Raw genomic sequence first — 57,509 nt, forward strand, 5'->3', positions numbered from 1 at the left:
GTCGACGCCGCCCACCAGCGCGGCATGCGCGTGATCATCGACTTCGTCATGAACCACACCAGCGACCAGCACCCGTGGTTCCAGGAGTCCAGGAAAGATCCCCACGGTCCCTACGGCGACTTCTACATGTGGGCCGACGACGACAAGCAGTACCAGGACGCCCGCATCATCTTCGTCGACACCGAAGTCTCCAACTGGACCTTCGACCCGGTCCGCAACCAGTACTTCTTCCACCGCTTCTTCTCCCACCAGCCCGATCTCAACTACGAGAACCCGGCCGTCCAGGAGGAGGTCCTGGCCGCTCTCCGCTTCTGGCTGGACCTCGGCATCGACGGCTTCCGCCTCGACGCCGTGCCCTACCTGTACGCCAAGGAGGGCACCAACTGCGAGAACCTCCCCGCGACGCACGAGTTCCTCAGGCGCGTACGACGCGACATCGACGCGATGTACCCGGACACGGTCATCCTCGCCGAGGCCAATCAGTGGCCCGAGGACGTCGTCGACTACTTCGGCGACTACGCCGCCGGCGGCGACGAATGCCACATGGCGTTCCACTTCCCGGTCATGCCGCGGATCTTCATGGCCGTCCGCCGCGAATCGCGCCACCCCGTCTCGGAAATCCTGGCGAAGACCCCGGCGATCCCGTCCGGCTGCCAGTGGGGCATCTTCCTGCGCAACCACGACGAGCTCACCCTCGAGATGGTCACCGACGAAGAACGCGACTACATGTACGCGGAGTACGCGAAGGACCCGCGGATGCGCGCCAACATCGGCATCCGCCGCCGCCTCGCCCCCCTGCTGGACAACGACCGCAACCAGATCGAACTCTTCACCGCCCTGCTGCTCTCCCTGCCCGGCTCGCCGATCCTCTACTACGGCGACGAGATCGGCATGGGCGACAACATCTGGCTCGGCGACCGCGACGGCGTCCGCACCCCGATGCAGTGGACCCCCGACCGCAACGCGGGCTTCTCCTCCTCGGACCCCGGGCGGCTGTACCTGCCCACGATCATGGACCCGGTCTACGGCTACCAGGTGACCAACGTCGAGGCGTCCATGTCCTCGCCGTCGTCCCTGCTGCACTGGACCCGCCGCATGATCGAGATCCGTAAGCAGAATCCTGCCTTCGGACTGGGGTCCTATACCGAGTTGCCGTCCTCCAACCCGGCCGTGCTCGCCTTCCTGCGCGAGCACGAGGACGACCTGGTGCTGTGCGTGCACAACTTCTCCCGTTTCGCCCAGCCGACCGAGCTGGACCTGCGGGAATTCCACGGGAGGCACCCGGTGGAGCTGTTCGGCGGGGTGCGCTTCCCGGCCATCGGCGAACTGCCCTACCTGCTCACGCTCACCGGGCACGGCTTCTACTGGTTCCGACTCGTCCGAGTCGCACCCCACACCGGCCGACGACTGTGAGCCTGCGCCGAGGAAAGGACGCGTCACCATGCCGAAGACCGCATATCTCCACGCGACCAGTGCCGGCGGCAGCCAGCCCATGGCCTCGCTCGGCGGGCTGCTGCGGGAGTGGCTGCCGCGGCAGCGCTGGTTCGCCGGCAAGGACCGGCCCCTGACGGATCTGCGTCTGCTGTCGATGACCGAACTGTTCCCCGGCTGTCTGCACCTGCTCGTGCACACCGGGCAGAGCGGGGTCCCCTCGCCCGGCGGCACCGCCCCGGCCGGCGACTGCTACCAGTTGCTCCTTGGCCTGCAGGAACATCTGTCGCCCCGCCTCGGCCGGGCGCTGATCGGGCGCGCGGACTTCGGACCGCTGGCCGGCCTGACGGTCTACGACGCCCTCCAGGACCCCCGGTCGACGCACCTGCTGCTGGAGCGGCTGCGGCACCCCGGCACCCTGGGCCCGCTGCGGTTCGAGTCCGACGCGTCCGTGCCGGTGCCCGCGGGGCTGTCGCCGCGGCTGCTGGGCACCGAGCAGTCCAACTCGTCGATCGTGTACGGCGACGCGTTCATCCTGAAGCTGTTCCGGCGCATCCAGCCCGGGATCAATCCCGATCTGGAGGTGCCGGTCGCGCTGGCCGGGCAGGGCTGCGGCCGGGTGCCCGCCCCGGTGGCCTGGTTCCGTACGTCGGACCCGCAGGACGCCACGCTGGGTGTGTTGCAGCCGTACCTGCCCGGCGCGTCCGACGGCTGGGCCCTCGCCCTGCGCGCGCTCGCCGCGGGCGACGACTTCACGGCGGAGTCGCGGGAACTGGGCGGGGCCATGGCGGAGGTGCATCTCGCACTGGCCTCGGCCCTGCCCGTCGACGCGCACGCCGAGAACGGACGGACGGCGGCCGCGATGACCGAGCGGCTGGAGTCCGCCGCGCACCATGTCCCCTCGCTGCGGCCGTTCGTCACCGGACTGCGGACCGCGTTCGAGGCGCTCGACACCTGCGATCCCGGCCCGGCCGCCCAACGCATCCACGGGGACCTGCACCTCGGGCAGGTCCTGCGCGCCGGGCGTGAGTGGTTCGTCATCGACTTCGAGGGCGAGCCCTCGCGTCCGCTGGCCGAACGCCGCAGCGCGCACTCCCCGGTGCGGGACATCGCGGGCATGCTGCGCTCCTTCGACTACGCCGCCCGACAGCGCCACCCCTGGCGCCCGGAGTGGGCCCTGCGCTGCCGGGAGGCGTTCTGCGCGGGCTACGCCGACCGGGCGGGCTGGGACCCGCGCAAGAAGCACGCCCTGCTGCGCGCCTACGAGACGGACAGGGCCGTCTACGAAGTCCTGTACGAGGCCCGGCACCGCCCGGACTGGATGCCCGTACCAATGGCGGCGATCGAGCGTCTCGCCGTGAGAGGAGCCTGACACCGTGGCACTGCGAGAGAGCTCACCCCTGGAGTCGGCCGGACCCGTCCCGTCGACGACCCTCGCCCTGGATCCCGAGGCACGTCGGCGCCTGCTGTCGGGCGCGCATCACGACCCGCACGCGCTGCTCGGCGCCCACCCGGTCACGGGCGGTGTCGTCTTCCGGGCGCTGCGTCCGTTCGCCCGATCGGTCAGCGTCGTCGTCGACGGCACTCCCAGCGCGCTGGTCTCGGACGGCGACGGCCTCTTCTCCGCCGTCCTGCCGTTCGACTCGGTCCCGGACTACTCGCTGCTGGTGGCGTACGAGGACACGGAGTACGAGGTCCACGACCCGTACCGTTTCCTGCCGTCCCTGGGCGAGTTCGATCTGCACCTCGTCCGCGAGGGCCGGCACGAGCAGCTGTGGACGGCGCTCGGCGCCGAGCCCATGGCCCATCAGGGCGTGACCGGAACCCGCTTCACCGTATGGGCGCCGAACGCCCAAGGGGTGCGGGTGGCCGGGGACTTCACCTTCTGGGACGGCACCCAGTTCCCGATGCGCTCGCTCGGCGCGTCCGGGGTGTGGGAGCTGTTCCTGCCCGGCATCGGCGAGGGCGCGCGGTACAAGTTCGAGATCACGTCCCGGCACGGCGACCGGTTCCTGAAGGCCGACCCGATGGCGCGCCGCACGGAGGTGGCGCCGGACACGGCGTCGATCGTGACGGTCTCGCGCCACGAGTGGGCCGACGCCGACTGGCTGGCGCACCGCGGGGACACACCGGTGCACGAGGCGCCGTTCTCCGTCTACGAGGTCCATCTCCCCTCCTGGCGGCCCGGTCTGACGTATCGTGAACTCGCGGATGAACTGCCCGCGTACGTCAAGGACCTCGGCTTCACCCATGTCGAGCTGATGCCCGTCGCCCACCACCCGTTCAGCGGCTCCTGGGGCTACCAGGTCACCGGCTTCTACGCGCCGCTGTCCCGGCTCGGCTCCCCGGACGACTTCAAGTACCTGGTCGACGCCCTGCACCGGGCCGGGATCGGCGTCATCATGGACTGGGTCCCGGCCCACTTCCCGAAGGACGACTGGGCGCTGGCCCGGTTCGACGGGGAGCCGCTGTACGAACCGGGTGACTGGCGGCGCGCGGAGCATCCGGACTGGGGCACCTACGAGTTCGACTACGCGCGCGTCGAGGTGCGCAACTTCCTGGTCGCCAACGCCGTGTACTGGTGCGAGGAGTTCCACATCGACGGGCTGCGGGTGGACGCGGTCGCCTCGATGCTCTACCTCGACTACTCGCGGGACTCAGGTCAGTGGGAGCCCAACGTCTTCGGTGGCAACGAGGACCTGGCGGCGAAGGCGTTCCTGCAGGAGATGAACGCGACGCTGTACCGGCGGGTGCCCGGGGTCATCACCATCGCGGAGGAGTCCACCGCCTGGGACGGGGTGACCCGGCCCACCGACGGCGGCGGACTCGGTTTCGGGCTGAAGTGGAACATGGGCTGGATGCACGACTCGCTGGAGTACATGAGCCACGAGCCGGTGCACCGCAAGTACCACCACAACGAGATGACCTTCTCGATGATGTACGCGTACAGCGAGAACTACATCCTGCCCATCTCGCACGACGAGGTCGTGCACGGCAAGCAGGCGCTGGTGTCGAAGATGCCGGGCGACTGGTGGCAGCAGCGCGCGAACCACCGCGCCTACCTCGGCTTCATGTGGGCCCACCCCGGCAAGCAACTCCTCTTCATGGGTCAGGAGTTCGCCCAGGGCGGGGAATGGTCCGAGGCGCACGGCCCGGACTGGTGGCTGCTCGACCCGCTCTACGCGGCGCAGGCCGACCACCGCGGTGTGCGCGACCTGGTCCGCGACCTCAACACCGCCTACCACCGCACCCCGGCGCTCTGGCAGCGCGACACCCAGCCGGCCGGCTTCCAGTGGATCGTCGGCGACGCCGCCGACGACAACGTCTTCGCGTTCCTGCGGTTCGCCGCGGACGGCAGCCCGTTGCTGTCGGTGTCCAACTTCTCCCCCGTGGTCCGGCACGACTACGAGCTGTGGGTGCCGGACTCCGTCGACGCCTGGCAGGAGAGCCTCAACACCGACGCGGCACGCTACGGCGGCGGCGATGTCGTACGGACCGAACCGGTCAAGCGGCTGGACGGCCGGCTCACGCTCACGCTGCCGCCGCTCGCCACGATCTGGCTGACGCCGCTGGGGTGACAGGCGTCGGGTGATCGGGGCGCGTCGCGGTGAAGTGCGGGCGGCTCGGGCGGAAATGAGCCGGTTCGGTCACGGCCGGACCGGCGGGGATGATCACGGCTCGATTACTTCTCCGTTCCCGGCACTATTCGGTCTCTCCTGGGCTAGATTCGACCAGCGTCGATAACAGTTCTCATAGGTGGAGTCACTCCCCGTACACCCCAGGAGCAGCGCATGCGCGACTTCGCCCTCGCTCCCCCGCCCACCCCGCCCCTGACCGGGGGGCTCGCCGACAGTGTCTTCGACGCGGCGGCGCGCAACCCGGCCCTGCCGTTGCTCGCCCGCCGCCGGGACGCCTCGGCGAGCACCGCCTGGGAAGAGGTGACCGCGGTCGAGGTGCGGGACACGGTCGTCGATCTGGCCAAGGGCCTGATCGCGTCCGGGATCTCGCCGGGCGCCCGGGTGGCGATCATGGCGCGGACCCGTTACGAGTGGACGGTTCTCAGCCATGCGCTGTGGACGGTCGGCGCCGAGGTGGTGCCGATCCATCCCACCTCGTCGCGCGACCAGGTGGAGTGGATGCTGCGGGACGCGGGGTGTGTGGGCGTCGTCGTCGAGGACGAACAAAGCGTCATGACCGTAGGTTCGGTGTGCGCCGGGCTGCCGATGCTGCGCCACGTCTGGCAGTTGGACGCCGGAGCGCTGGAACAGCTGGTCGAGCGCGGCGAGTTCATCCCGATCACCACCGTGGACTCACTGCGCCGCATCGTCCTTCCGGACTCCACGGCGGTGGTCGCCTACACCTCCGGCACCTCGGGGCGCCCGATGGGCTGCGCGCTGAGCCACCGCAGCCTGGCGAGCCCCTGCGACACGCTGCTGGAGGGCTGGGGCCACACGGCGGCACCGCCCGGGGAGCAGCCGGCGATCCTCGCCTTCCTGCCGTTCTCCCACGTGTACGGGCTGATGATCCAGGGCCTGTGCATGCGCGGCGGGCTGCTGATGGGCCATGAACCGGACATGAGCGAGGCCGCCCTGTCCTCGGCGCTGCTCTCGTTCCGGCCCACGTACTTCTACGCCGTCCCGTCGGTCTTCGAGAAGCTGTACAAGACGTTCCTGCGTACGGCCCAACAGGCGGGCCGCGGACCGTTGTTCGAGCGGGCCGCCGAGACCGCCCGGGACTTCGCGACGGCCACCGAGCGGCAGCGGCTGGGCCGTGGATCGGGTCCCGGGCTGGATCTGCGGCTCCAGCACGCCCTGTACGAGCGGACGGTGTACCGCAAGCTGCGTGCCGCGCTGGGCGGCCGGGTCACCCGCGCGACCTCGGGCGGTTCGCCGCTCAACCGCGAGCTCTCCCTCTTCTACGAGGGCATCGGCATCCTCGTGCACGACGGCTACGGGCTCACCGAGACCGCCGGCGGGCTCACCGTGCAGCCGCTGGGCCGCGAGAAGTCGGGGACCGTCGGGCAGGCCCTGCCCGGCGTCGACATCCGGGTGGCCGAGGACGGGGAGATCCTGGTGCACGGGCCGTCGGTCTTCCAGGGGTACGTGAACGACGAGGGTGCCACGCGCAGAGTGCTGCGGGGCGGCTGGCTGGCCACCGGCGACCTCGGGAGGCTGGACACCGAGGGCTACCTGACGATCACCGGCCGCAAGAAGGACATGATCGTCACCAGCGGTGGCAACAGCGTGGCCCCGGCCCCGCTGGAGCAGCGGCTGCGAATGCATCCGCTGGTCCACCAGGCCGTGATCGTGGGCGAGAACCGCCCCTGCATGGGCGCCCTGATCACCCTGGACCCGGTGTTCGTGGCGCACTGGCGGGCGGCGCTGACGTCGCAGGGCGACGCGCCGAACCGGGAGGCGCGCGAGGAGAACGCGCTGCGGGAGGAGATCGGGCGCGCCGTGGCCGCGGCCAACAGCGCGGTGTCCCGGGCCGAGTCCATCCGGGTGTTCCGGGTGCTCCCGGAGCCGTTCGACCAGTCCAACGGCATGCTGACTCCGTCGATGAAGCTGCGCCGGGACGCGATCGTGCAGCACTACGCCGCCGAGATCAACGCCATGTACCAGGCCCGGTCGCGTCTGCCGCGGCAGAGCGCGCCGGAGGAGGTGCTCGGCTGGGACGACTCGGACAACGTGTTCCGGTAGGGGCCGCGGCCCCGCACGGTCAGCGCCGACGGCCGCGGGCCGCCCAGCCGGTACCCACGCCCGCCAGGTGCAGGGCCAGGGCGGTCAGCCCCAGAAGCATGACGTTGGTCGACGTGAACACGTCATTGGTGGAGATGTCCGCGGCATTGATCAGGAACGCGATGAACAGCAGGACCGCTGCGACGATGGCCAGCACGGCTTCTCCTCTTGTCGGTGTCATTACCTGACGTCCGGATGCCCCCGAACCGCCGAGACAGCCCTACCGATCGCGCTCCCGTGCGAATATTTGCTGTCCTGGCCCTGTCACACCGGCCCGGTCGCCCCGACCGCCTCCGGCGGATCGGCGTGGCCGCGTACGCTCCGTGGCCAGGGGGCCGCTCGCCGTGACCCGACGGGGATTCCGGGAAGGATCACCCGTACGGCCGTCGTCTCGGACGCGTACCCGGCGCACCCTCGGGAACTCGCAGGGGTGACGAAGCAAGAGACGTATGAGAAGGGACGAGAGCCCTGCCGACACCAGGGCCGAGAGAGGCGACATGGCAACCGAGCCGCGCGGGGACGGAACACTGGCTTCCCAGGACATCGCGAGCCGCATTGTCGGCTTCGCCGGCATGCCGGCGGACGTCACGAGCGCGCGCCTGGCGGCGGAGGAATTCCTCCGTGAGCTGTCCGGCGTCGCACCACCCGCGGCCGCGGAGTGCTGGCACGACATCGTGCTGATCGTCACGGAACTGGCCGCCAACGCGGTCCAGTACGCGCCCGGCCCCTTCGAACTGCGCCTGCGCCGGACGTTCGACGGCGTGCACGTCACGATGCACGACACCAGCGCCACACCGCCCGCACCGCGCCCCTTCCACCCGAGCAGCGGTGGCGGCGGGATCGGCTGGCATCTGGTGCACGCCCTGTGCACCCAGGTCAGCGTGGTGACCACCGACCGGGGCAAGGACGTCCACGTCTTCCTCCCCTGGTGACTCGTGACTCGGTCGGTGACTCGGTCGGTGACTGGGCCGCCGGTCCGCTCGGACCGGTTCAGTCCGTCGGGGTCCTGGGCGCGGCGAGCCGTTCGTAGTGCTCGCCGACGGTCGCCAGGTAGCGCGGATCGCGCGTCTCGCTGTCGATCCGGAACCGGGGCGCCGCCTTGACCTCACCCCCGGTGCAGGCGAGCGAGACCTTGCGGGCCTGCGCGTCGATGGCGGCGATCAGCCCCGCCGGCACGACGGCGCTCCTGCCGAACAGCCACACTCCGGTGTCGACGACCAGGTGCCGCATCCCGTGCGGGTCGGCCTGCCGCTCCACGTGTCCGATCGTGCCGTCGCTCGCGACGACGGCGTACCCCGTCAGGTCCTGCCCCTCGACGTGACCGCTGTCCGTCGCGTACGTCCAGATTCTGCCGGTGACCACACTGCCCCTTCCTCTTCCTCCCGGGCGTCCGATGCCCGTGCGGACGGACGTTCGGTGCCCGCCTCTCCCACAGCACCAAATACCCCTTCACCGCACGCGCATTCGGACCCGGACCCTCGCGCGCGGAAACTCGTGGAGTCAGCGCAGGCCGAGGCGGGCGCGTGTGGTGGTCCCGTGCTCGCCGGCGTAGGTACGGACCAGGTCGGACAGCCGGTGCACGAGCAGCAGCCCGCGGCCGCCGATCTGCTCGGGGCGGGCCGGGCGGCGGCCCGCCAGCGGGTCGCCGAGCCGGCCGGAGTCCCGGACCTGGCAGACCAGTTGGTCGCCGTCGACCCAGAGCCCCAGCGTGCCCCCGCCGCCGCCGTGGACCACGCTGTTGGTGGTCAGCTCCGCCACCACGAGGGCCAGATCCTGCAACCGGGCGGGGCTCATGCCCCGGCCGCGCGCCTCGTGGAGCGCCGTGTCCCGGGTTCCCGGCAGGGCCGCGGCGTCGAACCGGACCGTGAGGGTGTCCGACGGCGACGGCAGCGGCTCGTTGCAGCGCTCCAGCACGCCTCGGGGGTCGTAGTCGCGACTGACCGTGGTGCGGCCGCCGGTGACGAGGACGGGGTGCGTGGCGCGGGCGTCGGCGAGCGCCACGGCGGGCAGGCCGTGGGCGTCGTAGGGGCACAGGATCGTCGCGACGCGCCCCTGGAAGGCGTCGTTGATGAGCGCTTCGTGCTGGACACAGGCCGGATACTCCTCGGCCGTACGACCCGGCCAGACCGGTTCCCCGACGATCCGCACCCTGGCGCCGCCGGCGGTGTCGGCGAACTGCCGCAGCACCGCCGGGATGATGCGGCCGGGGTTACGGCCGGCGTCGGTCATGTCGACGAAGCGCACCCGGGCCGCGCGGTCGCCGAGTGCGGTCCTGACGAGCCGGAGCCGCCGCGGGGGCACGGCCACGGCCACCGGTTCCCCCGCCGCGAGCCCCTCCCGCACGAAGGGCACGATCCCGGCCAGGTACTCCTCGTCACCACGGTAGAAGAAGGCCGGATGGACGAACGGTTCCTGGCGTCTTTCCGCGCGCCCCCTGTTCACCATCCGAGCACCCCGCCTTCCGCGTCCGTCCCCCAGCCTACGGCGTCGCTCTGACGTACCGTCGGGAACCCTGAGTCCCGTGAGGCGGTCCGGCACCCCTGGACGATTCACCGCCAACGGCACTTTTCGGCCACATCTTTGAGACGCAGGTCTCTCTTTTCCAGATGGCGGACATGAGATGCGCGACTCGGGGCAGTCGCATGCCGACAGCAACAGGACGACGAACGGAGTGGGCGGCATGAATGCCGTGACGACGGTGGAGCAGACGGTCACGGACGGCCTCCTGGGAGAGCTTCCGCTCATCGACGCTCCCTCGAAGGTCAGCCCCAAGGACGCGCGCGAGCTCTCGCGGCGGTTCTTCGACCGCCTCGCGGTACTGGAGGAGGGCACGCCCGAGCACCAGTACGCGCGCAACACGCTGATCGAGATGAACCTGTCCCTGGTGCGTTACGCGGCCTCGCGCTTCCGCAGCCGCGGGGACTCGATGGAGGACATCGTCCAGGTCGGCACGATCGGTCTGATCAAGGCCATCGACCGGTTCGAGCTCACCCGCGAGGTCGAGTTCACCTCGTTCGCCGTTCCCTACATCGTCGGCGAGATCAAGCGCTTCTTCCGTGACACCAGCTGGGCCGTGCACGTCCCCCGGCGGTTGCAGGAGGCCCGGGTCGAACTGGCCAAGGCCACCGAGGAGCTCCAGACCCGGCTGGGCCGGATGCCCACCACGCGGGAGCTCTCGCAGCTCATGTCGCTGACCGAGGAGGAGGTCATCGAGGCGCGCAAGGCGTCCAACTGCTACACCTCCTCATCCCTCGACGCGGCCCTCAGCTCCGACGGCGGCGCGGAGGGCGAATCCGTACTGGCCGACTTCATCGGCGAGGAGGAACCGGCGCTCGCCCTGGTGGAGGACTTCCACTCGCTGGCGCCGCTCATCGCCGAACTCGACGACCGGGAGCGGCTGATCATCCACATGCGCTTCGTGGAGGAGCGCACGCAGGCCGACATCGGCAAGGAACTCGGCATCTCCCAGATGCACGTGTCCCGTCTGATCACCCGCATGGTCCGGCGGCTGCGCACCGGGCTGCTGGGCCCCGAGATCGCCTGACGCCCCCGTGCCCGGCGTCGCCGCCCGAGGGCGGGGACGCCGGGCACAGTCGTGCGCCGGGCCGTCGCGCCCGGCGCGAAGGACCCCGCGCGTCGCAGAACACCTGTGGAGGAAAACCGTGCCCCTTGCCAAGAACCCGCTGTCCGTCGAGGTCACCGTGCTCACGGAGGAGGTCGCCCTGGTCGCGGTCGAAGGTTATCTGGACCTCGACACCGCCACCGAGTTCCAGCACCACCTGGCCAACCAGCTCCATCACGGCCGCCGGCACTTCCTGCTCGACCTCACGGCGGTGCCGTTCATGGACTCGTCCGGCATGAACATCGTCCTGCGGGTGTACCAGGAGGCCCGCGAGGTGTCGGGGAGCGTGCAGGTCATCTCGCCCGCCCCCGCCGTACGACGGGTCCTGGACCTCACCGGCGTCAGCATCACCGTGCCCGTCTCGGAGAGCCTCGACGAAGCCCTCGCCCGCGTCGGCGTATCGCCGGAGGTCATACCGGACCAGCGGGCCTGAGGGCCTGCGCGCCGGAGAGCCTGAGCGCCAGAGGGCCTGAGGAGACCGGGGTGTCCGGGCACGGGGCGCGCGCACGCCCGACAGTTGCCGTCCGACAACTGTCGTACCCGACGCGCGCCCGGCGTGCCCTGAGGGGCGGGCCAGGGGCTCAGGCCCTGAAGCCCCCGAAGGATCCAGGGCCCCGAAGGATCCAGAGACCGAAGACCAGAGACCCAGAGCCGAGGAGTGAAACAGGTGCCGGAGCACGAAGCGGCAGGCCAGTACGGGTCGCCGACGCGGGACGTCGGGGACTTCCTGCGCCGCCGCCGTGAGCAGGTCGCGCAACGGTGGGCCGACGAGCCCCTGTTCCGCGCGGTCTTCACCGTCTCGCGGGACGAGGCGGTGGAGGCGGGCAGAGTCGTGGTCGACGCGCTCGCCGAAGTGGCGGGAACGGAGCGGGTGGCGGATCCGGACGCGGCCGGATTCACCATGGTGCGGGACCAGTTGGCGCGGATGGGGGCCTCGCGCGCTCGCGCCGGGCTGTCCAACGCGCAGGTGTCGAGAGAGGTCGACGGCCTGCGTCGGCCCGCCGTGAACCTCCTGCTCTCCGACCTTCCCGACGCACCGGCCGAGCATCTGCTCGAGTGCGCCTCCGTCCTGACCGTCCTGCTCGGGACGCTGCGGCTGGTGGTCCTGGAGACCGCCCTGAGCGAGGGCGAGGCCCTCATCGACCGGCAGCGGCTGCAACTGCTCGAGGTGGCCACGCCCGTCATCAAGCTGTGGGACGGCATCGTGGCGGTACCGCTCATCGGGACGCTCGACAGCGCCCGCAGCCAGGTGGTCATGGAGACGCTGCTGGAGGCCGTCGTCGACCAGCAGGCGCGGTACGCGATCCTGGACATCACCGGCGTGCCCACGGTCGACTCCCTGGTGGCCCAGCACCTGATGAAGACGGTCGCCGCGGCCCGGCTGATGGGCGCGGAGTGCGTGGTCTCCGGCATCCGTCCCGCGATCGCGCAGACCATCGTCCACCTCGGTCTTGACCTGGGCACCGTGGTCACCCGGGCGAGCCTCGCCGACGCCCTGGCGCACGCGCTGCATCAGTTGGGCGCCGACATCGTCAACACGGCGCCGGGCGGTGCGGGGTCGCGGTGATCGACGAGTTCTCCCGCCCGCCGACGGGGCACGTACCGGTGCTCCGGCTCGGCGACGTGCTCCTGGTCACCCTTCAGGGGGACCTGCACGACAGCACGGCGGAACAGCTCCAGCAGGACATCACGGAGAAGATCGGGACGAGCGGGGTGAACGGTGTCGTCATCGACATCTCCGGGGTCGAGATCGTCGACTCGTTCCTGGGGCGGGTGCTGGCCGAGATCGCGGCCAAGGCCCGGCTGCTGGCCGCCCGGACCGTCGTGGCGGGCATGCGTCCCGCGGTCGCGATCACCCTGGTCGAACTGGGACTGACCCTGCCCGGACTGCGCACGGCGCTGAACACCGAGGCGGCCCTGAACCTTCTCGCCGCCCCGGCGCCGGGCGCCGCCGGCCCCCGTCCGGGGAGAGGGTGATGGACACGGCCGCGGGCGTCGACGCCCGCCTGCCGATCCGCTCGGACCTGGACCTGGTCTGGGTACGCCAGCACGTGCGCCAGTCCGCCGCCACGCTCGGCTTCGGTCTGGTCGAACAGACCAAGCTGGTCACCGCGGCGAGCGAACTGGCCCGCAACACCCTCGTCTACGGCGGGGGCGGGCAGCTGACGGTGCACCGGGTGACCCGCGGGCGGGTGCCGGGTCTTCGGCTGTCCTTCGGTGACGAGGGCCCGGGGATCGCTGACGTGGAGCAGGCCCTGCGGGACGGTTACACGTCCGGCGACGGTCTGGGGATGGGGCTGGGGGGTGCGCGCCGACTGGTGCACGAGTTCGCGATCGACAGCACGCCGGGGGCCGGCACCACCGTCACGGTGACGTCCTGGGCGACCCGGCCGCCGTATCTCCCGCATCCGGCCTCACCGCCTCCCGCGTCTCCTCCGCCCGCACGGCCCGCGCCGCCCGTTCCGCCCTCCGCACCCGAGGAGTCCTGATGGCCCGGCTCTGGGACGTACCGGTGCACGACTCGACGCGGGTGCGTGACGCGAGGGTCGCCGCCGAGGAGGCGGCGGCGCTCGCCGGCCTGGACGAGACGCGTACCGCCGCGGCGGCGCTGGTGGCCACCGAGCTGGCCACCAACCTGCTCAAGCACGGCGGCGGCGGACAGCTCCTGATCGACCTGGTCGCCCCGGCGGCGGCCGGCGAGGGCCGGGACGGCGACGACGTCGTGCAGATCGCCGCGGTCGACCACGGACCGGGCATGACCGATGTCCGAGCCGCCCTGCGTGACGGCTACTCGACGGCCGGCTCGCTCGGCGCGGGCCTGGGCACGTGCCGGCGCCTGGCCGACGACTTCGACCTGCACAGCGCCCCGGGCCGGGGCACGGTCGCGCTGGCCCGGATCGGCGCCACGCCCGGGAAGGCCGGGGGCGCCGCCGCCCTACCGGCCGCACCGCACGCCGGGGTACGGGCCGGCGGGGTGAACATCCCGTTCGCCGGTGCCGCCTACTCCGGTGACGCGTGGGCGTGGGTCCGGGCCGGCGACCGCCTGACCCTGATGCTGGCCGACGGGCTGGGCCACGGGCCGGAGGCGGCCCGCGCGTCGACGGCGGCGGTGCGGGCGCTGAGCCACGCGGCCCACCTGTCGCCCGCCGAACTGCTGGGTCGGCTCGACAGCGCGCTGCGCGGCACCCGTGGCGCGGCCGTCGCCCTGGCCCAGCTGGACATGAGGGCCGGCTCGCTGACGTTCGCCGGCATCGGGAACATAGGAGCCCGGCTGCGCGAGGGCGACACCTGGCGTCACCTGCTGTCCCGGCCGGGGATCGTCGGCGTCCACCGTCCGACCACCCTGCCCGAGACCCGGCTGCCATGGGGTCCGGACCGGCTGTTGGTCCTGCACAGCGACGGACTGCCCAGCCGGTGGACCCCGCCGTCCGACCCCGCGCTCGTGCCGGCCGACCCGGCCGTCATGGCCGCCGTGACCGTGCGCGACGCCGGCAGCGCCGCCCGCCCGGTACGGGACGACACCGCCGTCGCCGTACTGGCCCCGAGCCCTGTGGAGCGCCCATGACGCGGGTCTGGCCGATCACCACCGTCACCGACGCGGCGCGGGCCAGGATCGCCACGGCCCGGATCGCCGCCGCGTGCGGCGTGCCGGTCCTGGAGCGCACGCGCCTGGTCGCCGCGCTCAGCGCCCGGCTGCGGCAGTGCCTCACCAAGGGCGGTACGTGGCGGCTCGTCCTGGACACGACGGCGTCGACGGCCCAGGAGCGGCTGTTGCGCGCGGTGGTGCACCCCTCCTGGGACGGGGAGCCGCCGTGGCGGATGACGGTCCGCTGCCCGGAGGCGGCCGGCCTCCCGGGCCCGGACGCCGCCGTTCCCGACGACCCCGACGTCCTCGCGGAAGCCCTGCTCGGCGCCGACGAGGACACGGCGCTGGTCCTGGAGCAGCTCGCGGGCCAGGAGGAGCTGGTGGCCTACCACCGGGAGGAACTGCACCAGACGAACCAGGGCGTCCTCGCGCTCCACGCCGAACTGGACGCGGCCGGACGGGCTCAGCGCGAGGCGTTCGCCGCCGAACGCGCCGCGCACGAGGAGGCGGAACGCGCCCGCCGTCGGCTGACGTTCCTGGCGGACGCGAGCGCCGTGCTGACCGCCTCCCTGAACCACGACGAGATCGTGCGCCGGCTCCCGGACCTGCTGGTGCCCGAGTACGCGCGTGGCGTCGACGTCTGGCTGTTCGACGCGGACGACGACAGACGGTTCCCCGGCGAGCCGCCGTTCGAGGCCGGCCCGCGGCTGCTCGGGGCCGGGCCGCGCCGCCCGTCCCCGCATCCGGCCGCCGCCGTGCTCGCGGCCCGTACCGGACGGCCCCAGTACGCCGCCGACCACTCCGGCGGACTGCCCGGCGTCGACGACCGGCCGCCCTCGGCCGCGGACCCGGCCGGGCCCCTGCTGCACGTCCCGCTGCCGACCCGGCACGCGCCCCTGGGCGTGCTGACGCTCTCCCCGCCCGGCGGGCGCTGGGACCCGGACGACGCCGTGATGCTCATCGAGCTGACCCGCCGGGCGAGCATCGCCATCGACAACGCCCGGCGTTTCGAGCACAACCGGGACATCGCCGAGACCCTGCAACGCGCCCTGCTCACCGACCTGCCCACCACACCGGGCCTGCGCCTCGCGGCGCGCTATCTGCCGGCCACCTACGGGCTGAACATCGGCGGGGACTGGTACGACGCCTTCCGCCAGCCCGACGGCAGCCTGATCACCGTGATCGGTGACGTGACCGGGCACGGGCTGCGCGCCGCGGTCATGATGAGCCAGTTGCGCACCGCGCTGCGCGCCTACGCCGTCGACGGGGGCAGTCCCGGCCAGTTGCTGACCCGGCTGCACGTGTTCCTGCACCATCTCCAGCCCGATCTGTACGCCACCGCGGTCATCGCGCGCTTCCACCCCGACGACCCGACGCTGACCTGGGCCGCCGCCGGCCATCCGCCGCCGGTGCTGCGCACCCCCGACGGGCGGGCGCAGGTGCTCGACGCCCGGCCCGGCGCGATGCTGGGCATCCCGCTGAAGCAGGAGATCGCCGACCACACCGTGCGCCTCACGCCGGGCTCCACGCTGGCGTTGTACACGGACGGGCTGGTGGAGCGGCGCGCCCAGGGCATCGACCCGGGCATCGAGCGCCTGGCGGCGGCGCTGGAGGCGTTCGGGTCCGAGGAACTGGACGCGGACCTGGCCGGGTCCGCGGACCGGATGCTGCGTCCGCTGCTGAGCGACTCCGAGCGGGACGACGACGTATGCCTGCTGCTGTGTCACATCGACAGCCGGACCGGGCGGCCACACGGCCCGTCGACGTCCTGACCCGGCGGTCGCGCTCGACTACGTCCTGACCCGGCGGACTCGCCCGTCGACGTCCTGACTCGGCTGCCACGCCCGTCGACGTCCTGACCGAGCGGTCGCGCCCGTCGACGTCCTGCCCGCGCGGCAACCGCGTGTCGACCATGTCGACCGCGTCAACCGACCGCGGTGGGGCCGGTGTCCGCGTGCGCGTGGAAGGCGAACAGGCCCTGTTCCAGGGCCGCGCACTGGCCGGGGGTCATCGTCGCGAACACGGCGGCCATCCGCAGGACGCGGTGCTCGGTGACGTCCGCGAGCAGGCGTCTGCCCCGGGCGGTCACCACGAGCCGTATCTCGCGCCGGTTGTGCGGCTGGACGGACCGTTCCAGCAGGCCCGCGGTCTCCAGCCGGTCGCACAGCCGGCTCGCGGTGGGCAGCCCGACGTCCAGATCCTCGGCCAGCGCGGTCAGGTTGAGCTCGGGGCGCCGCTGTATCGTGCGCAGCGCCAGCAGCTGACGTACGGGCAGGTGGGGCGTGACGTCCTCGGCCGCGGCGAACCAGCACGACACGAGGCTCTCCACGGCGTCGGCGACCCGCCGGGCGACCTGGTCCCGCTCGTCGCCGGGGCCCGCCTGTGAGCAGCCCACGTCAGTTCCCTCCGGCCACCGCGCCCGTCCTTGAGGTCGGCCTACCCGAACGATCCCCGGGTACACGGCCCGCGGCCGGACCGGAACACACGTGGATCGCCCGCACTTCGCCGCTCCCCACGCGCCCCGGCCCTCGAACAGGCAGACTGGGTCTTCGTTCATTCGTCTGCATGCCGCACCCGGCTGGCGGGAGGACCTCGGGCGCGGTGGGATCGAGAGGTGCGAAGCAGCGATCGACGGGCACGCGAATGACGTCGAGGCAGACCGCCTGGAGCCGCAGAAGGGATGAACCAACGTGACACAACCCAGGATCCTGGTGGTGGGCGCGGGCTTCGCGGGGGTGGAGTGCGTGCGACGCCTGGAGCGCAAACTCGCTCCCGGCGAGGCCGACATCACCCTGGTGACACCGTTCGCCTATCAGCTCTACCTGCCGCTGCTGCCCCAGGTCGCCTCCGGGGTGCTGACACCCCAGTCGATCGCCGTCTCCCTGCGTCGCAGCAGGAAGTACCGCACGCGGATCATTCCCGGCGGTGCCATCGGCGTGGACCTCAAGGCCAAGGTCTGCGTCATCCGCACCATCACCGACAAGATCGTCGACGAGCGGTTCGACTACATCGTGCTCGCCCCCGGCAGCATCACCCGCACCTTCGACATCCCCGGGCTGACCGATCACGCGTTCGGCATGAAGACGCTGGCGGAGGCCGCCTACATCCGTGACCACGTCATCTCCCAGCTGGACCTCGCCGACGCCAGCGACGATCCGGTGGAGCGTGCCTCCCGGCTGCAGTTCGTGGTGGTCGGCGGCGGTTACGCGGGCACCGAGACCGCCGCCTGCCTGCAACGGCTGACGCACAGCGCCGTCAAGCGCTACCCCAGGCTGGACCCGTCCCTGATCAAGTGGCACCTGATCGACATCGCCCCGAAGCTGATGCCCGAGCTGGGCGACAAGCTCGGCCGCAGCGCCCAGGAGATCCTGACCAGGCGTGGGATCGAGATCTCCCTGGGCGTCTCGATCGCCAAGGCCGGTCCCGAGGAGGTCACCTTCACGGACGGCCGGGTGGTGCCCACCCGCACCCTGATCTGGACGGCGGGTGTGGTCGCCAGTCCGCTCGTCGGCACGCTCGGCGCGGAGACGGTCCGCGGGCGGCTCGCGGTCGGCGCGGACATGAGCCTGCCCGGACACGACGGCGTGTTCGCGCTCGGCGACGCGGCCGCCGTGCCCGACCTGGCCAAGGGCGTGGAGGACGCGGTCTGCCCGCCGACGGCCCAGCACGCCATGCGGCAGGGCCGGCACGTCGCGGACAACGTCATCGCGACCCTGCGCGACCAGCCCCTGAGCCCGTACGTGCACAAGGACCTCGGCCTGGTCGTCGACCTCGGCGGCAAGGACGCCGTCTCCAAGCCGCTGGGCATCGAGCTGCGCGGGCTGCCGGCCCAGGTGGTGGCGCGCGGCTACCACTGGTCGGCGCTGCGCACCTTCGTCGCCAAGACCCGCGTGCTGACGAACTGGACGCTCAACGCGGTCGCCGGGGACGATTTCGTCCGCACCGGCTTCCAGACCCGCAGGCCGGCCCGGCTGAAGGACTTCGAGTACACCGACAGCTACCTGACGCCCGAACAGCTGCGGGCGCACGTGATCGAGGCGGACGCGGCGCGACCGTGACCTGGCGCGCGGCACGCGCGCGTGCCGCGCGGCGGAGCGGAGCGGCGGGAGAGAGTACGGCGGCGTGAGGTCAGCTGAACGATCGGTCCGGGCCCGGCTGAGGGACCATGTGGCGGCGTCCGATCCCGGGCTGCTGCGGCTCTCCGCCGGGCTGCGGACGGTGGGCGCGCTCGCCCTGACCCTCGCCGCGCTCGCCCTGCTGCGGGCCGGTGTCCCGCAGCTGGTGGCGGGCGCGGTCGCGGCGATGGTCGCCACGTTCGCCATCCGGGAGAAGCGGCGCGACCGGCAGGCCCTCACCCTCGCGGCGGGCCTGCCGGTGGCCCTGGTCTCGGTGACCCTGGGCGCGGTGCTGAGCTCCCGGGTCGTGCTGGGCGACCTCTTCTTCGTCGTGCTCATCTTCTGCGCCGTGTACAGCCGCCGGTTCGGCGAACGCGGCACGGCGCTCGGACTGATCGGCTTCCAGGTCTACTTCCTCTCCCTGTTCGTCGGCGCCACGGTCCCCGCGCTGCCGACGCTGTGGGTCACCCTCACCATCGCGTTCGTGGCCAGTGCCGTGGTGCGGTTCGCGCTCGTGCCGGAGACCCCGCAGCGCGTGCTCGACCGGCTGCGGCAGGCGTTCCGGGCCCGCTTCGCGCAACTGGTGTCCGCGCAGCTCGAACTGCTCGACGCCGGACCCGACGACATCGAGAAGACTCTGGGGCACCTGCGCGGTGGCACCGCGCGCCTGCACGACACGGCGATGATGATCCAGGGCCAGCTGGAGGACGGCACGTCCGACGAGGCGGTGGCGCGGCAGGTACAGCGCCGGATCGCGGACGCCGAGGTCGCCGCCGAGCGGCTGGGACTCCTGCTGCTGACCGCGCGCGGTACCGAGCGCGCGGACACGCTCACCCTGCACCTGCCCGGCGCGCCCGCCCCGCCGGGCGGCGGCCTGCTGGTGCGGGAGCAGGGGACGGACACCCTGCGCCGGGACCTTCAGGCGCTGCGCATGCTGGTCCAGCGGCCGGTCTCGGGAGACGCGGGGACCGCGCCCGCCCACGTGCGCAACCGGCTGCTGGGCTACCGGGACGAGGAGAGCCTGCCGTCCGCCTCCCCCGCCGTCCAGGACGTCTTCCGCGGGATCGGCGAGGCCGCCCGGGCGGTGCTCGGGCTGCGGACGGCTCTCGACGGGCCGCAGGACGAGTCCGACGACACCCCTTCGACGACCCGCTCCCGTGAGGAACTGGAGGCCGAGGACGCGGCCATCGCCGGTGCCGAGGAGCACGAGGCGCGGGAGGAGGTGGCCACCGGGCTGAAGCGGCCCACCACGCGGACGGCCGTGCAGGTCGCCGTCGGGTCGGCGCTGGCCATCGTCGGCGGGGAGTTCCTCTCCGACCAGCGCTGGTACTGGGCCGTGCTGACCTGCTGGATCGTCTTCATCAACACGACGTCCACCGGCGAGATCGTGGTCAAGGGCTCCCGTCGGCTGGTGGGCACCGTGCTGGGCGTGGTGGCGGGCATCGGGCTGGCGGGACTGGTCGGGCACCACACCTGGCCGGCCTTCGCGCTGGTGCTGGTGTGCGTCTTCGCGATGTTCTACACGGCTCCGCTGTCGTACACGCTGATGTCGTTCTTCGTGACCGCGGCGCTGGGGGTGCTCTACACCCTGCTGCACACCTACAGCCTGTCGGTGCTCGTGCTGCGGGTGGAGGAGACGGCGCTCGGCGCGGCCTGCGGGGTGATCGCGGCGGCGGTGGTGCTGCCGGTGGGCACGGACCGCCGCACCGACGAGCTTCTCGTCACCGTCCTCGACCGGCTGGCCGAGATGACGGACGCGGCGGTCGGGCAGCTCAGCGGCGGGGGCGCGGACGATCTGCTGGACAAGTCGCGCGAACTGGACCAGGCGCTGGCCGATCTGCGGTCCGCCGCCCTGCCGCTGACGCATCCGGTCACTCCGCTGCGGACCCGGCGCAGCACCGCCCAGTACGTGGTCGCGCTGCTGGAGACGTGCGCCTATCACGCCCGGACGCTGGCGGCGGCCGCGGAGCAGTTGCCCACCCACCCGTCGATCGCGGCGGACCCGCGGCTGCGGCGGGCGGGGCGGCGTGTGGTGCACAACATCGCGACGATCGCCGCGCACGTCGGGGACCAGGACGTCACCACCGAGGTGGAGGTGGAGACCGGCCCTTCCATCGCCTCGCTGCTGGGGCCCGACCGCACGCCCCGGTACGGCCGGATCACCGACCGGGTGCTGCGCCATCTCCAGCGCCTGGACGAGGCGGTGGTGGGCCTGGCCCGGCCACTGGGCGTTCCGGTGGCGACCCCCGCCACCGGCGCCGCCCCCGTCGCCCAGGGATGAGAGCCGTCAGACCCGGCGCCAGCGGGCCAGCGCGAAGGAGAAGACTCCGAACAGGGCGAGACCGGCCGCGACGCACCCCAGCAGCGCCGGGCCCAGCGGGGTGCCGGCGAACGAACGGAGCGTGTCGTCGATCCCCTTGGCGCGGTCGGGGTCGTAGTCGATGGCGGCCCGGATGGCGAAGGCGCCGGCCGCGGCGAACACGAGTCCGCGGGCCGCGCCGCCGCCCACGCCCGTCACGTCGACGGTGCGCCGGGCCCAGCGTGGCATCTCGCCGAGGTTCAGCTTGTCGCGGTAGGAGCGCATGACGGCGCGGGCCCCGATCCAGACGCCCGCCACGACGATCCCGGCCCCGACCACGCCGACGATCCACTGCCCCGCGGGAAGCTCGAGCACCCGGGCGGTGACGTCCTTGGACTGCTTGTCGCTGGATCCGCTCCCGGTACCGCTCGATCCCGCCGCGAACGACAGCACCGAGTAGGCGACGGTGGTGTAGAAGACGCAGCGCACGACCGACAGCAGTCGTTTGCTCGCCTTGCGCCCGTCCGGCCCGACCGAGCCGAAGACCGCCTCGGACAGCCGCCAGAGCGCCATGCCGACCACTCCGATGCCCAGCACCCAGAGCAGTACGGCGCCGAAGGGTTTGTCGGCGAGTTCGGCGAGGGCGCCGCCGCGGTCCGCCTGGCGTTCTCCGTCGCCCAGGGCGATCTGGAGCGCGAGCACGCCGACGAGCAGATAGATGACCCCGCGTGCGCAGAGCCCCGCCCGGGCGGCACCCTCCGTCGCGGATCCCTTCGCCACGCGCTCGGCCTCGTTGCGGCCGCCTCGTGCACTGACTGTCGTGTCCATACGGTCCTCCTGGCATCCGGCTTCCCCGGCAGCGACGGGTCACACGCGCGGCGCCGGCCCGCGAGGCGTGGACGCTAGGGGTCCGGCTCAGCCGGTGGTGTCGCGCCGGCCGGCCCGGGGCCGGCTCCCGCGCTGCTCCAGCGCCTCGTCGCGCACCCGGGCACAGCTGCGGCTGATGAGCCGCGACACGTGCATCTGGGAGATGCCCAGCCGGTCGGCGATGCGGCTCTGCGTCATGTCCTCGAAGAAGCGCATGTAGAGGATCGCGCGGTCGCGTTCGGGCAGCTGCCGCAGGCTTTCCTTGGCGGCCTCGCGGTCGACCACGACGTCGTACGACGTGTCCGAGGTGCCCAGGGTGTCCGCCAGGCTGTAGCCGTCGTCGGCGGAGGACAGCTCGGCGTCCAGCGAGAGGGTGCTGAAGCTCTCCATCGCCTCCATGCCCGCGCCGACCTCGTCCTCCGTCAGTCCGGTGTGGGCGGCGATGTCGGCGACCGAGGGTTCGGGGGCACCCGGACTCTGGGTGATCTCGCGGCGGGCGACGCGCACCTTGTTGCGCAGTTCCTGCACTCGGCGGGGCACGCGCAGCGCCCACATACGGTCGCGGAAGTGCCGTTTGACCTCGCCGGTGATGGTGGGCACGGCGTAGCTCTCGAAGGCGCCACGGGACGGGTCGAACCGGTCCACGGCCTTGACCAGTCCCAGCGCGGCCACCTGCCGCAGGTCCTCCAGCGACTCGCCGCGCTCGCGGAAGCGGCCGGCGATCCGGTGGGCCATGGGCAGCCAGGCCGCGACGAGTTCGTCGCGGACGGCGTCCCGCTCCGGCCCGTGCTCCAGCTCCGTCAGACGGCGGAACCGGGCCACGGTGTCGGGGCTGTCGTCATGGTGCCGCCCGGCGGGCGGGGTGGGGCGATCGGAGGCGTCATGGCTGCTTGTCGATATGTCGATGAGCATTGCAGAATCGCTCCTGATCAGGTGATTTCAGGGGATTTGCCGAGGACGACGGGTCCGCCCGGACGGGGCCCTGAGGCGCCGGGGCGTACCGCTCCCATCGGCGCGCCTCCGGTCCGAAGCACGAACCATCGTCTGCCCGACCTTCCTGGGGACAAACTCGGCGCCGCCGGGCCCGGTTGGGCTTGGCCGGATCCGGATGCGGCCCGGTCCGAGTCGGCCCGGCTCAGGCGGCTCGGTCCGGCTCGGGCGCGCGTCAGAAGAGAGGCACCACGGCGGTGATCTGCTTGCCGCCCGCGGGCAGGTCCGACACGCGCACGTCCCGCGCGAGCCTGCACACGATCGGCCAGCCACGCCCGCCGGGCCGGCAGCGCCCACGGGGGCCGGTGGAGGGAGTGAACACCGGCAGCCGCTCGCTGCGGTCGCGGACGGACACCCGCACACTGCGCCCTTCCACGCCGACGTCGAACCCCGTGACCCCACCACCGTGCAGGATGGCGTTGGTCGTCAGTTCCGAGGCGACGAGCAGCGCGTCGCCGAGGGCGTTCTCGTCGTACGGCGACCCCGCCGCCCGGCACTCCCGGTCCACCACCCGCCGTACGGCGGTGCGGACGTCGGCCGGGCACCAGGGCCGCCTGTCGCCGGACCCGCCCGGGCCGCACGGGTCGTCCGGGCCCCGGACGGGATCCGCGAGATGTCCGGTCGACTGCTTGGCACGCATGGTCTCGCTCCCTGAGTGATCGGTGATCTGGCGATCTCTTGATCCGTGACCACGTTGATCCGTGACCACGTGATCCGTGGTCCGTGACCTCGTGATCGTGACCTCGTGATCGTGACCTCGTGATCCGTGATCCGTGGCTTCGCGATCGTGGCCTCGACGTCCGTGATGGCCTCGTGGCCCGTGATCTCGTGATGGGCGATCGAGGAAGCAACCGGGACCGGACCGGACCGCCCCGCCCGGAATCGGCGGATCCTCCTCTGTTCGGCTGACCTGAAGCAGAGCCGCCAAACCTGCCGTCCCCGAGCGAAAGCACCGTCATCGACGGGCGGAACGGGGGTAGTCGGACGACATGACGGATGTCGTGGACTCGGACGAGCTGGTGCGCCGTATGCAGCGAGCCAGGAACTGCGCCCAGCAGGAGGCGCGGACCTGGCAGGCACGGAGCGGGGACCTGAGGGCGACGGATCCGGACGGGGCGCGCGAGGCGGCCGTACGGACGCTGGCCTATGAGGCGGTGATCAGGGTGATGGACGAGATCCTCACCCCCGGCAGGCATCGCGAGGGGGCCGGTGAGTGAAACAGGTCACCCAACCCGGTCCTGGTTGGGTGAATCCCCGCATGATGGTTTAGCGTTCATCCATACGTGGTGGCGGGGTCGACCGTACCGTCCTCCGCACACCACCGCGTGACGGCCCTGGCTGGCCTCCCCCGTCCAGCCAGGGCTTTTCCATGCCCCGGACCGGGGAGTACGGCCCTTGGCCGGTTGAACGGCGGGTGTCCTGGGTAACTGCCTCTACCACCCCCACCCGCGTGCCGGCCCACGTCCTGCGGCGCTGGTCCCGCCGAAGTGCCCGAGGCGTCGGCAACGGCTGAAATGGGGCGTAGGGGAAGTCACCGGGAGCGGTGGCACACCGCCGAGCGGCCGACCTCCCTCCACTTCGCCGGGGAGGAGCCCCGTCCATGACCAGAGCGACCAAACTCCTGACCTCCCTGCCCCCGTCCCAGCGGCTGCGCCTGATGTCGCTCGCGCGGGAGGTCTCCTTCCCCGAGGACACCCGGATCTTCGAGTCGGGCGGCACGGCCGACCGCTTCTGGGTGATCCGCTCGGGTGCCGTCTCCCTCGACCAGCACGTCACCTCCGCCCAGCGGGTGACGGTGGCCGGCCTCGGGGCGGGCGACCTGCTCGGCTGGTCCTGGCTGTTCCCGCCGTACGTGTGGGACTTCGGCGCGGAGGCCTTCAGCCCGGTGCGCGCCTACCAGTTCGAGGCGCAGCCGGTGCGGGAGCTGTGCGACGCGGAACCGGAGCTCGGGATGGCGCTGATCCGGACCGTCGCCGAGATCCTCGCCCACCGGCTGGAGATCACCCGGGGCAAACTGATGGAGCAGTACACCGTGCGCCGCCGCAGCGCCCTGTAGCGGTCACGGCGCGGGGCAGGGCCTCAGACGCGGTAGCGGCGCAGGGCGGGCACCGCGGCCGCCAGACCCAGCATGACCACCACGACCAGCAGGCCGCCGCCCGCGACGGCCGTGCCGGGCCCGAAGGCCGAGCCCGCCGTGCCGTGCAGCACGTCGGCGACCCGCGGGCCGCCCGCGACCACGACCGTGAAGACACCCTGCATCCGGCCGCGCATCTCGTCGGTGGCGGCGGACAGCAGGATCGCGCCGCGGAACACCATGGAGACCATGTCGGCGACCCCCGCGACGGCCAGGAACACCACCGCGAGCCACAGGTTGCGGCTCAGCCCGAAGCCGGTGATGGCGGCACCCCAGGCCACGACCGCGCCGATCACCATCCAGCCGTGCCGGCGGGCCCGGGAGAACGTGCCGGAGAACAGGCCGCCCGCCACCGCGCCGATCGGGATCGCCGCGAACAGCAGCCCCAGCGCGAGCCCCTCGCCGTAGGGGGCGTAGGTCTCGGCGGCGAGCTGCGGGAACAGGGCGCGGGGCATGCCGAAGACCATGGCGACGATGTCGGCCACGAACGACAGCAGCAGCACCTTGTGCGCGGCGAGATAGCGGAACCCGGCCACGATCTCCCGGACGCCGGCGCGGCGCGCCACGGCCGCGAGCGGCGGCAGCGAGGGCAGCTGGTGGACCGCCCACACCGTGACGCACAGCGCGACCGCGTCGATGAGATACAGCTCGGGCAGACCGATGACGGGGATGAGGACGCCGGCCAGCAGCGGTCCGACCACCTGTCCGGTCTGCATGACGGTCGAGCCGAGGGCGTTCGCGGCGGCCAGTTCGCCCTCGGGGACCAGCCGGGCGATGGAGGCGTTGCGGGCCGGTGCGTTGAGGCCCCAGAACGCCTGCTGTACGGCCAGCAGGACCATCAGCGCCACCACGGACCCGAGCCCGACGACCGCCTGGACCCAGAACAGGAGCGAGGTGACGGCTATCCCGATGTTGGTGATCAGGAGCAGCTTGCGCCGGTCGACGGTGTCGGCGACCGCACCGCCCCACAGCGCGAACACGATCAGGGGCAGCAGTCCGGCGAGGCTCGCGGCGCCGACCCAGGCCGAGGAGCCGGTGATGTCGTAGATCTGCTTGGGCACGGCGACGGCGGTGAGCTGGCTGCCGACGGCCGTGACGATCGTCGACGTCCACAGCCGGCGGTAGGCCGGGCGGCGCAGGGGGCGGGTGTCCATGGCCCAGCGGCGCCAGCCGTGCCGGGGCGGCGCCGGATCCGGGGCCGCTGTCGGTGACTCGGTACTGCTCTCGCTGGTGTCCACGGGGTTCCTGGTTGCTCGTTACATCTTTCGGGTCCGGGGATCACTATCGCAGCACCGGCAGGGGCTTCGGAGCCCGCGGTCCCGGCCGCCGGAGAATCGCGCGCGTCCTGGTGCCCGCGTCTCCGGCGGTGCCGCCGGAGGCGCACCGGCTCGGGCGCTGCGGCTCCGGCGCACCGGCTCCAGCGCTCCGGCTCCGGCGCTCCGGCTCAGCTGCCGGCGATGAGCAGGGCGCCGAGGGTGATCATGGTCGCGGCCACCAGGCCGTCCAGGACACGCCAGGACGCGGGCCTGGCCAGGAAGCGGGAGAGCAGTCGGGCGCCGAAGCCGAGTGCGGCGAACCAGCACAGGCTGGCGCACGCGGCACCGAGTCCGAAGGTCCAGCGCAGCGGGCCCCGGTCGGCGGCGACGGACCCGAGCAGGAAGACGGTGTCGAGGTAGACGTGCGGGTTGAGCCAGGTCAGCGCCAGGCAGGTCAGCACGGCCCGCCGGAGTGACCCCGGTCCCGGACCGTCCGTGCGCAGCGCGTCGCCCGGCCGCAGGACCCGGCGGGCGGCGAGGGCGCCGTAGCCCAGCAGGAACGCGCCACCGATCCAGCCGACGACGGTCAGCGCCCCCGGCCACGCCACCACCAGGGCGCCGACGCCACCGACCCCGAGCGCGATCAGGGCGGCGTCGGACAGGGCGCAGATGCCGACGACGGCGAGGACCGCGTCGCGGCGGATCCCCTGGCGCAGGACGAACGCGTTCTGGGCGCCGATGGCGACGATGAGCGAGAGACCGGTGCCGAATCCGGCGGCCGCGGCGGCCAGGGAGCTGTGCATGACCCCGACGCTAGGGAAGAGATCACTGGACGTACAGCTAAAGATTCTTACGTATCATTAGCGCTCGTGAAGGTTGACGTGGGGCTGGGCATGCCGGAGCTGCCCCTCGACCAGGTACGGACGCTGCTGGCCGTGGTGGACGAGGGCACGTTCGACGCGGCGGCCGCCGCGCTGCATGTGACGCCGTCGGCGGTGAGTCAGCGGGTGAAGGCGCTGGAACAGCGCACCGGGCGGGTGCTGCTGATGCGGACCAAGCCGGTGCGGCCGACCGAATCGGGCGAGGTCGTCGTCCGGTTCGCCCGCCAACTCGCCCGGCTGGAGCGGGACGCGCGCGCCGAGCTCGGGATGAGCGGCGCCGGTGAACCGACCCGGGTGACGGTCGCGGTCAACGCCGACTCGCTGGCGACCTGGTTTCTCCCGGCGCTCTCCCGGGTCCCGCGGGAGCCCCGGCTCTGCTTCGAACTGCGCCGCGAGGACGAGACCCGCACGGCGGCGCTGTTGCGCGAGGGGCTGGTGATGGCCGCGGTGACCTCGTCGGCCGAGCCGGTCGCCGGGTGCTCGGTCCGCGCCCTGGGCACCATGCGCTACCTCGCGGCGGCCTCCCCCGACTTCGCGGCACGGTATCTCGGCGGCCCCCTCGACGAGGCGCTCGCGGCCGCGCCGGTCGTGACCTTCGACCGGCGGGACGACCTCCAGGACGCGTTCGTCCGCGGCCTGCGCCGGGGCCACGCCGGCGCGAGTCCCGTACGGCACTTCGTCCCCACGTCGGAGGGCTTCGTCGCGTCCGTGTGCGCCGGCCTCGGCTGGGGGATGGTGCCGGAGGTGCAGGCGGCGCCGCTGCTGAGGACCGGCCGCCTCGTGCGTCTCGCGCCGGACGGCGTGGTCGACGTTCCGCTCCACTGGCAGCAGTGGAAGCTCGACTCCCCGGCCCTGGCAGCACTGGCCGAAGCGGTGACGGCCACGGCGGCGGAAACGTTGAGCGCATAGCGCAGGCGCCGGCCGGCCCCGGCGGGCGGGGAGGCCCGGGGGCCTGGGGGCCGGAGGCCCGGGGGGCCGGAGGCCCGGGGGGCCGGAAGCCCGGGGGCCCGGAAGCCCGGGGGCCCGGAAACCGGGAGGGCCGGAAGCCCAGAGGCTCGGAAGCCCGGGAGGGCCGGAAGCCCGGGAGGCCCAGGGGCCCGGGGGCCGGGAGGCCCGGAGACCAGGAGGCCCGGAGACCGGGAGGCCGGGAGGCCGGGAGGCCGGGAGGCCCGGGGCCCGGGAGGCCCGGGGCCCGGGAGGCCGGGAGGCCCGGGGCCCGGGAGGCCGGGAGGCCCGGGGCCCGGGAGGCCCGGGGCCCGGGAGGCCCGGAGCGATCCGACAGCCCGCACGGCACGGCGGACCAAAGCATCGAACGCCGGACATCAGGCATCCGGCGAAACAGCGCCCCGCGCCGGCCTCACGTCGCGCGTAGGCGGCACTCCGCGCTGTCCAGGAGCATCTCCAGGGCCGTCGGATAGGCGCTGGTGACCATGCGGGTCGCCAGCAGGGGCGCCGCCTCGGCGATGCGCGGGTGGGTGGCGGCCGGCAGGTGGGCGTAGGTCGAGCGCCACTTGTCCTCGTCGGCGCGCAGCGCGGCGCGCGGCAGGGCGAGCGAGGCCGCGTCCAGGGCGGCGAAGGCGAGCGTCTGGTCGATGAAGGCGTGGTAGATCCGGACCGTGTCCGGCAGCGGGAAGCCGGCGGTGCGCAGGACGTCCAGGACGGCCTCGTCGGCGGCCAGTTCGTGGGTGCGGCCGGTGACCCGGCTCGCGGTGAGCAGGGCCGCCTGGGGGTGGGCGACGTAGGCGGCGTGGATGCGCAGCCCGATGGCGTGCAGGTCGCTCCGCCACTCCCCCGTCGGCCGCCAGCCGCGCAGGGCACGTCCGATGAGGGCGTCGCCGATGGCCAGGGTCAGATCGTCCATGCCCCGGAAGTAGCGGTAGAGCGTGCTCGGGTCGCAGTCCAGGGCCAGGCCGAGGCGGCGGGCGGAGAGCCCGGCGCCGCCGTGTTCGCCGAGCATCCGCAGCGCCGTGTCGACGATCAGCCGCTCGGACAGCACGGTGCCGCCCCTGGTGGGCCGACGTCGGCGCCGCTTCTCCTCGGGGACCACCGGTTTGGGCATCGCCGTCTCCTCCTGGGCGTCTCGCTCCCGCGTCGGGCGCGGTGCGCCCCGCGCCCGAGGGCCATGTGTCCGACGCCCCGCGCCCGAGCGCCCTGGGCCCGAGCGCCTCCCGTCCCGCGCCTCACACCCTTACGCCAACGCCATTGACCTTACGACGGCGGGAGGCGTTGTATCTCGGCCGGGGCCCCCGTCATTCGTTCACCCGAGAAGGAGATCTCGTCATGCGTGTTCTGCTCGTGGGAGCCGGCGGTGTGGGTACCGCGATCACCCGGATCGCGGCCCGGCGGCCGTTCTTCGACACGACGGTGGTGGCCGACCACGACCCGGCCCGCGCCGAGGCCGCGGTCGCGGCCCTCGGCGACGACGGGGCGCGCTTCCGCGCCGAGCGGGTCGACGCCGGCGACGAGGCCGCGGTGGCCGCGCTGCTGCGCCGGCACGGCTGTGACGTGCTGGTGAACGCCACCGACCCGCGCTTCGTCGAGCCTCTGTTCCGGGCGGCCCGCGGCGCGGGCGCGACCTATCTCGACATGGCGATGTCGCTCTCCCGGCCGCACCCCGAGCGGCCGTACGAGGAGTGCGGGGTCAAGCTCGGCGACGCGCAGTTCGCGCGGGCGGCCGAGTGGGAGAAGGCGGGCGCCCTGGCGCTCGTCGGCATGGGCGTGGAGCCGGGCCTGTCGGACGTCTTCGCGCGGCACGCGGCCGACGAACTCTTCGACGAGATCGAGGAGATCGGCGTCCGCGACGGCGCGAACCTCACCGTCGACGGTCACGACTTCGCGCCGTCGTTCAACATCTGGACCACCATCGAGGAGTGCCTGAACCCGCCGGTGGTCTACGAGGCCGACCGCGGCTGGTTCACCACCGCGCCCTTCAGCGAGCCCGAGGTGTTCGACTTCCCCGAGGGCATCGGCCCCGTCGAGTGCGTCAACGTGGAGCACGAGGAGGTGCTGCTCGTGCCGCGCTGGGTCGACGCCCGCCGGGTCACCTTCAAGTACGGCCTCGGCGAGGACTTCATCCGCACACTGAAGACCCTGAGCCTGCTGGGTCTGGACCGCACCGAACCGGTGACCGTGCCGGGCCCGGACGGGCCGGTCGCGGTCTCGCCTCGGGACGTCGTCGCCGCCTGCCTGCCGGACCCGGCGACGCTCGGCGAGCGCATGCGCGGCAAGACCTGCGCGGGCACCTGGGTGCGGGGCGTGAAGGACGGCGCGCCGCGTGAGGTGTACCTCTACCACGTGGTCGACAACGAGTGGTCGATGGCGGAGTACGGCTGCCAGGCGGTGGTGTGGCAGACCGCGGTCAACCCGGTCGTGGCCCTCGAACTCCTCGCCACGGGCGCCTGGTCGGGCTCCGGCGTCCTCGGTCCGGAGGCCTTCCCGGCCCGCCCGTTCCTGGACCTGCTGACCGCGTACGGCTCGCCGTGGGGGATGCGGGAACACTGACTCCCGCACCACGGAACACCGTTGTCCTGTTTGGCACCGCGTCGACAGGTGACCCGAAGGCGAGTAATTCATCTTCAAGGGCGCAAACGACCTGGATCGCAGGTGACTTTGATGGACGACTGGCGAGCACACGCCGCGTGCAGCACGGAGGACCCGGACCTCTTCTTCCCGATCGGCACCTCCGGGCCGTCGCTGCTCCAGACGGAACAGGCGAAGGCCGTCTGCCGACGCTGTCCCGTCCAGGAGCGGTGTCTGGAGTTCGCGCTCGACACCGGGCAGGCCCTCGGTGTCTGGGGCGGCACGAACGAGACGGAACGGCGGGCGCTGAAGCGCCGGCTGGACGTCCGGCGGCGCCGCTCGGGCTAGCCCGAGCGGTGTCAGACCTCCTCCGGTGCCGGGGCCGCCGGCAGCCGGAGGGTGAAGGTGGCGCCGGCACCGGGTTCGCTCGCGGCCTCGGCCGTGCCGTCGTGCGCGGCGACCAGGTGCCGGACGATGGCCAGACCGAGGCCGCTGCCTCCGGTGCGGCGGCTGCGGGACTTCTCGGCGCGCCAGAAGCGGTCGAAGACGTGCGGCAGGTCGTCGGCGGCGATGCCGCCGCCGGTGTCGGCCACCTGGAGGACGACGCCCTCGCCGGCCCGGCGGGCGGTCAGGGTGACCGTCCCCCCGGCCGGGGTGTGGCGCAGCGCGTTGGAGACCAGGTTGCCGAGGACCTGGCGCATCCGGACCGGGTCGGCGTCGAGCCACGGGTCACCTTCGGCCGCGGTGCGCAGCCCGACGTCGGCCGCGTCGGCCGCCACCCGATGGGCGGCGGCGACCTGGGCGAGCAGGTCCGCGGCGCTCAGCGGTTCGCGGTGCAGGCGCAGGGTGCCGGCGTCGGCGGCCGCGAGGTCCTGGAGGTCGTCGATGACGCGTTGGAGGACCACGGCCTCCTCGTGCAGGGAGGCGAGCAGCGCCGGGTCGGGGGCGACGAGGCCGTCGCGGGTGACCTCGAGCCAGCCGCGGATGTTGGTGAGCGGGGTGCGCAGCTCGTGGGCGATGTCGCTGACCAGGGCCTTGCGCTGGACCTCCAGGCGTTCCCGGCGGTCGGCCAGTTCGTTGAAGGCGAGGGCGAGGATGCCGGTCTCGTCCCGGGTGGTGACGGGCACGCGGACGTACCGCTCCGGCGGCTGCTGGGCCGCCGTGGTCAGGGCGCGCAGCGGCCGGACCAGCCGGGTGGCGACCACGGCGGTCACCGCGAAGGTGACGGCGAGCACCAGACCGGCCGCGCCAACGATCTTCGCCTTGTTGGCCGGGGACATGTCGAAGCGGGTGGCGCCGCCGCTTCCGCCGCCGAGGAACAGTTCGGCCGTCGGCGCGACGTACGGGTCGAGCTGGGCGCCGCGCGCGCTGTCGATGCAGGCCTGCATCTGGCCCGAGGCCTTGTCGAGGCCAGGTTTGCCGTAGGCCCCGAGGCCCGGGCGCACCCCGGCGCCCTGCGTGTCGCCCGAGGCGGGCGCGAGGTAGGGGACGATCCGGGGCAGGCCGTGCCGTTCCAGGCAGGGGGCCGCGAGGGTGCCCAGCGCCTGGAGTGCCTGGTTCTCGGTGGGGGTCGAGGTGTTGAGCTTGCCGTCGGCGCAGGCCTCGGGCACGTAGTCGGAGCCCGTGGTCCCGTCCGGGTCGGTGAGGACGGGACGGCCGCTGGGCGTGCGCTCGATGGTGGTCGGGAGCCCGGCGCGGGCGAAGCACTTCTGCCGCAGCTTCGCCAGCCCGTCCAGCTTTCGCCGCTCGTCCGCCGGCAGCCGGTAGGGGCCCACCACCCGGGGGTCGATGCCGCTGAGCTGTGCGCCGGGCCGGCTGAAGGTGTCGGTGCGCAGGGGGTCGACGGTGGCGGCGGGGCGGGGCGGCAGGGAGGTGCCGCCGGACGCGGAGTCGGCGAGCGGGGCGCGGTCCGCGGTGGTCAGGGCGATCCGGCGGCCCGTGCGCGCGGACAGGGTGCGTACGGTCTTGCCGACGCCCTTCCAGTCGGGATGCGTGGCCGCGTATCCGCTCAGCTCGGCGAGGATGTCCATGTCGGTGGCGAGATCCTGCCCCTGTTCCTCGCGCAGGGCGCGGGTGGTGGTCTCCGCCGCCAGCCACGCCGTCGCCGCGACGGAGCACACCGCGATGAGTGCCGAGGCGATCAGCAGCCGGACCAGCAGCCGCTTGCGCAGGGGGATGTCGCCGCGACGCCTCACGCGCGGCCGCCGCCGAGCTTGTAGCCGATGCCGAACACGGTCAGCAGGCGGACCGGGCGGCGCGGGTCGGGCTCGATCTTGCGGCGCAGGTTCATGATGTGCACGTCCACGGCCCGTTCGGTGGAGGCCCGGTCGGCGCCGCGCGTGCACTCCAGCAGTTGCCGCCGGGAGAAGACCCGCTCGGGTTCGGCGGCCATGGCCAGCAGGATCTGGAACTCCGCGGGGGTGCACTCCACCGGCCGCCCGTCGCAGCGCACCTCGTGCCGGGCGGGATCGACCTCGATGCCGCCGGTCCGTACGACAGGGTTCTCGGAGCGGCCCTCACCGGACCGCCCGCCGCGTCGCAGGACGGTCCGGACACGGGCCATCAGCTCGCGCGGACTGTACGGCTTGGTCATGTAGTCGTCGGCGCCGATCTCCAGGCCGAGCAGGACGTCGTCCTCCTCGGAGCGCGCCGTGAGCATGAGCACCGGGATGTCGTCGTCCCGCCGGAGCACCCGGCACACCCCGAACCCGTCGATGACCGGCAGCATGAGGTCGAGCACGACGAGGTCGGGCCGCTGCCGCCGGGCGGCGTCGAGGGCGGCCCGGCCGTCGTGGACCACGGTCACGGTGTGGCCCTCGGCGAGCAGCGAGCGGCGGATGAGCTCGGCCTGCATCTCGTCATCCTCGGCCACCAGTACGAATGCGCACACAGGGCGGATCCTAAGCGGTCAGCGGGCGAGGGACGTCGCGTCGCCCATCACGACGACGGGGTGCCGATCGGGGTCGAGCGCCAGCAACAGGGCCCGCATATGGCCGCGGGAGACGCTCACACAGCCGTGGGTGGGGCCGCCGTGGTCGACGTGCAGCCAGATCCCTCCGCCGCGGCCCGCGCCGCGGGGGCGGGTCCAGTCGAGGGGCGAGGTACCGGGCTCGCGGTTGTAGTCGATGGCGATCACGTAGTCGAAGGAGCCGGTCAGCGGCTCGCCCTCGAAGCCGGTGCCGGGCGAGACGAACCCGGCCGAGCGGTCGTAGGGCAGCCGGGTTCCGGGGTCGGGCAGTCTCCCGCCGGCGTCGGTGAGGGTGAAGACGCCGACGGGCGAGTGCAGGTCCCCGGCGTGGTGGCGGTCGGTCCAGCCCCTGAGCGCGTTGTGGGCGGGCCGGCTCGGCCCGGCGTGCCAGCCCGCGTCGGTGCGCTCGTACACGACGACCGTGGACACCGGGGAGTCCACGGCGTGGCCGGTCACGACGACGGCCTGCCGGGTGCCCGGCGGTATGCGTTCCAGCGTCCTCGGTCCGAGGCCGGGCAGGTGCTCCGGGGCCGCCTCGGCCGAGGGCCGCGGCGGCGCGGGGGCGGGGGCGGCCGGGGCCGAGGCGGCGAGCGCCGCGCCCTCGCTCGCCGCGGCGCCACCGCCGCATCCGGTGACCAGCAGGGATGCGGCGGCGAACAGGGCGACGCGGGGGGTGGTGCGAGTGATCATGCGTCGACGATGGCCGACGTGTGTGAGGAACCCGTCAGGTTCTACGGCCTGTTCGGCTTGCCGCTGTCGTAGAGCCAGGTCTTGAACAGTTTGTCCAGGTTCTTTCCGGACGCGCGCTCCGCGAGGCGCTCGAACTGCGCGGTCGTGCCGTGCCCGGCGCGGTGCTCGCCGGCCCAGGCGCGCAGGATCCGGTAGAACGTCCGGTCGCCGACGGCGGTGCGCAGTTCGTGCAGGGCCATGGCGCCGCGCGCGTAGACGGGCGTGCCGAAGATGTCCGCGCCGCTGCCGGGGTCGGCGGGCGGGTACGCCCACAGGTCGTCGCCCGCCGGACGGGCGTACAGGGCGTCGAACGTCTTCTGCGCGCTGTCACCGCCGTGCTGCTCGCTGTAGAGCCACTCGGCGTACGTGGCGAAGCCCTCGTTGAGCCAGATGTCCTTCCAGCTGGTGAGGGAGACGGAGTCGCCGAACCACTGGTGGGCGCTCTCGTGGACGAGGGTGTCCAGGTCGGGCGCGGAGTCGTAGACGGGCCGCGTCTGGGTCTCCAGGGCGTAGCCCACGTCGGGGGCGTGGTCGACGATCGCGCCGGCGGCGCGGAACGGGTACGGGCCGAAGACCTTGCTCTCCCACTCCAGGACGGACGGCAGCTTCTTCAGCACGGGGGCGGCGGCGGTCGCCTCGCGCGGGTCGACGGCGTTGTAGACCTTGATGCCGTCGCGGGTGGTGTACTGCTCGACCTTGAACTTCCCCACGGTCGCCGTGGCGAGGTAGGCGGCCATGGGCTCGGACTGGCGCCAGCGATACGTCGACCTGCCGTGGGCGGTGCGCTTGCCGAGGTAGACGCCGTTGGCGACCGCGGCCCGTCCCTCGGGGACGGTGATGGTGAAGTCGTAGGAGGACTTGTCCTTGGGGTGGTTGTCGGCCGGGAACCAGGTCATGGCGCCCTGCGGCTCACCGGCGACGAACGCTCCGTCGTCGGTGGGGATCCAGCCGTCGAGGGAGCCGTCCGGGTCGGTGACGGGGCCGGGGGTGCCGCTGTAGGTGACGGTGACGCGGAACGCCTGGCCCTTGCGCAGGGCGTGGCGCGGGGTGACGACGAGTTCCTGTCCGCTGCGCCGGAAGGCCGCCTTGTCGCGGTCGACGGTGAGGCCGGTTATCTTCAGGCCCTTGAAGTCGAGGTCGAAGCGGGTCAGCCGCGCGGTGGCGCGGGCGGTGAGGACGGCCTTGCCGGTGAGATGGCGGCTCGCCGGGTCGTAGTCCAGGGTCAGTCCGTAGTGGCTGACGTGGTAGCCGCCGTTTCCGGCGTACGGGAAATAGGGGTCTCCGGCACCGGACGCGCCCGTGGTGCCCGCGCTCGCGGGCCCGGCGGTCGCGAGCAGGGCCGCGACGGCGACGGGGACGACCCCGACGACGGCCTTGCGGCCGAGGACGGTGCCACGTCCGGTGGACTGCTGCCGGATGTGCCTCACATGCGCTCCTCTGGGGGGGTGGCGATGATCAAACCCCCTCAGACTAGGGGCCGTCCGCCGGGGAGTCCCCCTCGTTCAGGTCAAGTCACACGGCGTCACCCGGCCTCCCCACACTACGCTCGGCAGCACTGACGTCCCCCGAGGATCCGTGCGTGCGACAGCGTGGAAAGGTCCGACCATGAGCGTGCGAGTGCGCCGCGTCTACGAACCACCTGAGGCCGACGACGGGATGCGGGTCCTGGTCGACCGGCTCTGGCCGCGCGGTCTGTCCAAGGACGCGGCCCGGGTGGACGAGTGGCCCAAGGGCCTCACCCCGTCCACCGAGCTGCGCCAGTGGTACCACGCGGGCGAGGGGTCGTACGAGGAGTTCAGCCGACGCTACGAGGCGGAGCTCGCCGCGCCGGAGGCGGCCGAGGTCCTCGGCCGGCTGCGCGAGTCGGCCGGTCAGGGACCCGTCACCCTGGTGACCGCCTCGAAGGCGGTCGGCGAGAACCACGCGACCGTCCTGGCCCGCCTCCTGGAGGCGTGAGGCCTCCGGGAGACGGGCCGTCCGGGCCGCTCAGGCGCTCTGCCGCGCCGCCGCGCGTCCCGCCGCCCGCCCCGAGAAGAGGCAGCCGCCGAGGAAGGTGCCCTCCAGGGCGTTGTAGCCGTGGACGCCTCCGCCGCCGAATCCCGCGACCTCGCCGGCCGCGTACAGACCGTCGATCGCGGTGCCGTCGGCGCCCAGCGCGCGGGAGTCGAGGTCGGTCTGGATGCCGCCGAGGGTCTTGCGGGTGAGGATGTGCAGCTTGACGCCCACCAGCGGGCCGGCCGCCGGGTCGAGGATCCGGTGCGGGGTGGCGACGCGGCCGAGCCGGTCGCCGATGTAGCGGCGGGCGTTGCGGATGCCCTGGACCTGGGAGTCCTTGCTGTAGGGGTTGGCGATCTGGAGGTCGCGGGCCTCGATCTGGCGGCGTATCCCGGCCGCGTCGAGCAGCGGCTTGTCGGTCAGCGCGTTCATCTTCTCGACCAGCCGCTCCAGGGTGTCGGCCACCACGAAGTCGGCGCCGTGCCGCACGAAGTCCGTGACGGGGCCGGGCGCGCCCTTGCCGAGCACCCGGTCGCGCAGGAACGCCTTGCGGTCCTTGGCGGTGATGTCGGGGTTCTGCTCGGAGCCCGACAGCGCGAACTCCTTCTCGATGATCTTCTGGGTGAGGATGAACCAGGAGTGGTCGTGTGCGGCGATGTCCTCGGTGGTGCGCAGGTGTTCGAGGGTGCCGAGGGTGTCGTAACCCGGCAGGCACGGGTCCGGCAGCCGGCGGCCCAGGGCGTCGAACCAGAGTGAGGACGGGCCGGGCAGGATACGGATGCCGTGGCCGGGCCAGATCGGGTTCCAGTTCCGCAGGCCCTCGGTGTAGTGCCACATCCGGTCGCGGTTGACCAGCCGTACGCCCGCCCCGGCGCTGATGTCGAGCATGCGTCCGTCGACGTACGCCGGTACACCGGTGACCATCTCGGCCGGGGGCGTGCCCAGCCGCTCGGGCCAGTAGCGGCGGACGATGTCGTGGTTGGCGCCGATGCCGCCGCTGGTGACGACGACGGCCTGGGCGGTGAGGTGGAAGTCGCCGACCGCGTCCCGGTTGGAGGCCACGCCGCGGGGCGAGTCGTCGTCGGCCAGGACGGTCCCGCGCACCCCGCGGGCGGCGCCGTCCTCGATGACGAGTTCGTCGACCTGATGACGGTGGTAGAAGGTCAGCAGTCCGTCGCGCGCGGCCTCCTTGGCGTACCGGGCGAAGGGCTCCACGACACCCGTGCCGGTGCCCCAGGAGATGTGGAAACGGGGTACGGAGTTGCCGTGCCCGTGGGCGCGCAGGTCGCCGCGCTCGGCCCAGCCCACCGTGGGCAGCAGCTTGATGCCGTGCCCCGCCAGCCAGGAGCGCTTCTCCCCGGCCGCGAACTCGACGTAGGCGCGCGCCCAGCGCACCGCCCAGGAGTCCTCGTCCTCGGTGCGGTCGAACCGCGCGCTGCCCTGCCAGTCGTTCCAGGCGAGGTCGACGGAGTCCTTGATGCCCAGCCGGCGCTGCTCCGGGGAGTCGACGAGGAACAGTCCGCCGAACGACCAGAACGCCTGGCCGCCCAGGTTGGCGGCGTTCTCCTGGTCGACCAGGGCGACGCGCCGGCCCCGGCTGGTGAGTTCGTGCGCCGCGACCAGGCCGGCGAGGCCCGCTCCGACGACGATGACGTCCGCGTCCATGGCGACCGTTTCCTTCCTCATCCGCCGCGCTGCGCGGCGGGCTTGTCGCTGCCGTCGGTGAGCAGCGCGGTGAGCAGTTGCTTCAGCCAGGCGCGGGCGCGCTCGACGTCCTTGTCCAGCAGCAGTTGGGTGGTGACTCCGTCGTACGCGGCGATCACCGCGTGGGCGGCCGCGTCGGCGTCACCGAGCACGGCGGGCAGTTCGGTGTGGCCACGGGCCCGGGCGAGCCGGTCGGCGACGGCCCGGCGCAGCCTGGCGCGGTGCTCCAGCAGGGTCTGCGCGACGGCCGCGTCACGGGCGGCGTGCACCAGGAAGTCCGTCTTCACCAGGAGCCAGTCCAGGTCGAGGAGGAGCACCTCGGTGACGCGGTCCACGGCGGCGGGCACGTCGAGATCCGGGCCGTCGAGGGCGAGCGCTCCGGCGACCTGGTCGGCGATGAGGTCGGCGCGCTCGCGGTAGAGCGCGAAGAACAGCTCGTCCAGGCTGCCGAAGTTCGAGTAGAAGGCACCCCTGCTGTAGCCGGCGGCCTCGCAGACCTCCTCGATCGAGACCCGCCCGAAGCCCTTGGCGGCGAACACCGAGAAGGCGGCGTCGAGCAGGTTGGCGCGGGTGCGCACCCGGCGCCTGGTGACGCGCCCGGTCGCCTGTGCCTCCGCCGCCATGTCCGGACCTCCGTTCGATACGCGAATGTATCCGATACATCAGTGCATCGAAAGGGTCGCGCGAGGAGCGGGTGGAATCCGCGGGGAGGTGACAGACGGGAGGCGGAGGGCGGGAGACGGAGGGCGGGAGACGGAGGGCGGGAGACGGAGGGCGGGAGACGCGTTGGAACATATTTTCGATTAAGGCGTACGCTGGACCCATGACCACGCACCTCCAGGGCTCGCTCTTCGACCAGACCGACCGGATGCGGCTCGGTCGGCTCGACGAGGCGCGCAGGACCGAGCTCGGGCACGGCGCCTGGATCGACGTGCTTCCCGGCTGGCTCGCCGGCGCCGACGCCCTGTTCGAACAGCTGGCGGCCGAGGTCCCGTGGCGTGCCGAGCGGCGGACGATGTACGACCAGGTCGTGGACGTACCCCGGCTGCTCGCGTTCTACGGCGCCGACGACCCGCTGCCCCACCCCGTGCTGACGCGGGCCCGCACCCAGCTCTGCGCGCGGTACGCCGACGAACTGGGCGAGCCGTTCACCACGGCCGGACTGTGCTACTACCGGGACGGCCGGGACAGCGTGGCCTGGCACGGCGACCGGATAGGCCGGGGCGCCCGCGAGGACACTATGGTCGCGATCCTCTCGGTGGGCACCCCCCGCGATCTGCTGCTGCGCCCGCTGCGCGGGGCCGGCGCCACCGTACGGCGTCCGCTGGGCCACGGCGACCTGATCGTGATGGGCGGCTCCTGCCAGCGCACCTGGGAGCACTGCGTACCGAAGACCGCGCGCGCCGCGGGACCACGGATCAGCGTGCAGTTCCGCCCGCACGGCGTGCGGTGAGGCACCCGCCACACGGACCACCCCACCGGCGGCGGAACCCCCGTGATCTGCTTTGCTGTCTTCCCAAGGCACGGACCTCACCACGCGGGACGATCATGCGGGCAGAAGTGCAGCACGTGGCGGACGGCACCTATCTGGTGCACGGCAGCAACACCAACTGGGTGATCCTCACCGAGGGGGACGCGGTCACCCTGATCGACACCGGCTATCCCGGGGACCGGCAGCTGCTGCTGGAGTCCCTCGCGGCGGTGGGGAGTTCCCCGGAGGCCGTCGCGGCGGTGCTGATCACCCACGCCCACAACGACCATCTGGGCTCCGCCGAGTACCTGCGCGCCGCCTTCGGCACGCCGGTCCTGCTGCACGAGGCCGAAGTGCCGCACGCGCGACGGGAGTTCCTCCAGCAGGTGACCGTGGGCGAGGTGCTGCGCAACGCGTGGCGTCCGGGTGTCCTGCCGTGGGTGGTGCACGCGCTGCGCTCCGGCGGCACCGAACAGCATCCCGTGACCGCGCCCGAGCCGTTCCCCGGCAGCGGCCCGCTGGACCTGCCCGGCCGGCCCGTGCCCGTGCACACTCCGGGCCACACGGTCGGACACGCCGTCTTCCATCTGCCCGACGCCGGGATCGTCGTCTCCGGCGACGCCCTGGTCAGCGGCCACCCCACCTCGCGGGTGCGGGGGCCCCAGCTGCTGCCCGACATGTTCCACCACGAACGTGCCCGGACCGTGGCCTCCCTGGACGTGATCGAGAACCTGTCCGCCGACCTGCTGCTGCCCGGACACGGCCCCGTGCACCGGGGGTCGGTGCGGGCGGCCGCACACCTGGCCCGGGAGCGCGCCGCCTAAGCTCGGGCCATGGCTTTGCAGATCAGCGCCACCAACCCGGAGCACCCCGCGCTCCTGCTCGAGCTCCCCTGGGACGTACCCCTGGAGGAGTGGCCGCAGGAGTATCTGGTGCCGCTGCCGCGCGGCATCTCGCGCCACGTCGTGCGCTACGCCCGGGCGGGTGACGAGGTGATCGCCGTGAAGGAGCTCGCGCACCGGCCCGCGCTGCGCGAGTACGGGCTGCTGCGTGACCTCGACCGGCTGGCCATCCCCGCGGTGGACCCGCTGGCCGTGATCACCGGCCGCGCCGACCCCGAGGGAGCCCCGCTGGAGCCGGTGCTGGTCACCCGGCACCTCGGCGGCTCGATGCCGTACCGCTCGATGTTCGAGACGACCATGCGCCCGGCGACGATGCACCGGCTCATGGACGCCCTCGCGGTCCTGCTGGTGCGGCTGCACCTGGCCGGGTTCGCCTGGGGCGACTGCTCGCTGTCCAACACGCTCTTCCGGCGCGACGCGGGCGCCTACGCCGCGTACCTGGTGGACGCCGAGACCGGCGAGCTCCACCCCCGGCTGAGCCCGGGGCAGCGCGACTACGACCTCGACCTGGCCCGCGTCAACATCAGCGGCGAGCTGCTCGACCTGGAGGCGTCCGGCGCGCTGCACCCCGCCGTGGACCCGATCGCGTTCGGCACCGAGATCTGCGACCGCTACGGGAGCCTGTGGCGGGAGCTGACCCGCACCTCCGTCTACCCGGCGGGCGAGTACCACTACATAGAACGCCGGATACGCCGCCTGAACGACCTCGGTTTCGACGTCGCCGAGATGCAGATCGAGCACTCCTCCAACGGCGACACCGTCACCTTCGTGCCCAAGGTCGTCGACGCGGGCCACCACCAGCGCCAGCTGCTGCGGCTGACCGGTCTGGACACCGAGGAGAACCAGGCCAGACGGCTGCTCAACGATCTGGAGAGCTGGATGGCGACCCAGGACGACCACACGCCGGACGACCCCCTGGCGACGCGCCCGGAAGTACTGGCGCACCGCTGGGTGCGGGACGTGTTCCGGCCCACCGTGCGCGCCGTGCCGCTCGACCTGCGCGGCTCGATGGACCCGGCGGAGATCTACCACGAACTGCTGGAACACCGCTGGTACCTGGCGGAGCGGGCCCAGCACGACATCTCGCTGGACACGGTCGTCGCGGACTACATCGAGAACATCCTCCCCAGGGCGCGCGAGACGCTGGAGCCGACGACGCCCGAGTGAGTCAGCTGTGCGGGTGAGTCAGCTGTGCGGGACGACGGCGACCGGGCACTCCGCGTGGTGCAGCACCCCGTGCGCAACGGAGCCGATGCGGGCGCCCACGGCCGTACGGCGGGCCCGGCGCCCGACCACCATCAACTGGGCCCGCCCGGTCAGCGACAGCAGCACCTGGCCCGCGCTGCCCACCTCGACGTGCTCGACCACCGGCACGCCGGGGAAGCGGGCCCGCCACGGCGCGAGGGCCTCCGCGAGGGCCTTCTTCTCGTACGGCTCCAGGCCTCCGGCGTCGTCGAGGAGCTTGAGCGAGGACGGGCTGTAGGCGAACACCGGCGGCAGCGTCCAGGCCCGCACCGCGCGCACGGTGGCGCCGCGGGCCGCCGCGGTCTCGAAGGCGAACCGCAGGGCGTCGGCGCTGTCGTCCGGCCCGCCCTCCTGCCCGACGACGATCTCGCGGCCGCCGGCCTCCGCGGCGGCGTCGTCACCGGCCCGTACCAGGACCACGGGACGGGCGGCCTCGGCGATCACCTGCTGTCCGACCGAGCCCAGCAGGAAGCCCACCACGGCCGCCTGCCCGCGCGAGCCCAGGGCCAGCAGTTCGGCGTCCGCCGCGGCGGCGAGGAGCGTGTCGGCCGCGGGGCCCTCCGGCACGTCGGTGGTCACCGCCAGACCAGGGTGCCGCTCGGCCACCGCGCGGACCGCGCCGGTCGCCGCGTCCCGCACCCACCGCTCCTGGGCGTCCCGGCCGGCCACGTCCGGTGCCGCGTCCGGCTGAAACCGCCAGGCGTGCACCACGCGCAGCGGCAGGTCCCTGCGCACGGCCTCCCGGGCCGCCCAGGCGAGCGCCGCGAGGCTCTCGTCCGTTCCGTCGACGGCTGCCGTGATGGGGCGCGTCATCCGCGTCGCCTCCCTGTGTCGTGTGCCGTGTGCACTGTGCCGTGAGTCGTGATCGTGAGTCGTGTGTCGCTGCCCTGTGTGCCCTGTGTCGTGTGCACGTCCGTGGCCCCAGTCTCCCCCACGCCGTCCCGTCGTCGCCCCGCGACGGGGACCGGCCGGTCCTGACGACATCCGGCCGGGCTGCGTCTCTTACCTGAGCGAAGCGGGACGATCGAACATACGATGGCGGAAGTCGGCGCGGCGGCGACGGAGGCGCCGTGCCGCACATCCGACCAGTCGGGGTGGGAGACGTATGGCACAGGCCGCCGAAGCAGCGCGGACCGTCATCTTGACCGTGGACGACGACCCGGGGGTCTCCCGCGCGGTCGCCCGTGACCTCCGACGGCGCTACGGCGAGTCGTACCGGATCGTGCGCGCGGAGTCCGGCGAGTCCGCGCTGGACGCGCTGCGCGAACTGAAGCTGCGCGGCGACCTGGTGGCCGTGATCCTGGCCGACTACCGCATGCCGCAGATGAACGGCATCGAGTTCCTGGAACAGGCCCTGGACGTGTATCCCGGCGCGCGCCGGGTGCTGTTGACCGCGTACGCGGACACCAGCGCGGCGATCGACGCCATCAACGTGGTCGATCTCGACCATTATCTGCTCAAGCCGTGGGATCCGCCGGAGGAGAAGCTCTACCCGGTCCTGGACGACCTGCTGGAGGCCTGGCGGGCCAGCGACTTCCGGTGCGTGGCCACCACGAAGGTGGTCGGACACCGCTGGTCGGCGCGTTCGTCGGACGTACGGGAGTTCCTGGCCCGCAACCAGGTGCCGTACCGCTGGTACTCCGCAGAGGAGCCCGAGGGCCGGCGGCTGCTCAAGGCGGCCGGGCAGGACGGGCAGCGGCTCCCGCTCGTCGTCACCCCGGACGGCACGCCGCTCGTCGAGCCGGACGCGCCGGAGCTGGCCGCACGGGTGGGGCTGGCCACGACACCGACCGCGGACTTCTACGACCTGATCGTCATCGGCGGCGGCCCGGCCGGGCTCGGCGCGGCCGTGTACGGAGCCTCCGAGGGGCTGCGCACGGTGCTGGTGGAGCGGTCCGCCACGGGCGGCCAGGCCGGGCAGAGCTCCCGGATCGAGAACTACCTGGGCTTCCCCGACGGGGTGTCGGGCGCCCAGCTCACCGACCGGGCCCGGCGGCAGGCGGCGAAGTTCGGCGCCGAGATCCTCACCGCGCGCGAGGTGACGGGCCTGGAGGTCAACGGCGCGGCGCGGATCGTACGGTTCTCGGACGGTTCGGCGATCGCCGCGCACAGCGTGATCCTCGCGACGGGCGTCTCCTACCGGCAGTTGACGGCACCCGGCGCGACGGACCTGACCGGCTGCGGGGTGTTCTACGGGTCGGCGCTCACCGAGGCGGCCTCCTGCCAGGGGCACGACGTGTACATCGTGGGCGGTGCCAACTCCGCCGGGCAGGCCGCGATGTACCTGGCCAGGGGCGCCAAGTCGGTGACACTGCTGGTGCGCGGTCAGTCACTGTCGGCGTCCATGTCGTACTACCTGATCCAGCAGATCGACGAGGCGGCCAACATCACCGTGCGCACCGGCACGGTCGTCGATTCCGCGCACGGCTCCGACCACCTGGAGCAGCTCACCCTGCGCGACGCGGCGAGCGGGCAGACCGAACTCGTCGACGCGCAGTGGATGTTCGTGTTCATCGGCGCCGCCCCGCTGACCGACTGGCTGGACGGTACGGTGCTGCGCGACGACCGCGGCTTCATCCTGGCCGGCCCCGACCTGACGCCCGAGGGGCGCCCGCCCGCGGGCTGGGAGCTGGACCGGCCGCCGTATCACCTGGAGACCAGCATTCCCGGCGTGTTCGTGGCGGGCGACGCCCGCGCCGAGTCCGCGAAACGCGTCGCTTCCGCCGTCGGAGAGGGAGCCATGGCCGTGATGCTCGTCCACCGGTATCTGGAGCAGTCATGAGCGGGCAGTTGATGCCGTGCAGCCCGGTCGAGATAGGAACGCTGTTCCTGTTCGAGAAGCTCGACCGGGAACAACTGGGCAGGCTGTGCCGCGACGGCCGGGTGGAGAAGTTCGCACCCGGTCCCGTGTACACCGAGGGCGATCCCGCCACCTGCTTCTACGTGATGCTGGAAGGCGCGGTCGTGCTGTCCCACCGGGTCGGCGGCGACGACGTGGAGGTCGGCCGGACCTCGCAGCGCGGGGTCTACGCGGGCGCCATGCAGGCCTATCTCGGCGACCGGGTGCGGCAGGTGTACAACAACTCGTTGCGCGCCACCGAGCCGACGCGCTTCTTCGTGCTGTCCGCGGACACGTTCGCGGACATCATGCAGGAGTGGTTCCCGATGGCGGTCCATCTGCTGGAGGGGCTGTTCTTCGGGTCGAAGAACATGCAGCGGGCCATCGGGCAGCGCGAACGGCTGCTCGCGCTCGGCTCGTTGTCCGCCGGGCTCACCCACGAGCTCAACAACCCCGCCGCGGCGGCCGTACGGGCCACGGCGACGTTGCGCGAGCGGGTGGCGAAGATGCGGCACAAGCTCAGTGTGATCGCGGCGGGCCCGTATTCGCGCGAGGCGCTGGTGGGCCTCATCGAGATCCAGGAGCGCACCGCCGAACTCGTCGCCAAGGCACCCACGTTGAGCCCGCTGGAGGCCGCGGACCGCGAGGACGTCCTCTCCGACTGGCTCGACGACCACGGCATCCCGGACGGCTGGCGGCTCGCGCCCACCTTCGTGCAGGCCGGCCTCGACGTCGACTGGCTGGACCAGGTCGCGGCGGCCGTCGACGAGGAGGTGCTGCCGGGCGCGGTGGGGTGGCTCAACTACACGGTCGAGACCGAGCTGATGATGGACGAGATCGGGGACTCCACCACCCGCATCTCGCGTCTGGTCGACGCCGCCAAGCAGTACTCGCAGCTCGACCGCGCGCCCTACCAGGTCGCCGACGTGCACGAACTCCTGGACAGCACCCTGCTGATGCTCTCGGGCAAGTTCGGGGAGCGGATCCGGGTCGTGAAGGAGTACGACCGTGCGCTCCCCCGGATCCCGGCGTACCCGGCGGAGCTCAACCAGGTGTGGACCAACTTGATCGACAACGCGGTCTCCGCCATCAACAGCGCGGGCGGCGAGGGGACGTTGACGGTGCGGACCGCGCTGGAGAACGACCGGCTGCTGGTGGAGTTCGGCGACACGGGCACCGGGGTGCCGCAGGAGATCCGCGGCCGCATCTTCGACCCGTTCTTCACCACCAAGCCGGTGGGCGAGGGCACGGGACTGGGCCTGGACATCTCGTGGCGGATCGTCGTCAACAAGCATCACGGCAGCATCGAACTCGACTCCGTGCCGGGCGACACCCGGTTCCGGATCCTGCTGCCGCTCACCGCGGCGGACTCCGACACCACTCCTGAGGAGGCGGTATGAGCAGCGACGACGGCATCGACACGAACGTCCCGCCGAGCGGCACGGGCTGTATCGAGTGCGACGAGGTCGGCGGCTGGTGGTTCCATCTGCGGCGCTGCGCGCAGTGCGGCCACGTCGGCTGCTGCGACTCCTCCCCCGCTCAGCACGCCACCGCGCACTACAAGGCGACCGGGCATCCCGTGGTGAACAGTTTCGAACCCGGCGAGGACTGGTTCTGGGACTACGCGACGAACGAGCTGTACGAGTCGGGTCCCGTGCTCGCCCCGCCGCAGAGCCATCCCGTGGAGCAGCCGACTCCGGGTCCGCAGGGACGGGTCCCCGCGGACTGGGCGGAGGGTCTGAACTGATCTGAACCGCGGAGGGTCTGAACTGATCCGAACTGGTCCGAGGTGAACTGATCGGAGCATGTCGGCGGCGCGTGCCAGGATGGTGACGTGCCCCGGATCGTGTTCACCACGCCTCTCGTCGGCCGGGAGGCCGAACTCGCCCGCCTCGCCGGTGTGCTGGAGCGCGCCCGCACCGGCGAGGCCCGGGCCGTGCTGGTCGCCGGGGACGCCGGGGTGGGCAAGACCCGGCTGCTGGACGAGGTGGCCGGGCACGCGGCCGCGGCGGGGACGACCGTGCTCACCGGGCACTGCGTCGACCTGGGCGACGTGGGTCTGCCCTACCTGCCGTTCACCGAGATCCTGGGCGCGGTCGCCGCCGACGAGCGGTTCGCGGCGGTGCTGGCCGCCCATCCCGCCGTGGACCGGCTGCTGGGGGCGGGAACGGACACCGCGGGGGACGCGGACGGGCGGCTGCGGCTCTTCGAAGGGGTCGCGGCGCTGCTGGCGGACCTGGCGCGGACCGCGCCCCTGCTGCTCGTCGTGGAGGACCTGCACTGGGCCGACCAGTCCTCCCGGGACCTGCTGCGGTTCCTGCTCAGCCGGGGCATCCTCCAGCGCCCGGCCGGGGGCGCGCCCGCCCATCGCCTCGCGGTGTTCGCCTCGTACCGCGCCGACGACCTGCACCGCCGCCACCCGCTGCGCCCGCTGCTGGCCGAACTGGTCAGGCTGCCCTCCGTGGACCGCCTGGAACTGCGCCCGCTGACGGACGCGGAGGTCGCCCGGCTGGTCCGCGCCCGGCAGGACCGTCCGCTGCCGGACGCCACGGTCCGCGGCATCGTGGAGCGTGCCGAGGGCAACGCCTTCTACGCGGAGGAACTGCTCGCCGCCACGGACGGACGGGCCGGCGGGGTGCCCAGCGGCCTGGCCGACGTCCTCCTGATCCGGGTGGAGCGGCTGTCCGAGACCGCCCAACTGGTGCTGCGGACCGTCGCGGTGGCCGGCCGGCCCGTCGAGCACGACCTGCTGAGCGATGCGGTCGCACTGCCCGAGGACGAGCTGGAGTCGGCGCTGCGCGAGGCCGTGGGGCACCAGTTGCTCGTCGCCGGGGACCGGGACACGTACGCCTTCCGGCACGCGCTGTCCCGCGAGGCGGTGTACGCGGATCTGCTGCCGGGTGAACGGGCACGGCTGCACGCGGCGTTCGCCCGGCTGCTGGGCGGACGGGGCCACCCGGCCGAGAGTGCCGCCGAGCGCGCCCACCACCACCGCGCGAGCCACGATCCGGTGGAAGCGCTCGCGGCGTCGCTGGAGGCCGCCGGGTACGCGAAGCGGGTCGGCGCGCCCGCGGAGGAGCTGCGGCACCTGGAAACAGCCCTGGACCTGTGGTCGTCGGTGGCCCCGGCCGCGCGCCCCGCGGGCGAGGGGATCGACCGGATCGCCCTCATGCTGCGTGCCTCGGTGGCCGCCGCGCACGCCGGTGACAGTCATCGCGCGGTCGCGTTCACCCGGGCCGCGCTGGCGGGCATCGGGCAGGACGCGGACTCCGAGCTCGCCGCCCGCGTCCGCTACACGCTGGCCGGGAACCTGCTGACCGTCGACAGCCTCACCGCGGCCTTCGCCCACAGCAGCGAGGCGCTCGCGCTGATACCCGCCGATCCCCCGTCGCCGACCTGGGTGTGGGCGGCGGCGACCCATGTCCTGGCGGCACGTCAGCTCGGTGAGACCGAGACCGCGTTGCGCGTGGCCCGCCAGGCGCTGCCCGTCGCGGAGCGGCTGCGGGTGACCGACGCACAGGCCGACCTCCTGATCTCCCTCGCCGGGCTCGAAGGGGGCACCCGGCGCACCCCGGAGGGCCGGGAGCGACTCGTCAGGGCGCGTGAACTGGCCCGGCGTTCGGGCAACTTCACGGTGGAGATGCGCGCGCTGTTCCATCTGGCCGTCGGCTGCTTCGAGTCGGGCGAGCTGGAGGAGTGCCTGCCCTGGGTGACCGACGGTCTCGACCGGGCCCGTCGCGCGGGGCTGCTGTCGGCGCCGTACCCGCTGGAGATGCGCTACCTCCAGCTGTTGGTGATGTACACGCTGGGGCAGTGGGAGGAGTGCCTGCGCGCGGGGGCGGCCGCGGCCGGGGCGCTGCCGCCGTCGGGCGGATTCGCCCTCGGACCCGTGTGGTACGTCGGCCTCGCGCGCGGCGACCAAGCCGCCGTCGACCGGGCGCGCGGCCTGCTGGAAGGCCCTTTCGACTGGCTGGGGACGCTCGTCGCGGGTCTGGTGCTGACCGACGCGGCCGCGCTGCGCGGGGATCCGGAGGACGCCGTGGAGCGGGCCCGTGCCACGATCGAGGCTCTCTCCGACGGGGGTAGCCGCCCCGATGCCACGGTGCGGCTGGCCGCGCTCGCGCTGTCCGCGGTCGCCGACCGGACCGCCGCGTCGCGCTCGGCCGGCGACGAGCCGGGCGTGCGCCGGTGGACGGACGTCGCGACGGAACTGGTGGAGTCGGCGCGGGAGAGCGCCGGGCACGGCGGGAGCGGGCCGCCGCAGGGCCCGGAGGGGCAGGCGTGGTTGGCCCGGGCGGAGGCGGAGTGGATCCGGGCCGTGGCCGGGCCCGACCCCACGGCCTGGGAGAAGGCGGTGGCCGCGTTCGACTACGGCGATGAGTACGAGCGGGCCCGCTGTCTGCTGCGGTACGCCGAGGCGCTCCTCGTAGCCGACCGTCGTGACGAGGCGGCCGTCGCGTCACGGGCGGTGCGCGAGACGGCCGACCGGCTCGGCGCGACGGTCCTGCGCGAACAGGTGGACGCCCTGGTCCGGCGTGGCCGGCTCACGCGGGACCGGCCGGCCGGTGGCGGCCTGTCGCCTCTGACGGCCCGTGAGCAGGAGGTGCTGCGGCTGCTCGCGCTCGGCCGCTCCAACCGTCGGATCGGCGAGGAACTGTTCATCACCGGCAAGACGGCGAGTGTGCACGTCTCCAACATCCTCGCCAAGCTGAGCGCGGCGAGCCGTACGGAGGCGGTGGCGATCGCCTACCGGGAGGGGCTGATCGCGCCGGACCAGGGCGCCGGCGGCTGAGCCGCGCGCGCGGTCGCCCGGCGCGTCGCCGGACCCGGCGGCCGGGTGCCCCGCCCGGTGGCGGGACGCCCGGAACGCTCGGGTACGGCGGGTCGCCCGGGGCGGGCCGGCCGCCCCGGCCGGCCCGGCGTCAGTGGCGCGAGGCCGGCGTGTTGGCGGGGGTGACGTTGACGGCGGCCCAGGACCGGTCCACCGCCCTGTACTCGGCGCTGTCCGCTCCGTAGAGGTCCTTCGCCGCCTTCAGCGTCGCGAGGCGCGCGTCGTGGAAGTCGGTCGTGGAGACCATGTAGCGGGTCAGCGCCCGGTAGTAGATCGCCGTGGCCTTGGCGCGGCCGATGCCCACCGCCGGCAGACCGTCGTAGGTCGGCGAGTCGTAGGTGAAGCCGCCGACCGTCTTCCTGCCGCTGCCCTCGGCGAGGAGGTAGTACGCGTGCGAGGAGACGCCGGAACCCGCGTGGACCTCGGTGTCGTACGTCGCCGGGGACCAGTAGTCGATCGTGCCCTCCAGCACGTCGAGGGAGGGCTTGTCGAGCCGGCGCAGGAACTTCTGGGCGAGGCCCAGCTTCTCGCCCACCAGGTAGTTGGGCGGGTTCTTCGGGTTGTTCGCGCTGAACTCGACGTTGGAGCCGAAGATGTCGGCGAGCGACTCGTTCAGGGAGCCGGGCTCCCCGTACTGGTTGCCCCGCGAGTCCACCCGGGTCGGCTCCAGGCGGGCGGTCGCGTCGACGACACCGTGGCTGAGCTCGTGGCCGGTGACGTCGAGGACGACGAGCGGCTTCTTGAACAGGTCCCCGTCGCCGTCGCCGTAGAGCATGCAGCCGCAGTACGGGTCCCAGAAGGCGTTGCCCACCCCGTCGCCGAAGTGGACCATGGCGCGGGCGCCCTTGCTGTTGTTCGCGATGCCCTTGCGGCCGAAGGTCTTCTTGTAGAAGTCCAAGGTCTTGGCTATGCCGTACTGGGCGTCGACGGCGGCGGTGGCGCGGCTGGAGACCGCGCCGTTGCCCCACTTGTTCGTCGTGGTGGTGAACTGCTTGCCCTGGGCGAAGTTCTCCAGCTCCAGGCCCTTGGCGTCGCGCGTCTCGGTGCCCCAGCGGGACGGGTCCTTCAGGACGTAGGTGCGGCTCGCCGTCCGGGTGGTGACCAGCGGGACCGGGCCCACGAAGAGGGAGGCGCCGGTGCCGAAAGCGGTGGCCGGGTAGCGGGAGACGGCCGCGGCCGCCGAACCCTTCGCGGCCGCGGAACCCGCCGGACTCGCGGCGAGGGAGGCTGCCTGCGGGGCGGTGCCCACGGCCGGGTCGAGCCGCTCGCCGCGCTTGTCCAGGGTGTCCAGCAGCCGGGGCGAGAGGAACTCGTCGCTGTCGGGCGTGTTGCTGCGCACCTTGCCGGTGAGGGCGTCGATGACCACCGTGCGGGAGCCACCGCCCTCGGTGGTGTCGCTGTCGGTCACCCGTACCTGGTAGGCGAGCGCCGAGGAGCCGGCACGGGCGTCGACCACGAGCACGGCGCTGCCCGCGTCGCCCTGGGCGACGGCGGCGGCCTTCGCCGCGGCCTGACGTGCCGTCAGCGTGGCCTTGGCGGCGGGCGTGAGCCGGTGGTCGGCGGCGCGGGTGACTCCCGCGTACGTCAGCCGCCGGGTGAGGTGGACGATCAGGTCGCCGCCGAGGACCGGCATGCCCCGGTGGGTGCGGGCGAACCGGACGTGGCGCGCGCCTTCCGGGTCGATCAGCACGTCCTGGGCGTGCAGTGCGTCGCCCGGTGTGATGCCGGTCGCCGAGGCGTGGGCGAAGGCGGCGGCGGCCGCCGCACCCACCACGGAGGCGGCCGAGGTCGAGGAAGCACCCGCGGCGGCCACCGTGACCGGGTCCGCGAAGGCCGTGCCCGTCAGCCCCGTGGCCGCGGTCGTCACCGCGACGGCCACCGCCAGGCTGCGTATATGGGGTCTGCGCACTAGTGGGGGTTCCTTCGTTCACAGACGGCCGGCGGGACCGACCGCCCTGACGCATGGCGCCGTTGCGCGCCATGGGGGCCGGTAGAGGCCTCCGAGTAAACCCTTATGGATCAGTCATGTCCATGTAAAGCGCGTTTGTATTCTTACGTGCTCTACATGGCATTACTTTGCGGATCCACTCCGCCCAGTGATCGGCGAAGGACCAACTGTGCGCCGACTGAGGAGATATGGCGGGACGCGAGATGGTTGCCCCGACACGGGTGTGACACATATCGCATTGACGTGAGCTCGTCCGGTCACCCGCCGATCAGAACAGGAACGGCATGCTCACAGCAACGGCCCGCAGGGGTACGACAACGGTCCGCAGGGCCACGGCACTGGGGACGGCCGTCCTGCTGTCCCTTCTCGTGGCCCCGGCGCACGCCGCGCCCCCGCGCTCCGGCCCCACCGCGACCTCGGCCGCCGCGCTTCCGCGACCCGACCTCGCCGGGCTGCGCGAGGTGCTGCGCACGGCACAGCGGCAGGGCGCTCCGGGCGCGATGGCCCGGATCGACGACGCCGGCACGGCGCTCCGGGCGACCGTGGGCGTGGCCGACCGCGCCACCGGCCGGGCCCTGACCGACACCGACCGCTTCCGCGTCGGCAGTATCACCAAGACCTTCTCCGCCGTCGTCCTGCTGCAACTGGCCGACGAGGGCCGCCTGAGACTGGACTCGCCGGTCAACAGCCATCTGCCGCACCTGCTGCCCGACGACCGGATCACGGTGCGGCACGTACTCAGCCACCGCAGCGGCCTCCACGACTACACGAACGACATGTTCGCGGCGTCGGTCGCGGGCTTCGAGGCGGTCCGCACCAAGGTCTTCACCTACCGCCAACCGGTGGCCCTCTCACTGCGCCACCCGCGCACCGGCGCCCCGGGCGCCGCCTACTCCTACTCCAACACCAACTTCGTCGTCGCCGGCCTGCTCATCGAGAAACCGACCGGACACACCGTGGGGACCGCCTACCAGAACCGGATCATCAGGCCGCTGAAACTCGACCACACCCTCTACGTCCACCCCGGCACCCGGATCCCCGGCCGGTACACCCACGGCTACCTGACCCCGGACCGCGCCGGCGACCCGCTCGTCGACGCCACCGAGCAGACCGTGTCCTGGGCCCAGAGCGCGGGCGCGGTCATCTCCAGCGCCCGGGACCTCAACACCTTCTACTCGGCGTTGCCGCGCGGCCGGCTGACCTCGGCCGCGCGGCTGACCGAGATGACGCGCTGGGTCCGAGTCAACGGCACGCAGGGCTACGGACTCGGGCTGCGGCGGCGCGACCTGTCCTGCGGGGTGTCCGTGTACGGGCACACGGGCGCCGTACAGGGCTACTACAGCTACGCCTTCACGTCCGCGGACGGCCGGCGCACCCTCACCGCGCTCGCCACCACCTCCAACAACGGCAGGGTGCTCGACACGATGCCGGGCACGCTGGAGGCCGCGTTCTGCGGCGTCCACGAGCAAACCGGGCCGACGGGTCCGCGCGGCGCGTCGACCGAACGCCACGAGGACGTCGCTCCCGGGATCGCCCGGTACTGAGGCGCGCCGCCGGCCACGGAACCCTCCCGCCCCGGCACACGTTGTCCGGTCGGGGCCGCGACCGGTCCGGCCTCACGACACCAGGGCGGCAGGATGAGCGAGTTGGTCCCCGGGGGCAACGTGCCCCTCCCGGACGGCGCCCTGACCGTCCGGGTGCCCGGCCCGTTCGACGTGTCCGCGCTCATCACCGACGACGGCGGCCGTGTCAGGGGGGACGGCGACTTCGTCTTCTACAACCAGCCGGCCGCCCCCGGAACCCGCCTCAGCGGCGGCACACTGACCGTCGACCCGGCCGCGCTGCGCGCCGGAGCCACCCGGGTCACGGTCGTCGTCAGCCCCGCCGACCCCGGCGTCCCGCTGGGCGGGCTGCCCGCGCCCACGCTCCAGGTGAGCGACCCGCACGGCCGTCCGCTCGCCCGGTTCGCCCCGCCGCGCCCCCGGCAGGAGACGGTCCTGCTGCTGGCGGAGATCTACCGGCGCGGCACCGGCTGGAAGCTGCGGGCCGTCGGGCAGGGGTACGCCGACGGACTGGCGGGCCTCGCCCGGGACTTCGGCGTGGACATCGCCGAGGACACGGCGGGCGGGTCCGCCGCCGGACCCCCGGCGCGCGCCTCCGCCGCCCGGCCCGGGGCACCCGCCTTGGTGCCGTCGCCGACGCCCGGACGCGGGCCGGCCGCCGGGCCCGCTCCCGATCTGGACGGCTTCCTCGGCCCGGTCAACTCCGCCCGCGGCAGCGCCGGTTCGCCGCCCGTCACGCTGGACGCCCGGCTGGTCTCGGCGGCCCGCGCGCACGCGGCGGCGATGGCCGCGGCCGGCCGCCTCGGCGCCGAGGGCCCGGACGGCGTCGCTCTGCACCAGCGCGTCACCGCCGCCGGGTACGCGTATCTCACCGTCGGCGAGCACCTGGTCTCCGGCCCCCGCACGCCCGCCGAGTTCGTCGCGTACTGCCTGCGCACCGACCAGCCCCGGCGCACCCTCCAGGACCCGGCGTTCACACACGCGGGAGCGGCGTACGTCACGGGCGGCGGCGACACCTACTGGACCGTCCTGTGGGCGACCCCGCTCACCGCCGACGGACTGGCCCGCGCCGAGGCCGAGGTCATCACCCTCACCAACACCGAGCGCGCCCGGGCAGGACTGCGCCCCCTGGCCGCCGACCCGCACCTCCACTCCGCCGCCCGGGCCCACTGCGCGGACATGGCGGCGCGGGCCTTCTACTCCCACACCTCGCCCGAGGGCGGCCAACCCTGGGACCGTGCCGCCGCTGCGGGCTCCACCCGGCGCTCGATCGGCGAGAACATCGCCTGCGGGCAGCGTTCCCCCGCCGAGGTGGTGGAGGGCTGGATGAACAGCCCGGGCCACCGCGCCAACATCCTCAAGCCTCAATTCACCCATATCGGCGCGGGTTTCGCGGGCGGCGGACCGGCGGGCACGTACTGGACCCAGCTCTTCGGCGCCTGAGAGGCAACCCACCCGCCGGATCCGACGTCTTGATCTCCGACAGCCGACGCCCCGGCCTCCTGCGCCGGGGCTGTTTCCGGCGCGACGCGGCCGGCCTGCGTTACGAGCGGAAGCGACACTGTTCGTATTCGCGTTCGTTTACCGCTGGTTACCACCAGGTCGGCGCAACGACATTCACGCCACTGATTACTGGCGGATAAATTCCGGCGCTGCCGCCCGGGGCCCGGCCCGAGGTCGGAGCGGCACTCCATGGCACGCGCCGCCGTTCTGACGTCTTTTCATCGTGCGGACGCGCGCCGCCCTTTGAATGGAAGACAGAAATCTCACCGAAGTCACGGCCGATTGAACACACCCCGTCACGAGAGCCGTACCCATGGGTGAAATGAGAATCCGGGGGTTCAGCGAGGGATGACCATGGTCAAGGCGCACGTCTTCACGCAGGACTCGGTGGCCGGTCGATACCGGCTCCTCGACGTCGTCTCCCGCGAAACGAACCGGGTCTGCTGGTACGGCGAGGACATGGAGGCCCGGCGCCCCTGCCTGCTGACCCGGATCGAGTTCCCGCACGCCGCCGGGGACGGCGACACCGCCGGAGAGGGGAACGCCGCCGGAGAGGGGAACGCGCGCCGGACCACCGGTCGCATCCTGCGCATGTCCGAGACGCTGGGCCAGGTGTGCCCCGGCCGGGTCGTGCCGGTCGTCGACGCCGTCGAGGAGGAGGGCGCCCTGTGGACCGTCACGGAGTGGGTCGACGGCACGCCCCTGAGCGAACTCCTGGCCCGGCACGCCACGTTCAACTACGTCCGGACGGCCCGCATCGGGCTGGAACTGCTCGACGTGCTGGAGGCCGCGCACGGTCAGGGCATCACCCACGGCGAGCTCAGCCCGGGACAGGTGTACGTCCGCGACGGCGGCCCGGTCGTGGTCACCGGCTTCGGGCTGGCGGGCGCGACACTCGCCCCCCGGGTCACGGCACCGTCGTACGCTTCCCCCGAGCAGGCACGTGACGAACGCATCGGTCCCGCGGCCGATCTGTGGGCGCTGGGCGCGATCCTCTACACGATGGTCGAGGGACGTCCGCCGTTCCGGGAGCGGGACCGGACCGAGGCCACCCTGAAGAGCGTGGACCGGCTGCCGCTGCGCACCCCGCTGCGTGCCGGGCCGCTCACCCAGGCCGTGCAGGGGCTGCTGCGCAAGGACTCCCGGGAGCGGCTGACCCGCCCGGTGATCCGCGAGGTCCTGACCCGCGTGCTCGACGAGGATCCCGACGCGGTCCTGCCGGCCGTGCCGACGCCCCGGCTGCGGCGCGCGTACGCCACCGTCCGCCACGCCGGTCCGGGCTGGAGCGGCCGGGCCATGGCCGCCGGGACCGGCCTCGCCGTCGTCACCGTCGCGGTCGCCGTCCTCGCCACGACCGGTCTGCCCGGCACCGAGAGCTCCGCGGCCGGCGCCCGCACCAGCCCGTCGGCGTCCGGAGCCCCGTCCGCCCCGGCGTCCGACGACGCGGACGGCGAAAGAGCCTCCGGCACGCCGACGCCCGCGGCCACACCGACACCGCCTGCGACGCCCACCCCGTCGTCCTCGGTGTCCGCCACCACCCTGCCGTCCGGATTCCGGCTCTACGACGCGCCGGAGGGCTTCTCCGTCGCCTTGCCCGACGACTGGGCGCGGCTGCGCACCGAGCGCTCCGACCAGGCCTACCGGGTCACCTTCGGCGCCGAGGACGACCCGCGCACGCTCGCGGTGACGTACAGCGAGAATGCCGGTCCGGATCCGGTCGCCGTCTGGCGGGACGACGTCGAGCCCGGACTGCGGCAGGACGCGGGCTTCCAGCGGGTCGGGGCGATCCGCGCCACCACGTATCTGGGGTACCGGGCCGCCGACATGGAGTGGCTCGTCGACGTGGACGGCGTCCCGTCGCACACCTTCGGCCGTGGGTTCCTGCTCGGCGGGCAGCGCAGCTTCTCGCTGCGCTGGACGACACCCGCCGCCGACTGGGACAAGACGGCGAACCGGCAGGCGCTGGACGTCTTCCTGCGCACGTTCGAACCCGACTCGGACTGACGGGAACGAAACGAGGACCAGGACCGGGACCAGGACGGAGACCAGGACCAACACCAGGATCTGGACGCCGACTTAGACCCGGACCCGGGTCCGGCCGGATGCGAACCGGACTCCCACGGATCGGCACCCGTGTCAGACCGGCCCGCGCGGCGCGCGCAGGGAGCGCAGTCGACCGCCGTGCAAGGGCTGGGTGAGCCAGCGGGCGGTGAAGGTGCGGTCGTCGAGCGAGCAGGTCAGCACCAGCCGGTGCGGTGTCTCCAGGAAGACCACGTGCGCCTCCAGGGTCCGCGCGTCGGCCCACCCGCCGCTGACGGCGGTGGGCAGCGGCTGCTCGGCGGTGTTCCATCCGCCCGTACCGAGACCGAGGTCGAGGCGCCGGCCGTCCTCCGTGAGCGTCAGCGTCCAGCCGTCCGCGCCCGCCGTGACGGCGACCGAGGCCAGGCCCGGCTGGGCCGCGCACACTCCGCCGGCCGGGGTGAAGCCGGCGCCCGACCAGGCGTCGGGCCGCTCGGGCGGGGCGCTCGCGCCCGCAGCCGGTGGCAGGGCGAGCCGCGCGAAGCGCTGTGCGAGGGCCGCGTCGGACCGCTCGGCCCCGGTCCTGGGCCCGGGGCCGAAGGCGGGCAGCAGATGCGTCCGGACCAGGTTCAGCAGGTCCTGCATCTGCACGGTCGCGGCGGTCGTCGCGATCACGGCGTCGTACTCGGGCAGCACCAGGCAGAACTGGCCGTACGCCCCGTCGCCGCGGTAGCCGTGCCGGGACCGCCAGAACTGGAATCCGTAGCCCTGCTCCCAGTCGCCCCGGTCCGCCTCCGGCGTGCCGGGCGCGGTCGGGACGTGCTCCCGGGTGGCCAGCTCGACCCACTCCCGGGACAGCAGTCGTACGCCCTCCCCCAGTCCTTCGCGCAGATACAGCAGGCCCAGCCGGGCGACGGCGTCGGTGGTGGCGTGCAGCCCGCTGTAGCCGAGTTCGCGGCCGGCCCGGTCCCGCAGCCACGCCACGGCGCCGATGCCGAGCGGGTCCAGCAGCCGGGGCCGCAGGTACTCGGTGAGGTGCTGCCCGGTCACCCGCTGCACGATCGCGGCCAGGGTGTACGTGGCGGGCTGGTTGTAGGCGAAGACCGTGCCCGGGTCGCGTTCGGGTGGCAGCAGCAGGAACCCCCGTACGGGCTCCGCGGGGTCGAGGGCGAGGGACTCGTGGACGGTGTCCGCGAGATGGCCGCTGGACATGGACGCCACATGCCGGACCCGCATCGCGCGGCTGCGCGGATCCGTGATGTCGGCCTCGAACTCGGGAAAGTACGAGATCACCGGGTCGTCGAGCCCGATCAGCCCCTCGGCCAGGGCGAATCCGGCGGCCGTCGCGGTGAAGC

General features: G+C 73.0%; 48 protein-coding genes and 1 pseudogene (1 of these 49 running past the window's edge). 30 read left to right on the forward strand and 19 right to left on the reverse strand.

Features of this window, described 5'->3' with window-relative positions; all coding sequences use genetic code 11:
• The 4 genes from treS to ACWCQK_RS14030 form a co-directional block, all read left to right on the forward strand.
• The coding region (gene treS / locus ACWCQK_RS14015; RefSeq protein ID WP_451155358.1) for a maltose alpha-D-glucosyltransferase at positions 1-1,413 on the forward strand (1,413 nt) is incomplete at its 5' end.
• A 28-nt stretch (positions 1,414-1,441) separates the two neighbouring features.
• On the forward strand, positions 1,442-2,803 hold the full coding sequence (locus tag ACWCQK_RS14020; protein WP_451155359.1) for a maltokinase N-terminal cap-like domain-containing protein: 1,362 nt from the start codon (positions 1,442-1,444) through the stop codon (positions 2,801-2,803).
• Between the two features lie 4 nt (positions 2,804-2,807).
• Entirely contained in the window at positions 2,808-5,009 is a 2,202-nt protein-coding gene (gene glgB, locus ACWCQK_RS14025) for a 1,4-alpha-glucan branching enzyme (RefSeq protein WP_451155360.1), read from the forward strand.
• A 213-nt stretch (positions 5,010-5,222) separates the two neighbouring features.
• The gene (locus tag ACWCQK_RS14030; protein ID WP_451155361.1) at positions 5,223-7,130 is read left to right on the forward strand and encodes an AMP-dependent synthetase/ligase; all 1,908 of its coding nucleotides are present in this window, start codon (positions 5,223-5,225) and stop codon (positions 7,128-7,130) included.
• Between the two features lie 19 nt (positions 7,131-7,149).
• Here ACWCQK_RS14030 and ACWCQK_RS14035 read toward each other — a convergent pair whose 3' ends face one another.
• A complete protein-coding gene (locus ACWCQK_RS14035; RefSeq protein ID WP_451155362.1) occupies positions 7,150-7,326 on the reverse strand; it encodes a hypothetical protein in 177 nt (58 codons plus the stop codon).
• A gap of 340 nt (positions 7,327-7,666) precedes the next feature.
• Between ACWCQK_RS14035 and ACWCQK_RS14040 the strand changes: the two genes are divergently transcribed.
• Entirely contained in the window at positions 7,667-8,101 is a 435-nt protein-coding gene (locus ACWCQK_RS14040) for an ATP-binding protein (protein ID WP_451155363.1), read from the forward strand.
• Positions 8,102-8,159: 58 nt separating this feature from the next.
• On the opposite strand, the gene ACWCQK_RS14045 is transcribed toward ACWCQK_RS14040, so the two are convergent.
• A complete protein-coding gene (locus ACWCQK_RS14045; RefSeq protein ID WP_451155364.1) occupies positions 8,160-8,531 on the reverse strand; it encodes a PRC-barrel domain containing protein in 372 nt (123 codons plus the stop codon).
• A gap of 138 nt (positions 8,532-8,669) precedes the next feature.
• The gene (locus ACWCQK_RS14050) at positions 8,670-9,614 is read right to left on the reverse strand and encodes an anti-sigma factor RsbA family regulatory protein (RefSeq protein WP_451155365.1); all 945 of its coding nucleotides are present in this window, start codon (positions 9,612-9,614) and stop codon (positions 8,670-8,672) included.
• Positions 9,615-9,849: 235 nt separating this feature from the next.
• Here ACWCQK_RS14050 and ACWCQK_RS14055 point away from each other — a divergent pair, with 235 nt between their 5' ends.
• The 7 genes and pseudogenes from ACWCQK_RS14055 (at position 9,850) to ACWCQK_RS14085 (ending at position 16,149) form a co-directional block, all read left to right on the forward strand.
• Positions 9,850-10,713, forward strand: coding sequence for a SigB/SigF/SigG family RNA polymerase sigma factor (locus ACWCQK_RS14055; RefSeq protein ID WP_451155366.1), 864 nt, complete (start codon positions 9,850-9,852; stop codon positions 10,711-10,713).
• A 118-nt stretch (positions 10,714-10,831) separates the two neighbouring features.
• Positions 10,832-11,224, forward strand: a complete 393-nt coding sequence (locus ACWCQK_RS14060; protein ID WP_451155367.1) for an STAS domain-containing protein — start codon at positions 10,832-10,834, stop codon at positions 11,222-11,224.
• Between the two features lie 234 nt (positions 11,225-11,458).
• Entirely contained in the window at positions 11,459-12,358 is a 900-nt protein-coding gene (locus ACWCQK_RS14065; protein WP_451155368.1) for an STAS domain-containing protein, read from the forward strand.
• Positions 12,355-12,768 carry an STAS domain-containing protein gene (locus ACWCQK_RS14070; RefSeq protein WP_451155369.1) on the forward strand — a complete coding sequence of 138 codons (414 nt, stop codon included), beginning with the start codon at positions 12,355-12,357 and terminating at the stop codon, positions 12,766-12,768. The genes ACWCQK_RS14065 and ACWCQK_RS14070 overlap by 4 nt, the downstream gene beginning before the upstream one ends.
• Positions 12,768-13,187 (forward strand): annotated as a pseudogene (locus tag ACWCQK_RS14075) (anti-sigma regulatory factor); the annotation flags it as partial. The gene ACWCQK_RS14070 and the pseudogene ACWCQK_RS14075, both read left to right, overlap by 1 nt.
• Before the next feature lie 92 nt (positions 13,188-13,279).
• Complete coding sequence (locus ACWCQK_RS14080; protein WP_451155370.1) at positions 13,280-14,356, forward strand: SpoIIE family protein phosphatase; 1,077 nt, start codon at positions 13,280-13,282, stop codon at positions 14,354-14,356.
• Positions 14,353-16,149, forward strand: a complete 1,797-nt coding sequence (locus tag ACWCQK_RS14085) for a PP2C family protein-serine/threonine phosphatase (RefSeq protein WP_451155371.1) — start codon at positions 14,353-14,355, stop codon at positions 16,147-16,149. Before ACWCQK_RS14080 ends, ACWCQK_RS14085 begins: the two co-directional genes overlap by 4 nt.
• Before the next feature lie 152 nt (positions 16,150-16,301).
• On the opposite strand, the gene ACWCQK_RS14090 is transcribed toward ACWCQK_RS14085, so the two are convergent.
• Positions 16,302-16,772, reverse strand: a complete 471-nt coding sequence (locus ACWCQK_RS14090) for a MarR family winged helix-turn-helix transcriptional regulator (RefSeq protein WP_451155372.1) — start codon at positions 16,770-16,772, stop codon at positions 16,302-16,304.
• Positions 16,773-17,067: 295 nt separating this feature from the next.
• On the opposite strand from ACWCQK_RS14090, the gene ACWCQK_RS14095 reads away from it, so the two are divergent.
• Together ACWCQK_RS14095 and ACWCQK_RS14100 are read left to right on the forward strand one after the other, a co-directional pair.
• Positions 17,068-18,435, forward strand: a complete 1,368-nt coding sequence (locus ACWCQK_RS14095) for an NAD(P)/FAD-dependent oxidoreductase (protein ID WP_451155373.1) — start codon at positions 17,068-17,070, stop codon at positions 18,433-18,435.
• A gap of 64 nt (positions 18,436-18,499) precedes the next feature.
• Positions 18,500-20,773 (forward strand): FUSC family protein, encoded by a 2,274-nt coding sequence (locus tag ACWCQK_RS14100; protein ID WP_451155374.1) that lies wholly within the window; start codon positions 18,500-18,502, stop codon positions 20,771-20,773.
• A 6-nt stretch (positions 20,774-20,779) separates the two neighbouring features.
• Here the strand turns inward: ACWCQK_RS14100 and ACWCQK_RS14105 are convergent, their stop codons facing one another.
• From ACWCQK_RS14105 to ACWCQK_RS14115, 3 genes are all read right to left on the reverse strand, one after another.
• Positions 20,780-21,619: a DUF1206 domain-containing protein gene (locus ACWCQK_RS14105; protein ID WP_451155375.1), complete on the reverse strand. Its 840-nt coding sequence runs from the start codon at positions 21,617-21,619 to the stop codon at positions 20,780-20,782.
• Between the two features lie 87 nt (positions 21,620-21,706).
• Positions 21,707-22,570 (reverse strand): SigB/SigF/SigG family RNA polymerase sigma factor, encoded by an 864-nt coding sequence (locus ACWCQK_RS14110; protein ID WP_451155376.1) that lies wholly within the window; start codon positions 22,568-22,570, stop codon positions 21,707-21,709.
• A gap of 253 nt (positions 22,571-22,823) precedes the next feature.
• On the reverse strand, positions 22,824-23,288 hold the full coding sequence (locus ACWCQK_RS14115) for an ATP-binding protein (RefSeq protein ID WP_451155377.1): 465 nt from the start codon (positions 23,286-23,288) through the stop codon (positions 22,824-22,826).
• 349 nt (positions 23,289-23,637) lie between these two features.
• Between ACWCQK_RS14115 and ACWCQK_RS14120 the strand changes: the two genes are divergently transcribed.
• Positions 23,638-23,865 carry a hypothetical protein gene (locus ACWCQK_RS14120; RefSeq protein ID WP_451155378.1) on the forward strand — a complete coding sequence of 76 codons (228 nt, stop codon included), beginning with the start codon at positions 23,638-23,640 and terminating at the stop codon, positions 23,863-23,865.
• A gap of 383 nt (positions 23,866-24,248) precedes the next feature.
• Complete coding sequence (locus ACWCQK_RS14125; protein ID WP_451155379.1) at positions 24,249-24,704, forward strand: cyclic nucleotide-binding domain-containing protein; 456 nt, start codon at positions 24,249-24,251, stop codon at positions 24,702-24,704.
• 23 nt (positions 24,705-24,727) lie between these two features.
• Here the strand turns inward: ACWCQK_RS14125 and ACWCQK_RS14130 are convergent, their stop codons facing one another.
• Entirely contained in the window at positions 24,728-26,020 is a 1,293-nt protein-coding gene (locus ACWCQK_RS14130; RefSeq protein ID WP_451155380.1) for an MFS transporter, read from the reverse strand.
• A 206-nt stretch (positions 26,021-26,226) separates the two neighbouring features.
• Complete coding sequence (locus tag ACWCQK_RS14135) at positions 26,227-26,841, reverse strand: LysE/ArgO family amino acid transporter (protein WP_451155381.1); 615 nt, start codon at positions 26,839-26,841, stop codon at positions 26,227-26,229.
• Positions 26,842-26,931: 90 nt separating this feature from the next.
• Between ACWCQK_RS14135 and ACWCQK_RS14140 the strand changes: the two genes are divergently transcribed.
• Positions 26,932-27,828, forward strand: coding sequence for a LysR family transcriptional regulator ArgP (locus ACWCQK_RS14140; RefSeq protein WP_451155696.1), 897 nt, complete (start codon positions 26,932-26,934; stop codon positions 27,826-27,828).
• 448 nt (positions 27,829-28,276) lie between these two features.
• Here the strand turns inward: ACWCQK_RS14140 and ACWCQK_RS14145 are convergent, their stop codons facing one another.
• Complete coding sequence (locus ACWCQK_RS14145) at positions 28,277-28,978, reverse strand: TetR/AcrR family transcriptional regulator (protein WP_451155382.1); 702 nt, start codon at positions 28,976-28,978, stop codon at positions 28,277-28,279.
• 221 nt (positions 28,979-29,199) lie between these two features.
• On the opposite strand from ACWCQK_RS14145, the gene ACWCQK_RS14150 reads away from it, so the two are divergent.
• Complete coding sequence (locus ACWCQK_RS14150) at positions 29,200-30,420, forward strand: saccharopine dehydrogenase family protein (protein WP_451155383.1); 1,221 nt, start codon at positions 29,200-29,202, stop codon at positions 30,418-30,420.
• A 111-nt stretch (positions 30,421-30,531) separates the two neighbouring features.
• Positions 30,532-30,786 (forward strand): WhiB family transcriptional regulator, encoded by a 255-nt coding sequence (locus ACWCQK_RS14155; RefSeq protein ID WP_451155384.1) that lies wholly within the window; start codon positions 30,532-30,534, stop codon positions 30,784-30,786.
• Between the two features lie 11 nt (positions 30,787-30,797).
• On the opposite strand, the gene ACWCQK_RS14160 is transcribed toward ACWCQK_RS14155, so the two are convergent.
• From ACWCQK_RS14160 to ACWCQK_RS14175, 4 genes are read right to left on the reverse strand one after another with little or no spacing between them, the layout of a single operon-like run.
• Positions 30,798-32,633 carry an ATP-binding protein gene (locus ACWCQK_RS14160; protein WP_451155385.1) on the reverse strand — a complete coding sequence of 612 codons (1,836 nt, stop codon included), beginning with the start codon at positions 32,631-32,633 and terminating at the stop codon, positions 30,798-30,800.
• Positions 32,630-33,328: a response regulator gene (locus tag ACWCQK_RS14165; protein WP_451155386.1), complete on the reverse strand. Its 699-nt coding sequence runs from the start codon at positions 33,326-33,328 to the stop codon at positions 32,630-32,632. The genes ACWCQK_RS14160 and ACWCQK_RS14165 overlap by 4 nt, the downstream gene beginning before the upstream one ends.
• An 18-nt stretch (positions 33,329-33,346) precedes the next feature.
• Positions 33,347-34,096 (reverse strand): L,D-transpeptidase family protein, encoded by a 750-nt coding sequence (locus tag ACWCQK_RS14170; RefSeq protein WP_451155387.1) that lies wholly within the window; start codon positions 34,094-34,096, stop codon positions 33,347-33,349.
• 41 nt (positions 34,097-34,137) lie between these two features.
• Positions 34,138-35,553, reverse strand: a complete 1,416-nt coding sequence (locus ACWCQK_RS14175; protein ID WP_451155697.1) for a M1 family metallopeptidase — start codon at positions 35,551-35,553, stop codon at positions 34,138-34,140.
• A gap of 187 nt (positions 35,554-35,740) precedes the next feature.
• Between ACWCQK_RS14175 and ACWCQK_RS14180 the strand changes: the two genes are divergently transcribed.
• On the forward strand, positions 35,741-36,091 hold the full coding sequence (locus ACWCQK_RS14180) for a DUF488 domain-containing protein (RefSeq protein WP_451155388.1): 351 nt from the start codon (positions 35,741-35,743) through the stop codon (positions 36,089-36,091).
• A gap of 30 nt (positions 36,092-36,121) precedes the next feature.
• On the opposite strand, the gene ACWCQK_RS14185 is transcribed toward ACWCQK_RS14180, so the two are convergent.
• Together ACWCQK_RS14185 and ACWCQK_RS14190 are read right to left on the reverse strand one after the other, a co-directional pair.
• On the reverse strand, positions 36,122-37,795 hold the full coding sequence (locus tag ACWCQK_RS14185) for an FAD-binding dehydrogenase (protein ID WP_451155389.1): 1,674 nt from the start codon (positions 37,793-37,795) through the stop codon (positions 36,122-36,124).
• Positions 37,796-37,812: 17 nt separating this feature from the next.
• On the reverse strand, positions 37,813-38,457 hold the full coding sequence (locus ACWCQK_RS14190) for a TetR/AcrR family transcriptional regulator (RefSeq protein WP_451155390.1): 645 nt from the start codon (positions 38,455-38,457) through the stop codon (positions 37,813-37,815).
• Positions 38,458-38,657: 200 nt separating this feature from the next.
• Between ACWCQK_RS14190 and ACWCQK_RS14195 the strand changes: the two genes are divergently transcribed.
• The 3 genes from ACWCQK_RS14195 to ACWCQK_RS14205 all read left to right on the forward strand — a co-directional run bounded on the left by ACWCQK_RS14195 (position 38,658) and on the right by ACWCQK_RS14205 (position 41,374).
• Positions 38,658-39,287, forward strand: a complete 630-nt coding sequence (locus tag ACWCQK_RS14195) for an alpha-ketoglutarate-dependent dioxygenase AlkB (RefSeq protein WP_451155391.1) — start codon at positions 38,658-38,660, stop codon at positions 39,285-39,287.
• Positions 39,288-39,382: 95 nt separating this feature from the next.
• Positions 39,383-40,129, forward strand: coding sequence for an MBL fold metallo-hydrolase (locus tag ACWCQK_RS14200; protein WP_451155392.1), 747 nt, complete (start codon positions 39,383-39,385; stop codon positions 40,127-40,129).
• A gap of 9 nt (positions 40,130-40,138) precedes the next feature.
• The gene (locus ACWCQK_RS14205) at positions 40,139-41,374 is read left to right on the forward strand and encodes a DUF4032 domain-containing protein (protein WP_451155393.1); all 1,236 of its coding nucleotides are present in this window, start codon (positions 40,139-40,141) and stop codon (positions 41,372-41,374) included.
• A gap of 18 nt (positions 41,375-41,392) precedes the next feature.
• Here ACWCQK_RS14205 and ACWCQK_RS14210 read toward each other — a convergent pair whose 3' ends face one another.
• A complete protein-coding gene (locus ACWCQK_RS14210) occupies positions 41,393-42,265 on the reverse strand; it encodes a universal stress protein (RefSeq protein WP_451155394.1) in 873 nt (290 codons plus the stop codon).
• A gap of 292 nt (positions 42,266-42,557) precedes the next feature.
• Here ACWCQK_RS14210 and ACWCQK_RS14215 point away from each other — a divergent pair, with 292 nt between their 5' ends.
• From ACWCQK_RS14215 to ACWCQK_RS14230, 4 genes are all read left to right on the forward strand, one after another.
• On the forward strand, positions 42,558-44,234 hold the full coding sequence (locus ACWCQK_RS14215; protein ID WP_451155395.1) for an FAD-dependent oxidoreductase: 1,677 nt from the start codon (positions 42,558-42,560) through the stop codon (positions 44,232-44,234).
• Positions 44,231-45,691 carry an ATP-binding protein gene (locus ACWCQK_RS14220; protein WP_451155396.1) on the forward strand — a complete coding sequence of 487 codons (1,461 nt, stop codon included), beginning with the start codon at positions 44,231-44,233 and terminating at the stop codon, positions 45,689-45,691. The genes ACWCQK_RS14215 and ACWCQK_RS14220 overlap by 4 nt, the downstream gene beginning before the upstream one ends.
• Positions 45,688-46,038 carry a UBP-type zinc finger domain-containing protein gene (locus tag ACWCQK_RS14225; protein ID WP_451155397.1) on the forward strand — a complete coding sequence of 117 codons (351 nt, stop codon included), beginning with the start codon at positions 45,688-45,690 and terminating at the stop codon, positions 46,036-46,038. The genes ACWCQK_RS14220 and ACWCQK_RS14225 overlap by 4 nt, the downstream gene beginning before the upstream one ends.
• 87 nt (positions 46,039-46,125) lie before the next feature.
• Positions 46,126-49,083 (forward strand): helix-turn-helix transcriptional regulator, encoded by a 2,958-nt coding sequence (locus ACWCQK_RS14230; protein ID WP_451155398.1) that lies wholly within the window; start codon positions 46,126-46,128, stop codon positions 49,081-49,083.
• Positions 49,084-49,213: 130 nt separating this feature from the next.
• Here ACWCQK_RS14230 and ACWCQK_RS14235 read toward each other — a convergent pair whose 3' ends face one another.
• Positions 49,214-51,031 carry a M4 family metallopeptidase gene (locus ACWCQK_RS14235; protein ID WP_451155399.1) on the reverse strand — a complete coding sequence of 606 codons (1,818 nt, stop codon included), beginning with the start codon at positions 51,029-51,031 and terminating at the stop codon, positions 49,214-49,216.
• A 323-nt stretch (positions 51,032-51,354) separates the two neighbouring features.
• Here ACWCQK_RS14235 and ACWCQK_RS14240 point away from each other — a divergent pair, with 323 nt between their 5' ends.
• The 3 genes from ACWCQK_RS14240 to ACWCQK_RS14250 all read left to right on the forward strand — a co-directional run bounded on the left by ACWCQK_RS14240 (position 51,355) and on the right by ACWCQK_RS14250 (position 56,139).
• Positions 51,355-52,614 carry a serine hydrolase domain-containing protein gene (locus ACWCQK_RS14240; RefSeq protein ID WP_451155400.1) on the forward strand — a complete coding sequence of 420 codons (1,260 nt, stop codon included), beginning with the start codon at positions 51,355-51,357 and terminating at the stop codon, positions 52,612-52,614.
• 93 nt (positions 52,615-52,707) lie between these two features.
• Positions 52,708-54,075 (forward strand): CAP domain-containing protein, encoded by a 1,368-nt coding sequence (locus tag ACWCQK_RS14245; RefSeq protein ID WP_451155401.1) that lies wholly within the window; start codon positions 52,708-52,710, stop codon positions 54,073-54,075.
• A gap of 408 nt (positions 54,076-54,483) precedes the next feature.
• Positions 54,484-56,139, forward strand: a complete 1,656-nt coding sequence (locus ACWCQK_RS14250; RefSeq protein WP_451155402.1) for a serine/threonine protein kinase — start codon at positions 54,484-54,486, stop codon at positions 56,137-56,139.
• 132 nt (positions 56,140-56,271) lie between these two features.
• Here the strand turns inward: ACWCQK_RS14250 and ACWCQK_RS14255 are convergent, their stop codons facing one another.
• Positions 56,272-57,509, reverse strand: the 3' portion of a protein-coding gene (locus ACWCQK_RS14255) for a serine hydrolase domain-containing protein (RefSeq protein WP_451155403.1). Its footprint extends 208 nt past the window's final position; 1,238 of the gene's 1,446 nt are visible here — the last part of the coding sequence; its start codon lies beyond the right edge, outside the window; it ends in the stop codon at positions 56,272-56,274.

This window comes from Streptomyces sp. NPDC002306, assembly GCF_053593435.1.

Coding starts and splice junctions, on each gene's coding strand:
- ACWCQK_RS14110 (WP_451155376.1), bottom strand. CDS start 22,570: ATGCTCATCGACATATCGACAAGCAGCCATGACGCCTCCGATCGCCCC.
- ACWCQK_RS14085 (WP_451155371.1), top strand. CDS start 14,353: ATGACGCGGGTCTGGCCGATCACCACCGTCACCGACGCGGCGCGGGCC.
- ACWCQK_RS14125 (WP_451155379.1), top strand. CDS start 24,249: ATGACCAGAGCGACCAAACTCCTGACCTCCCTGCCCCCGTCCCAGCGG.
- ACWCQK_RS14200 (WP_451155392.1), top strand. CDS start 39,383: ATGCGGGCAGAAGTGCAGCACGTGGCGGACGGCACCTATCTGGTGCAC.
- ACWCQK_RS14155 (WP_451155384.1), top strand. CDS start 30,532: ATGGACGACTGGCGAGCACACGCCGCGTGCAGCACGGAGGACCCGGAC.
- ACWCQK_RS14225 (WP_451155397.1), top strand. CDS start 45,688: ATGAGCAGCGACGACGGCATCGACACGAACGTCCCGCCGAGCGGCACG.
- ACWCQK_RS14185 (WP_451155389.1), bottom strand. CDS start 37,795: ATGGACGCGGACGTCATCGTCGTCGGAGCGGGCCTCGCCGGCCTGGTC.
- ACWCQK_RS14140 (WP_451155696.1), top strand. CDS start 26,932: ATGCCGGAGCTGCCCCTCGACCAGGTACGGACGCTGCTGGCCGTGGTG.
- ACWCQK_RS14135 (WP_451155381.1), bottom strand. CDS start 26,841: ATGCACAGCTCCCTGGCCGCCGCGGCCGCCGGATTCGGCACCGGTCTC.
- ACWCQK_RS14195 (WP_451155391.1), top strand. CDS start 38,658: ATGACCACGCACCTCCAGGGCTCGCTCTTCGACCAGACCGACCGGATG.
- ACWCQK_RS14040 (WP_451155363.1), top strand. CDS start 7,667: ATGGCAACCGAGCCGCGCGGGGACGGAACACTGGCTTCCCAGGACATC.
- ACWCQK_RS14250 (WP_451155402.1), top strand. CDS start 54,484: ATGACCATGGTCAAGGCGCACGTCTTCACGCAGGACTCGGTGGCCGGT.
- ACWCQK_RS14050 (WP_451155365.1), bottom strand. CDS start 9,614: ATGGTGAACAGGGGGCGCGCGGAAAGACGCCAGGAACCGTTCGTCCAT.
- ACWCQK_RS14145 (WP_451155382.1), bottom strand. CDS start 28,978: ATGCCCAAACCGGTGGTCCCCGAGGAGAAGCGGCGCCGACGTCGGCCC.
- ACWCQK_RS14020 (WP_451155359.1), top strand. CDS start 1,442: ATGCCGAAGACCGCATATCTCCACGCGACCAGTGCCGGCGGCAGCCAG.
- ACWCQK_RS14105 (WP_451155375.1), bottom strand. CDS start 21,619: ATGGACACGACAGTCAGTGCACGAGGCGGCCGCAACGAGGCCGAGCGC.
- ACWCQK_RS14220 (WP_451155396.1), top strand. CDS start 44,231: ATGAGCGGGCAGTTGATGCCGTGCAGCCCGGTCGAGATAGGAACGCTG.
- ACWCQK_RS14055 (WP_451155366.1), top strand. CDS start 9,850: ATGAATGCCGTGACGACGGTGGAGCAGACGGTCACGGACGGCCTCCTG.
- ACWCQK_RS14245 (WP_451155401.1), top strand. CDS start 52,708: ATGAGCGAGTTGGTCCCCGGGGGCAACGTGCCCCTCCCGGACGGCGCC.
- ACWCQK_RS14180 (WP_451155388.1), top strand. CDS start 35,741: ATGAGCGTGCGAGTGCGCCGCGTCTACGAACCACCTGAGGCCGACGAC.
- ACWCQK_RS14170 (WP_451155387.1), bottom strand. CDS start 34,096: ATGATCACTCGCACCACCCCCCGCGTCGCCCTGTTCGCCGCCGCATCC.
- ACWCQK_RS14190 (WP_451155390.1), bottom strand. CDS start 38,457: ATGGCGGCGGAGGCACAGGCGACCGGGCGCGTCACCAGGCGCCGGGTG.
- ACWCQK_RS14080 (WP_451155370.1), top strand. CDS start 13,280: ATGGCCCGGCTCTGGGACGTACCGGTGCACGACTCGACGCGGGTGCGT.
- ACWCQK_RS14115 (WP_451155377.1), bottom strand. CDS start 23,288: ATGCGTGCCAAGCAGTCGACCGGACATCTCGCGGATCCCGTCCGGGGC.
- ACWCQK_RS14240 (WP_451155400.1), top strand. CDS start 51,355: ATGCTCACAGCAACGGCCCGCAGGGGTACGACAACGGTCCGCAGGGCC.
- ACWCQK_RS14205 (WP_451155393.1), top strand. CDS start 40,139: ATGGCTTTGCAGATCAGCGCCACCAACCCGGAGCACCCCGCGCTCCTG.
- ACWCQK_RS14210 (WP_451155394.1), bottom strand. CDS start 42,265: ATGACGCGCCCCATCACGGCAGCCGTCGACGGAACGGACGAGAGCCTC.
- ACWCQK_RS14120 (WP_451155378.1), top strand. CDS start 23,638: ATGACGGATGTCGTGGACTCGGACGAGCTGGTGCGCCGTATGCAGCGA.
- ACWCQK_RS14150 (WP_451155383.1), top strand. CDS start 29,200: ATGCGTGTTCTGCTCGTGGGAGCCGGCGGTGTGGGTACCGCGATCACC.
- ACWCQK_RS14030 (WP_451155361.1), top strand. CDS start 5,223: ATGCGCGACTTCGCCCTCGCTCCCCCGCCCACCCCGCCCCTGACCGGG.
- ACWCQK_RS14215 (WP_451155395.1), top strand. CDS start 42,558: ATGGCACAGGCCGCCGAAGCAGCGCGGACCGTCATCTTGACCGTGGAC.